The following is a 54,389-nucleotide window of genomic DNA, read 5'->3' on the forward strand; positions in this document are numbered from 1 at the left end:
CCGACAGCAGAAAATAAAACGCCGTCGCCGCGGCATGGTTTTGCAGGCCGTTCTGGCCGAACAGGCGCAGGGTGGTGTAGGCAAGCTGAAGCAGCCAGCCGGCTGTGCCGCGCGTGGGGGGCAAGGCGAGTTTTCGAAACATGGCGCTAGCCTACCCGCGCCACGGGCAGGGCGCTAGGCCAGCGCCTGCGCGATGCGCTTCAGCGCTTTTTCCAGGTTGGCCTGCGAGGTGGCGAACGACAGGCGGACGTAGCCTTCGGCGCCGAAGGCCGAGCCGGGGACGACGGCGACGTCGGCGGATTCCAGCAGGTATTCTGAAAACGCGATGTCGGTCGGCTCCTCGATGATGTCGCGCGCCAGCAGGTGCATGATCGCCGGGCGCACGTCGGGGAAGGCATAGAAGGCACCGCCGCTGTCGACGCAGTGAAAGCCGGGGAGGGCGTTCAGCGCGTCGACGACATAGCGGTGGCGCGTCTTGAAGGCGTCGAGCATCGGCGTGATGCAGCCCTGATCGCCGTTCAATGCGGCTTCGGCAGCCACCTGCGAGATCGAGGTAGGGTTCGAGGTGGACTGCGACTGCACGTTGGTCATCGCGCGCAGGATGGCTTCGGGGCCGGCCGCGTAGCCGATGCGCCAGCCGGTCATCGAATAGGCTTTCGAGACGCCGTTCAGCACCAGGGTGCGGTCGTACAGGTCGGGGCAGACGTTGAGGATGTTGACGAAGGACGCGTTATTCAGCCGGATGTGCTCGTACATGTCATCGGACGCGATCAGCACATGCGGGTGTTTGCGCAGCACCGCACCCAGTGTGGCGAGTTCGTCACCGGTATAGACCGCGCCGGTGGGATTGGACGGGCTGTTGATGACGAACAGGCGGGTTTTTGGCGTGATCGCCGCTTCCAGCTGCGCCGGGGTGATCTTGAAGCCCTGCTCGATGCCCGCCTCGACGATCACCGGCTTGCCGTCGGCGAGGAGCACGATGTCGGGATACGACACCCAGTAGGGCGCCGGGATGATGACCTCGTCGCCGGGGTTGATCACTGCCAGCGCCAGGTTGAAGAAACTCTGCTTGCCGCCGCACGAAACCAGGATCTGCCTGGGCGTGTAGTCCAGCCCGTTGTCGCGCTTGAACTTGGCGATGACCGCCGCCTTCAGGCTGGGGGTGCCGTCGACCGCCGTGTATTTGGTGAAGCCCGCGTTGATCGCCGCGATCGCCGCATCCTTGATGTGCTGCGGGGTGTCGAAATCAGGCTCGCCGGCGCCGAGACCGACGATGTCGCGGCCGCTTGCCTTGAGCGCGGCGGCGCGCGCGGTGACGGCCAGGGTGGGGGAGGGCTTGATGGCCAGTACGCGGCGGGAGAGTTCCACAGTAGTTCCTTCATGCACCCGCGGTGGCGGAGTGCTACTATCGACAAGTTTCAGGCCGCGCGATTTTAACCCGAATGTTTCATGAATTCGCGTGATGCTCGTGCAGCAACTTATGAAATATTCAGGTTCCGATGTTCGTCACCTTCCCCGATAGCCCGTTCCGTCTGTTCCAGCCATTTCAGCCTGCTGGCGACCAGCCGCAGGCCATCGCCCAGCTGATCGAGGGCATCGATGACGGCCTGGCCTACCAGACCCTGCTGGGAGTGACCGGTTCGGGCAAGACCTACACCATGGCCAACGTCATTGCGCGGACGGGGCGGCCGGCGCTGGTGATGGCGCCGAACAAGACGCTGGCGGCGCAGCTGTATTCCGAAATGCGCGAGTTCTTCCCGGAAAACGCGGTCGAGTATTTCGTCTCCTACTACGACTACTACCAGCCCGAGGCCTATGTGCCGGCGCGCGATTTGTTCATCGAAAAAGATTCCAGCATCAACGAGCACATCGAGCAGATGCGGCTGTCGGCGACCAAGTCGCTGCTGGAGCGGCGCGACACCGTGATCGTTTGCACCGTGTCGGCGATCTACGGCATCGGCGACCCGTCGGACTACCACAGCATGATTCTGCTGCTGCGCGAGAACGACAAGATGAGCCAGCGCGAGGTCATCGCGCGGCTGACGCAGATGCAGTACGACCGCAACGACATCGAGTTCAAACGCGGGGTGTTCCGCGTGCGCGGCGACGTCATCGACATCTTCCCGGCGGAACACGCCGAAACCGCGATCCGCATCGAACTGTTCGACGACGTGGTGGAGACCCTACACCTGTTCGACCCGCTCACCGGGCAGATCCTGTCGCGGGTGGGGCGCTTCACCGTGTTCCCGTCCAGCCATTACGTCACCCCGCGCGCGACGATTCTAAGGGCCATCGAGCAGATCAAGGTCGAGCTGCGCGAGCGGCTGGAGTGGTATTACGCCAACGGCAAGCTGGTCGAGGCGCAGCGGCTGGAACAGCGCACCCGTTTCGATCTCGAAATGATGGCCGAGCTGGGATTCTGCAAGGGCATCGAGAACTACTCGCGGCATCTTTCGGGGCGCAAGCCGGGCGAGCCGCCGCCGACGCTGATCGACTACCTGGCGAAGGATGCGCTGATGATCATCGACGAATCGCACGTCACCGTGACGCAGGTCGGCGGCATGTACAAGGGCGACCGCTCGCGCAAGGAAAACCTGGTCGATTACGGCTTCCGCCTGCCGTCGGCGCTCGACAACCGCCCACTCAAGTTCGAGGAATTCGAGGCGCTGATGCCGCAGACCGTGTTCGTTTCCGCCACCCCGGCCAAGTACGAGGCCGAGCATTCGGGCCAGGTGGTCGAGCAGCTGGTGCGCCCGACCGGTCTGGTCGATCCGCTGATCGAGGTGCGCCCGGCGTCGGCGCAGGTCGACGATCTGATGTCCGAAGCGAGAAAGCGCATCGCCATCGGCGAGCGCGTGCTGGTGACGACGCTGACCAAGCGCATGTCCGAGGATCTCACCGATTACCTGGCCGAGCACGGCATCAAGGTGCGCTACCTGCACTCCGACATCGACACCGTCGAGCGCGTCGAGATCATCCGCGACCTGCGCCTGGGCGAATTCGACGTGCTGGTCGGCATCAACCTGCTGCGCGAAGGCCTCGACATTCCCGAGGTGTCGCTGGTGGCGATTCTCGACGCCGACAAGGAAGGCTTCCTGCGTTCCGAGCGCGCGCTGATCCAGACCATCGGCCGCGCCGCGCGCCATCTGCACGGCACCGCGATCCTGTATGCCGACAGGATCACCGACTCGATGCGGCGCGCGATGGACGAGACCGAACGCCGCCGCAACAAGCAGCTTGCCTTCAATGCCGAGCACGGCATCACTCCGCGCGGCGTGCAGAAGCGCATCCGGGACATGATCGACGGTGTGTACAATACCGACGCCGCACGCCTGGAACTCAAGGCCGCACAGACTGTGGCCGAATACAAGATACTGGATGAAAAAGCGCTGACCAAAAGGATCAAGAAGCTGGAAAAGGAAATGCTGGATGCAGCGAAGAACCTGGAATTCGAAAAAGCCGCGGAACTTCGCGATCATTTGAAGGAACTCAAACGGGTGTTATTTGGTGTGGAAGAGCATGATTCATGACTAAAGTTCTGATGGTGTGTATGGGTAATATCTGCCGATCGCCGATGGCGGAGGGCATGCTTCGCAAGGCCATCATGGATGCGGGCCTTGACCGGCAGGTGGAAGTGGACTCCGCCGGGACGCATGCCTACCACATCGGCGCGGCGCCGGATCCGCGTGCGCAGCAGGCCATACGCCAGCGTGGTGTCGATATCAGCCAGTTGCGCGGGCGTAAGGTGGCGGACGAGGATTTCGAGCGCTTCGACTACATCCTGGTGATGGATGACGACAATTACAGCCAGCTGATCAGGCGCGCGCCGGCGCACCACCATGGCAAAATCCGGAGGCTGCTGTCGTTCAGCCGCAAATACCACAACCTCGACGTGGTTGATCCGTATTACGGCAACCCGCAGGGCTTCGAGGAAAACCTCGACATGATCGAGGACGCGGTGCAGGGTCTTATCCGGGAAATCACCGGCGACACCCGGGTGAAAATGCGTTCAGACAGCGGAACGCATCCTGCTGTGTGTAGCAAAAAAACAAGGGCCACTTTTTAGCGGCCCTTGTTTTTTTGCGGTTGCAGGCTTATTTCGCCTGCGTTTCCACCTGCACAAGGGGTTCCTGGGGTGGTGGAACCTGTGGGCGTGAGCGCCGGCGGGTGGGGTGGGGGGCGGCCGGGGCGGTCGTCTCGCCTGCCGTTGCAACGGGCACGCTGGTTGTTTCCACCTGCATCAGGCTGACGGGCTCGGTCTCGGTTTTGATTACGGGGCGACGGCGGCGGCGCGGGCGTCCGGCTTCGCTGGTTTCAGGCGTGCTGACCGCCGCGGCTTGGGTTTCCACTTGATTCAGATTGGCCGTGCCGGTTGCCAGCTCCGCCAGAATGACGGCGGGCGAGGCGGTGACCGGAGCCGCCGTTTCAAGCTGCAAGGCCTGCTGTGCGGGTGCGACCGCAGCGGGGGCTGTCTTGGGCGCACCCGCAATTTCGATGATCGCATGGAAGCCGGCGGGTGCCGCGGCGACGTCGTTCCCGGTCTGCGCCACACGTTCACCTGTGCCTGCTTCGTTTTCCGGGCGGGCTTCGCGCGGACGGCGATTGCCGCGTCCACGGCGGCTGCGCGACTCGCGTTTTTCCTCGCTGACGGCTTCAAGCGGTGCCTCGACCGGCCCCGCACCCTGTGGTGCGGCTTCGGCTTCCGGACGCGGTTTGGGTTGGCGCGGCGGGCGTGCCGGCTTGGCTGATTCGCCGCCACGGGTTTCGGCGCGCCCCTCGCTCGGGCGCGGTGTGGCCTGGCGCGGTTCACGGGGTTCACGCGATTCATTCGGGCTTGCTTCGCCACGGCCAGTGTCGCGTCCGCGACGCTGGCCGGGCTTGCGGTCACGGCGCTCGCTCGGCCGTGCGCCGCGCGTGAGAGCGGGAGCCGGTTCGGCTGCCGGTGCGGCTTTGGCCGCCGGCGCTTCTTCACCCCGTTGTTTGAACCAGCCAAAAATACGCTCGAACAGGCCGGTCTCCGGCTGCGGTTGGGCCGCACCGGCCGGCCGTGCGGCGGGCGCCGGTTGCGGCGGTGGCGCAATCGATTTGACCGCAGCGACCTGGCGTGCCGGGGCGGCCTCTTGCGCGGTCTGGTAGATGGGCTCGGCTTCCGGCAGGGCCACCAGCTTGTAGCTCGGCTCAGCCGCATCGCGCAGGTTGAGCTCGTCGTGGCGCAGCCGGGTGATGGCGTAGTGCGGGGTTTCCAGATGGATGTTGGGGATCAGCACCACATTCACCTTGAGGCGTGTTTCGAGGGTGTGAATGTCGACGCGCTTCTCGTTGAGCAGGAAGGTGGCGACATCGACCGGCAGCTGCACATGCAGCGCGCCGGTGTTTTCCTTCATTGCCTCTTCCTGCAGGATGCGCAGGATGTGCAGCGCGGACGATTCGGCGCCGCGGATGTGGCCGGTGCCGTGGCAGCGCGGGCAGGGCGTGTAGCTGGTTTCGCCGAGCGAGGGCTGCAGCCGCTGACGCGACATTTCCAGCAGGCCGAAGCGCGAGATCTTGCCGGTCTGTACGCGGGCGCGGTCGTGATGCAGGGCATCGCGCAGGCGGTTTTCGACTTCGCGCTGATGCTTGGGCTCTTCCATGTCGATGAAATCGATCACGATCAGGCCGCCGAGGTCGCGCAAGCGCATCTGGCGGGCGATTTCATCGGCCGCTTCGAGGTTGGTGTTGTAGGCGGTCTGCTCGACGTCGCTGCCCTTGGTGGCGCGCGCCGAGTTGACGTCGATCGACACCAGCGCTTCTGTGTGATCGATGACGATGGCGCCGCCGGCAGGCAGGTTGACCTGGCGCGAATACGCCGATTCGATCTGATGTTCGATCTGGAAGCGCGAGAACAGCGGCACATCGTCGCGGTAGAGCTTGACCTTGTCGACGTTGTCCGGCATCACGTGCGCCATGAACTGCTGCGCCTGCTCGTAGATGTCTTCGGTATCGATCAGGATCTCGCCGATGTCCGCCGAGAAATAGTCGCGGATGGCGCGGATGACCAGGCTGCCTTCCTGGTAGATCAGGAAGGCGCCTTTTTGCGAGCTGGACGCGCCGTCGATGGCTTTCCACAGGCTCAGCAGGTAGTTCAAATCCCACTGGAATTCCTGGGCGCTGCGGCCGATGCCGGCAGTGCGGGCGATCAGGCTCATGCCTTCAGGGATGTCGAGTTGCGCCAAGGTGTCGCGCAGTTCGTTGCGTTCCTCGCCCTCGATGCGGCGCGAGACGCCGCCGCCGCGCGGGTTGGTCGGCATCAGCACGACATAGCGGCCGGCCAGCGAGACGTAGGTGGTGAGGGCGGCGCCCTTGTTGCCGCGTTCGTCTTTTTCCACCTGGACCAGCAGTTCCTGGCCTTCTTTCAGGTTTTCCGGGACGCGTCCGCCGTTGGGCAGACAGGTGCGGGAAATTTCCTTGAACGGCAGAAAACCGTGGCGCTCGCAGCCGTAATCGACGAATACGGCTTCCAGGCTGGGCTCGACGCGGGTGACGACACCCTTGTAGATGTTGCCCTTGCGCTGTTCCTTGCTGGCGGACTCGATGTCAAGGTCGACCAGCTTCTGGCCGTCGACGATGGCAACCCGGAGTTCTTCCGCCTGGGTTGCGTTGAAAAGCATGCGCTTCATTATTTACTCCCGCGCGCGTGCATACGGGACAGGCCAGACTGCCGCCTAGAGCGGGCGGCTCATGCGATCACGTGGTAGGTCAGGTGAAATGGCATGGGATAAAAGGTGTCCTGTTCCTGGAGAGTTTCGCCGACAAAGCCGGGGTGGTCTTTCCGGTTCCCGCCGGAGGCTGCGCCTCGGCGTGAACAACTATTTCGTATGCTTGTTGTCGCGTCATTGATAACATCGCTGCTTTGCCGATTGCGCGGGGCGGGTGGTTTCGACTGATCGCGCCAGCTTGAATGTTGGCTGGGCGGCAGGAATCCAGACGGGCCGGACAGGCGGCGGCCGGTGAGCGTTGTAACCGGCGTATTCTTTAAAATCAAATCTGTCCGGCAATCCTGCCGGGCGATTGGTCGGGCAAAACTCAGCCTGAACCGACGGTAGTGTATATGAAAAAGAATGACTTAGAGAAAGATTCGGTCCGGCGGCTGAAAATCGACGACAGCGCCGACGGCCAGCGTCTGGACAATTTTTTGATGGCGCGGCTTAAGGGTGTGCCGAAAAGCCGTATCTACAAGCTGGTGCGCGGCGGCGAGGTGCGGATCAACGGCGGCCGCGTCGAGGTCAGCTATCGTCTGCAGCTGGGCGACGAGGTGCGGATTCCACCGGTGCGCATCGCGGTGCCGGTCATCACCCCCGCCACCCATCTGCCGCAGGGCGGCATCCGGCTGGTGCCGCACATCCTGTACCGCGACGACGCCCTGATCGCGCTGAACAAGCCGGCCGCCATGGCGGTTCACGGCGGCAGCGGAATTTCGCGCGGGGTGATCGAGCAGATGCGGCTGGAACTGCCGGAATGCCGCTACATGGAACTGGTGCACCGGCTCGACCGCGAAACCTCGGGGGTGCTGCTGATCGCGCTGAAACGCCGCGCCCTGGTCGGACTGCACGCCGCGATGCGCGAGGGAAAAATCGAAAAGCGCTACCTGACGCTGGTGGCCGGGCGCTGGCCGAACCCGGTGCAGCATGTGAAGCTGACCTTGCACAAGCGGGTCACCGACGACGGCGAAAAGCGCGTCACGGTGCGCGACGAGGGGCAGACTGCGCACACCATCTTCCGACGTCTGCAAAGTTTTTCCGGGTTCACCCTGCTGGAGGCGGAACTGAAGACCGGACGTACCCATCAGATTCGCGTGCATACCTCGCATCTCGGGTTTCCGATCGCGGGGGACGACAAATACGGCGATTTCGAACTCAACAAGCGGCTGATGAAGCAGGGACTGAAGCGGATGTTCCTGCACGCCGCCCAGTTGAGCTTCGAGCATCCCGTTTCCGGCGAGCGCATGCTGATCGAAGCGCCGCTGCCTGCCGAACTGGCCACTTTCCTGGATAACTTGAAGCATGCCCAAACAATTTGACCTATTGATTTTCGACTGGGACGGCACCCTGATGGATTCCGCCGGGGCGATCGTCGATTCGATCCAGCGCGCCTGCGAGGACATCGGCCTGCCGGTGCCGGGCGATCACGCGTCGCGCCAGATCATCGGCTTGGGGCTGACCCAGGCGCTGCAGACCCTGCTGCCGAATTTGCCGGCCGACGATTATCCGCGGCTGGTCGAACGTTACCGCCATCATTACTTTGGCCGTGACGCGCAGATTCCGTTGTTCGATGGGGTGGCCAGCGGGATCGGCCAGCTGCATGCAAGCGGCTTTACGCTCGCGGTGGCCACCGGAAAAAGCCGCGCCGGCCTGTCCCGCGCGCTTGAATCCAGCGGGCTGGGCGCCTGGTTCGCCGCCACCCGCTGCGCCGACCAGACGCATTCCAAGCCGCACCCGGCGATGGTGCTGGAGCTGATCGACGAACTCGACGCCGACCCGACGCGCACCCTGATGATCGGCGATACCAGCCACGATCTCCTGATGGCGTCGAATGCCGGCGTCGCCAGCCTGGGTGTAACCTATGGCGCGCACGAAGCCGGCGACCTGCATCCGCATGCACCGCTCGCCCTGATGGACAGTTTTGCCGAGGTGCACGCATGGCTGAATGCGAACGCCTGATCTATGCCTCGCGCGACATTTTCGGGTAGGGTCGCGACGTGCGTTTCGAACTGGTCCGCACCGGCACGCCGCAACCGCGGCCATGTGCCGGTGGAAGTAGGGCCTGTTAGCAAGGCGAGTTCTTCGACGACTCGCGGCTATACTTGATCTGTTCTCCCGTGGAGGGCTTTATCATCCCGCAAGCGGGCAGTGCGTCGGCGGACGTTGCGCCGGACGCGGCCTGATTCCTTTGTCGGCCGTCGAGCGCGATGGCCATGTATATCGATTGAAAACAGCCTGATGGAAAAACAATAATGAGTGAACCAGAAAAATCTTCTCCGGCAAACTGGGAACGCGACGTTCTGGAAAAGCTGGCACTGTCGGCGGTGCAGGAACAGCGTCGCAGTCGGCACTGGAGCATCCTGTTCAAGACGCTCGGCTTTCTGTACCTGTTCATCGTGTTGTTTCTGGCGGCCGGCTGGTTCCGCTCGGATGGCGTTTCCCTGCCCAAGGCGCATACCGCGCTGGTCGATCTGCAGGGCGTCATCGCGGCCGACCAGACCAGCGCCGACTCGGTGATCGGCAGCCTGCAGGGCGCGTTCGAGGACAAGAAAACCAAGGGTGTGATCCTGCGCATCAATAGCCCCGGCGGCAGCCCGGTGCAGGCCGGGCAGATCTACGACGAGATCAAGCGCCTGCGCGCCAAGTATCCGAAAACGCCGCTCTACGCCGTGGTGGACGACATCTGCGCCTCGGGCGGCTATTACGTCGCCGCCGGCGCCGACAGGATCTTCGTCGACAAGGCCAGCATCGTCGGCTCCATCGGCGTGCTGATGAATGGCTTCGGCTTCACTGAAGCCATGCAGAAGCTCGGCGTCGAACGCCGCCTGCTGACGGCGGGGGAAAACAAGGGCTTCCTCGACCCCTTCTCGCCGGTCGACCCCAAACAGCAGGCGTTCGCCAGACAGATGCTCGAAGAAATCCACGCCCAGTTCATCGGGGTGGTGCGGGAAGGGCGCGGCAAGCGCCTGAAGGAAACCCCCGAGATGTTCAGCGGGCTGGTGTGGAGCGGCGAGAAAAGCATCCAGCTGGGCCTTGCCGACGGCCTCGGCAACGTCGAATCGGTTGCGCGAGATGTCATCAAGGCCGAGGACATTGTCGATTACACCCGCCAGGACAGTCTGGTCGAGCGCATTGCCGGCCGCCTCGGCGCGACCATGGCGAAGACGTGGTCGCCCTTTGACAAAGCCGGGGTGAGCCTGCGGTGAACGATTACCGGGCGATCGCCTGTGCGGATCACGAACGCCTGGAATTCGCTGCACTCAAGCAGCAATGGCTGGATTTGAACGTCACGACGGGCGATCGGATCGGGCGCCAGCGCTTGATGCCTCTGGACGTATACACCCGCGACGGCGCCGAATGGCTGCTGGCCGAAACCGAATCCGGCGAGCGGCTGACCCTGCGGCTCGACTGGCTGCAATTCTGAACGTTCGGGTGGCGGTGCCGAACGCAGAGGCTTCAGCATTGTCTTAGCGTGTTGGCCGCGGGAACAGGCCACTAATAGAATGCATCCTAAATAAAGAACACCATGAAAATCCCGAAAAGACTCGAACCGCTGGTCGAAGACGGCCTGATCGACGACGTGACGCGCCAGCTCATGAGCGGCAAGGAGGCGATGGTCTTCGTCGTCCGCTGCGGCGACGAGGTGCGCTGCGCCAAGGTCTACAAGGAAGCCAACAAGCGCGCGTTCCGCCAGAGCGTCGATTACACGGAAAACCGCAAGGTGAAGAACAGCCGCCAGGCGCGCGCGATGGCCAAAGGCACGCGTTATGGGCGGGAAGCCCAGGAAGCGGCCTGGCAAAACGCCGAAGTGGATGCCCTGTATCGCCTCGCCGCCGCCGGCGTGCGGGTGCCGACGCCCTACAATTTCCATTCCGGCGTGTTGCTGATGGAACTGGTCTGCGACGAGGACGGCAACGCGGCACCGCGTCTGAATGACGTGGAATTCACGCCGGAACTGGCGCGGGTGCATTTCCAGATGCTGCTCAAGCAAGTCGTGCTGATGCTGTGCGCCGGGGTGATTCACGGTGACCTGTCCGAATTCAATATCCTGATCAGCGCCGACGGCCCGGTGATCATCGACCTGCCGCAGGCGGTGGATGCCGCCGGCAACAACCACGCCCCCGACATGCTGGAACGCGATGTCGCCAATCTGACCGCCTATTTCGGACGCTTTGCGCCGGAACTGCTGGGGACCGACTACGGCAAGGAAATCTGGGCGCTGTACGAACACGGCGCGCTGCATCCGGACGTGCCGCTGACCGGCCATTTTGCACGCAGCACGAAACCGGTGGACCTGGACGGTGTTCTGCGGGAAATCGGCGATGCCCGTGACGAAGAGGCGGCGCGGCAGCTGCGGATGCTGGAAGCGGGGTAGCGGCGCGGTTTAGCCCCGCTACACTTCCCAAGGCCGGTTTACGGGATTGTTCAAGTCGCGGCTGCCGTGTACCACCGTTAGGATCAGCACATGGTCGGCAGCGACTTGATAAATGAGCCGATAGCCCTGAAAAACGATTTCCCGAATATCGTCGCGATTGACTTCAGGCACATGCCTACCAAGATTCGGGAAACCGGGAAGCGTCTCCACTCGCATCAGGATGCGCTGGATGAATTGCCGGGCATAAATCGGCGAGTCCTGGCCGATATAAGCGTTCAGCTGTTTGAGGTCATTACGCGCGGTATTTGACCAGACAAGCCTCATTTCTGATTGCCGAGCAGGTCATGCACCACCTCTTCATGCGAGAAAACACGTCCCTCGGCGACGTCCTTTAGTCCCGATTCTATTTTTTGCCGCACATAAAATTCATACATGATGTCGTCGAACGTCGCCGTGTCGGGCAAATGCTCGATCAGCTGGCGCGCCATTTCTTTGGCGGTTTGCATGGCATGACCCTCTTCAATGTAAGAACGCTTTAATTTTACACGCGCAATCGATGGTGGCTGTCTTGAGCCTTGGTTGCCAGGTGTCAAAATCCAAACCGCGAATGGCAGAGTCGGCGCATGCGTGAAGCACGCCCCGTGCGTCCCGTATAATCCGGCATGACCGATCACCCGAACACCCCACCTGATTCGCCGCCCGCCGACCTCCCAACGGCCGGCTCGCCCTTCGACCAGCTGCCGCTGGCGCCCGCCGTGCTGGCCAATCTGCGCCAGCTCGGCTACCTCCACATGACGCCGATCCAGGCGACCAGCCTGCCGATCGCGCTGGCCGGCCACGACCTGATCGCGCAGGCCAAGACCGGCAGCGGCAAGACGGCGGCCTTTGCGCTGGCCCTGCTGAACAGGCTCAATCCGCGCCGCTTCGCCGTGCAGGCGCTGGTGCTGTGCCCGACGCGCGAACTGGCGGACCAGGTGACGCAGGAAATCCGCCGACTGGCGCGCAGCGAGGACAACATCAAGATTCTCTCCCTGGTCGGCGGCTCCACCATGCGTCCGCAACTGGCCAGCCTGGAGCACGGCGCCCACGTCGTCGTCGGCACGCCGGGCCGCATCATGGATCACCTGCAGCGCGGCAGCCTCAACCTGGATGCGCTCAATACGCTGGTGCTCGACGAAGCCGACCGCATGCTGGACATGGGCTTCTACGACGACATCGGCTTCATCGCACGGGAGTGTCCGGGCACGCGCCAGACGCTGCTGTTTTCCGCCACCTACCCAGCGGGCATTGCGGAGTTGAGCCGGCGCCTCTTGCGGCAGCCGCACGAGGTGAAGCTGCTGGAGCGGCACGAGCACGACAAGATCCGCCAGCGCTTCTATGAGGTGAGCCACGACGACCGCCTGCAGGCGGTGGCATTGCTGCTCCGCCACTATCGCCCGGTCAGCACGCTGGCCTTCTGTAACACCCGCCAACAATGCCGCGATTTGGTGCAGGTCCTGCGCGAGCAGGGCTTCCACGCGCTGGCGCTGCACGGCGAACTGGAGCAGCGCGAGCGCGACCAGGTGCTGATCCAGTTCGCCAACCGCAGCTGTTCGGTGCTGGTGGCGACCGACGTCGCCGCGCGCGGGCTCGACATCGCCCAGCTCGAAGCGGTGATCAACGTCGATGTCACGCCCGATCCCGAGGTCTACATCCACCGCATCGGCCGCACCGGCCGCGCCGACCAGGAAGGCTGGGCGCTGAGCCTGGCCAGCTCCAGCCAGATGCGGCGCGTCGCCAACATCGTCAAGGAACTCGGCACCGAGCCTGAATGGCACGCTCTTAACGAGCTGGAAGCCGCCAGCGACGAGCCACTCTTGCCGCCGATGGCGACCCTGCAGATTCTCGGTGGCCGCAAGGAAAAGATCCGTCCCGGCGACGTACTGGGCGCGCTCACCGGCGAGGCGGGTTTTGCCAGCGCGCAGGTGGGCAAGATCACCGTCACCGAATCCACCACCTATGTCGCGGTGGAACGGGGCATCGCGCACGAAGTCCAGCGCAGGCTTTCCGCGGGCAAGTTGAAGGGGAAAAGCGTCAAGGTGCGCATACTGGACGTCGCCGACGATTCCGCGCCGCGCGAGACCGCCCGACGCAATCGGTAATCGCAGTTCAGCGGCTTAAATTCCGATTCCGAACACCACCAACCGGTCTTTGACCGCGTCGCTGCGGCCGCGCCAGTTTTTTGCGCTGCGGGTCAGGATCAGCTGGCTTGGCAGGCTGAGGTCGCCGCCGACGCTGATGAAGGTGTCGGGCGCCAGCGTGGTGGCCAGCGCATCCAGCAGGGCTGCGCTGCGATAGGGCGTCTCGATGAAGAGCTGGGTGGCGCGGTCGCGGCGCGCGGTTTTTTCCAGCTCGCGGATGGCTTGGCTGCGCTCGGGTTCCTTGGCAGGAAGATAGCCGTGGAAGGCGAAGCGTTGGCCACCCAGCCCCGAGGCCATCAGTGCCAGCAGGATCGACGACGGGCCGATCAGCGGTACCACCGGAATGTTTTCGCGATGCGCGGCCATCACCAGCGCCGCACCGGGGTCGGCGACGGCAGGACAGCCCGCCTCGGACAGCAGGCCGACGTCGTGCCCGGCCCTGAGCGGCGCCAATAGCGCCGGGATGGCGGGGGCCGGGGTGTGTTCGTTGAGTTCCGCGATCTGCAGCGCCTGGATCGGCTGCGGATGGCCCATGGCTTTCAGGTGTGCGCGTGCGGTTTTGGCGCGTTCGACGACGAAATGATCGAGCTGGCGTGCGACCGCGAGGGTGTCGGGCGGCAGGCAGGTGTCGGGACTGACCGGCCCCAACGGAACCGGGATCAGGTAGAGGGTGGCCACTCGAATTACACCGGACGCCAGGTCAGCACGTCGACGCCTTCGTTCATGAGCATCTCGGTCAACGCCATCAGCGGCAGGCCTATCAGCGCCGTGGGATCGGGGCTGTCCATGCGTTCCATCAGCGCGATGCCGAGCGACTCGCTCTTGGCCGAGCCGGCGCAGTCGTAGGGCGTTTCCTTTTCGAGGTAGGCGGCGATCTGCGGATCGGTGAGTGGGCGGATATGCACCACCGTCGGCACGTCGCGCGTTTGGGTGTGGCCGCTGCGGCTGTTGAGCAGCGTCAGCGCGGTGTGGAACACCATGGTGCGGCCCTGCATTTTTTTCAGCTGCGCGTAGGCATTGTCGAAATTGCCGGGCTTGCCGAGCTGCTCGGAATCGAGCATCAGCACCTGATCGGATCCGATGATCAGCGCGTCGGGATAAGTCGTCGCGGCGGCCTGCGCCTTCAGCACCGACAGGCGCAGCGCGGTGGCCGAGGGCGTCTCGCCCGGCAGCGGGGTTTCGTCGACGTCGGGCGAAAGGATTTCAAACGGCAGATGCAGGCGCGACAGCAGTTCGCGCCGGTAGCGCGAAGTCGAAGCCAGGATGAGCCTCATTCCGGCTGGATCTCGACCAGCGCCATATCGGGCGTTACCGCGTCGCTTTTCTTGGCAAAGATGCTGATGACGACGCCGGCGATCGGTGCCTGCACTTCGTTCTCCATTTTCATCGCCTCGATCACCAGCACGCCGTCGCCGGCCTTGACCGTCTGACCGATGCTCACCAGCACGTCGACGACGGTGCCGGGCATGGCGGCGGTAACGTGGCCGGGATGACTGGCGCGCGGCTTCTGGCCGGGTGCGGCGGGCGCCGCAGCGGCCTTGCGCGGGGCGCTGTCGCCGCCCGTTTCGATGGCGACCTCGTTCAGCGATTCGACCAGCACTTCTTCCGTGACACCGTCGACCGACACGAAATAGGGCCGCTGGGTGGAATCGCTGCGGCCGCTGCCTGACAGCTTGATGTGGTAGGTCTCGCCGTGCAGCGTGATTTTGAATTCGTCGGCGGCGTAGCGCGGACCGTTGTCCTGTTGCGCCGTGGCAGGCGGCAGCAGTTGTTCGGGCTTGAGGCTCCCGGCAGCGCGTTCCTGCAGCCAGGCCTTGCCGATTTCAGGGAACATGGCGTAGGTCAGCACGTCCTCGTCGGACTTGGCCAGGCCCTCGATTTCGCCGCGCAGCTTGTCGAGTTCGTCGCCCAGCAGGTCGGCCGGGCGGCAGGTGGTGACGTCGAGATCGCCGATCGCTATTTTCCGCACCTCCTCGTTGATGTGCCCCGGCGCCCGGCCGTAGCGGCCCTGCAGGTAGAGCTTCACCTCGTTGGTGACCGACTTGTAGCGCGCGCCGGTGAGCACGTTGAGCGCGGCCTGGGTGCCGACGATCTGCGAGGTCGGCGTCACCAGCGGTGGGTAGCCGAGGTCTTCGCGCACGCGCGGGATTTCCTCGAGCACGGCGTCCATGCTGTCGAGCGCGCCTTGCTCCTTCAACTGGTTGGCGAGGTTGGAAATCATTCCGCCCGGCACCTGGTTGATCAGCACGCGGGTGTCGGTGCCGGTGAAGGCGGACTCGAACTGCCAGTATTTCTTGCGCACCTCCTTGAAATAGGCCGAAATCTCCTCGATCAGCGGCAGCGACAGGCCGGTATCGTATTCGGTGCCGGCGAGTGCGGCGACCATGCTCTGCGTGGTGGGGTGGCTGGCGCCTTCGGCAAACGCGCCGACGCAGGTGTCGATGATGGTGGCGCCGGCTTCCACCGCCTTCAGGTGGGTCATGTGCGCCAGTCCCGAGGTGGCGTGGCTGTGGGTGTGGATCGGCAGGTTGGTGGCTTCGCGGATCGCGCATACCAGTTCGTACGCCGTGTAGGGCGTGAGCAGCCCCGCCATGTCCTTGATCGCGATGGTGTCGCAGCCCATTTCCGCCAGGCCGCGGGCGAGCTCGACGAAGTGGGGGACGTCGTGCACCGGGCTGGTGGTGTAGCAGACCGTGCCTTCGGCGTGCTTGCCGGCGGCTTTCACCGTCTCGATCGACACGCGCAGGTTGCGCAGGTCGTTCATGGCGTCGAACACGCGGAACACGTCGATGCCGTTGTCGGCGGATTTCTGCACGAAGGCGCGCACCACGTCGTCGGAATAGTTGCGGTAGCCGAGCAGGTTCTGCCCGCGCAGCAGCATCTGGAGCGGCGTGTTGGGCAGCGCTTTCCTGAGTTTGCGCAGGCGCTCCCACGGGTCTTCGCGCAAAAAGCGCACGCAGGCGTCGAAGGTGGCGCCGCCCCAGGCTTCCAGCGACCAGAAGCCGGCCGCATCGAGCTTGCTGCAGATCGGCAGCATGTCGGCGGTCTGCATGCGGGTGGCGATGAGCGACTGGTGGCCGTCGCGCAGGACGAGGTCGGTGATGTGTACTTTGGCCATGGTTAGGGCGTGTCAACCTTCATTTCACGTCTGCGACGGGGGCAATTTGGGATGCAGCCCGCGAAGCAAGACGCGAAGTGGTGCAAGTCACCATGAGTGGCTTGCGACAAAGGGGGGCGCCCAAATCGCCCCCGTCCCGGAGGGTTGCTGCGAGAAAAGCGCGTCTGCGGCGTTGCAAGGTTTGTGAATGGAATGACCATTCGCTGCACCTTGCGCCTGGCATCCATCGCTTTTTCGCGGCAACGCAGGCGTGAAATGAAGATTGCCACGCCCTATAATCCCTGGTGCGCCGCAATGGCGGCCGCAATGGCGGCTGCGATCACTTCCGGCGGTTTCTTTTCGGTGTACTGGGTGAGTTCCGGGTGCTCGTCGACAAAGCTGGTGTTGAAGCGCCCGCTGCGAAATTCGGGGTTCTTGAGGATTTCCTGGTAATAGGGAATCGTCGTTTTCACGCCATACACCAGCATATCGTCGAGTGCGCGGCGCCCGCGTGCGATGGTCGCCTCCCAATTCAGATTCCATACGCTGAGCTTGGCGCACATGGAATCGAAGTAGGGCGGAATCACGTAATCGGTGTAAATCGCCGCGTCCACGCGCACGCCGGGACCGCCCGGCGAATAGTAGCGGGTGATGCGGCCGAGGCTGGGCAGAAACTCGTTTTTCGGGTCTTCGGCGTTGATGCGGAATTCGATGGCATAGCCGCGATGCCTGATCTCGTCCTGCCTGTATTGCAGCGGCAGGCCGGACGCGATGCGGATCTGTTCCTGCACGATGTCGACGCCGGTGATGGTCTCGGTGATGGGATGCTCGACCTGCAGCCGGGTGTTCATTTCCATGAAATAGAACTGGTTGTCCTGGTCGAGCAGGAATTCGACCGTTCCGGCATTGACGTAGCTCACCGCCTTGGCGGCGCGCACCGCCAGCTTGCCGATGTATTGCCGCTGCGCCTCGGTCAATTGCGGGCTCGGTGCGATTTCGATCAGTTTCTGGTTGCGGCGCTGGATCGAGCAGTCGCGCTCGAACAGGTGGATCACGTTGCCCTGGGTGTCGCCCAGGATCTGTACCTCGATGTGCTTGGGCCGCACCACGCATTTTTCGACGAAGACCTCGGGCTTGCCGAAGGCCTTGCTGGCTTCCGACACCACGCGGTCGTAGTTTTTCAGCAGTTCTTCCTCGTTGTCGCAGCGGCGGATGCCGCGCCCGCCGCCGCCGTTGGTGGCCTTGAGCATCACCGGATAGCCGAACTTGCCGGCCAGCGCTCGCGCTTCCTCGACGTTTTCCAGGTTGTGGTCGGAGCCGGGGATCACCGGAATGCCGGCGGCGATCATCGCATTGCGCGCCTGGATCTTGTCGCCCATGCGGCGGATCACCTCGGGCGAGGGGCCGATGAAGCGGATGCCGCGGCGCGCGCAAATGGCGGCGAGGTCGGGGTTCTCGGAGAGAAAGCCGTAGCCCGGATGCAGCGCGTCGCAGCCCGAAGCGGCCGCCAGGTTGACCAGCGTGTGCGCGTTCAGATAGCCGAGAATGGGATCCTTGCCGATATGGTAAGCCTCGTCGGCTTTCTTCACGTGGAGCGCGTGGCGGTCGGCGTCGGTGTAGATGGCGACCGACTTGATGCCCAGTTCGGCACAGGCGCGCACGATGCGAACGGCGATCTCACCGCGGTTGGCGACTAGAATTTTCTTGAGCATGGGCTTGCCTGACGTTGGGAAGGCTGGGGTTTCTTTGACAAAAAGAACGCGAAATCATATCATTGCTGGCTAATGTTGCTGGCCATGTTTACGAGTGCGTCATGTTTAAATCTGTCATGCTTCAGCCAATCGAGGTCGATCCATGGCGTTTTTGCAGGGATGGACAGTCGTGGGAAACCCGGTCCGATGTGGCTGCGTTTCCGCGTCTGGCCCATGAATTTACGCAAGGCACGCTGTTCTGTCGAGTCGTCGGACGCGTGGATCAGCGGGGCAGCCTGTCCCTGCAGTCGATGGTCAGCGGCGAAGTGGAATTGCCCTGCCAGCGCTGTCTGGGCAGCATGCCGTATAAGGTTGATGTCGAACGCACGCTGTATCTGGCGCGCAACGAGGCCGAGATGGAACGACTGGATGCGTTGCCGGACAGCGACGCAATCCAGGCCGGTGAAGTCTTGAATCTTGTCGATCTGGTTGAGGATGAAGTGTTGTTGAGCCTGCCGCTGGCGGCCATGCACGCAGAAGGTGAATGCCCCGTCCCTGGGGTGAAGTAGTTTTTAATGCGCCCGCTTGGGTGTAACCGAATTTAAGGAGCAAGAAATGGCAGTCCAGCAGAACAAAAAATCCCCGTCCAAGCGCGGCATGCACCGCTCGCACGACTTTTTGGCAAGCCCGCAGCTGGCTGTCGAGCCGACCACGGGTGAAGTGCATATGCGTCACCATATCAGCCCCAGCGGCTTTTATCGTGGCCGCAAGGTCGTCAAGGCAAAAGGCGAATAATTTCCCGACGCGCCATGGCGTGGTTTACGCTGGGGTTTGATGGCTCCGGCCTGGCGCATTCAACCCGGCTAACGATTCCGGCTGCATGAGAACCATCACCGTCGCCATTGACGTCATGGGGGGCGACCACGGCCCCCATGTCACGGTTCCGGCGACGATCAGCTGTCTTGCGCGTCATCCCGACATGAACGTGATTCTGGTCGGGCCGCAGGACATTATCGCGGCCGAACTCAAGGCGCGTCGTGCCAAGACCGGTCCGCGCCTTATCGTGCGCCACGCCAGCCAGGTGGTGGCGATGGACGAGGCGCCCGCGCTGGCGCTGCGTGGCAAAAAGGATTCCTCGATGCGGGTGGCCATCGATCTCGTCAAGTCCGGCGAGGCCGATGCCTGCGTGTCGGCCGGCAACACCGGCGCCCTGATGGCAACCGCGCGTTTCGTCCTGAAGACTCTCCCCGGCATCGACCGCCCCGCCATTGCCGGCGTGATGCCGACGGTCAAGGGGCACGCGCTGGTGCTGGACATGGGGGCGAACGTCGACTGCACGGCTGAGAATCTGCTGCAGTTCGGCATCATGGGCGCGATGCTGGTGTCGGCGGTGGAGCACATCCCGAATCCGAGCGTCGGTCTGCTGAACATCGGCGAGGAAGCCATCAAGGGCAATGAAATGGTCAAACGTGCCGGCGAACTGCTGCGCGACAGTCACCTGAACTTCTACGGCAACGTCGAAGGTGACGACATCTTCAAGGGCACCACCGACGTGGTGGTCTGCGACGGTTTTGTCGGCAATGTCACCCTGAAAGCCTCTGAAGGGCTGGCCAAGATGGTTTCCACTACGCTGCGTGCCGAGTTCAAGCGCAACGGACTGACCCGCATCGCAGGGCTGATTGCGTTACCGGTGCTGAATGCCTTCAAGCGGCGGCTCGACCCGCGCCGCTACAACGGCGCCACGCTGCTGGGCCTGAAAGGCGTGGTGGTGAAAAGCCATGGCTCGGCCGATTCCTTCGCATTCGAACACGCCATCGAAACCGCCAGCGATGAAGTCCGCAACAACGTGCTGAAACGTATTACCGACCAGATCCAACTCCTGCAACGGGTGGCCGCTTGACCTATTCCCGCATTCTTGGCACCGGCAGCTACCTGCCGGCGCGCATCCTCACCAACGCCGACCTCGAAAAGCTGATCGATACGAACGACCAATGGATCGTCGATCGTACCGGTATCCGCGAACGCCATATTGCCGCCGAGGGCGAATTCACCAGCGACCTGGCAGTGCAGGCGGCACGCGCCGCACTCGACGCAGCGGGGCTGGCGGCGGATGACATCGATCTGCTGCTGGTCGCCACCACCACGCCCGACCTGGTTTTTCCCAGCACCGCCTGCATCGTGCAGTCCAAGCTTGGCATGACCAACGGCAAACCGGCGTTCGACCTGCAGGCGGTGTGCAGCGGCTTTATCTACGCCCTGAGCGTGGCCGACCAGTTCATCAAGACCGGTGCCGCCAGACACGTGCTGGTGATCGGTGCGGAAACCCTGTCGCGCATCACCGACTGGAACGACCGCGGCAACTGCATCCTGTGGGGCGACGGCGCGGGTGCGGTGGTGGTGGGCGCATCGACCGAGCCGGGTATCATCGCCACCCACATTCATGCCGATGGCCGCCACAAGGAATTGCTGCGCACCACCACAGGCCCTTCGACCGGCATGAAGGAGCCTCCGCTGATGCGGATGGAAGGCAACCCCGTGTTCAAGATGGCAGTCAACACGCTCGATCGCATCGTCGACGAAACGCTGGAAGCCAACGGCCTGCAGAAATCCGATATCGACTGGCTGGTGCCGCACCAGGCCAATATCCGCATCATTTCCGCCACCGCGAAAAAACTCGGCATGAGCATGGACAACGTCGTCACCACCGTGGCCAGCCATGGCAACACCTCGGCCGCCTCGGTGCCGCTGGCATTCGATGTGGCGGTGCGCGACGGCCGCATCCAGCGTGGCCAGACGGTGCTGATGGAAGCCTTTGGCGGCGGTTTTACCTGGGGCTCCGCGCTCCTCAAATACTAGAAAGACCTTTGATGAAGCTTGCTTTCGTTTTCCCCGGGCAGGGCTCGCAATCGGTCGGCATGATGGCCGGGTGGGGCGACCGCGCCGAAGTGCGCGCCACCTTTGCAGAAGCGTCCGACGCGCTCGGCCAGGACCTGTGGGCGCTGGTCGTCGACGGCCCGGCCGATCTGCTCAACCAGACGGTCAATACCCAGCCCGCCATGCTGGCGGCCGATGTCGCCGTCTGGCGCGTGTGGCAGGCCGCAGGCGGCGCAACGCCGGCGCTGCTGGCAGGACACAGCCTCGGCGAATATGCCGCGCTGGTGGCCGCCGGGGCGCTGGGCTTTGCCGATGCAATCAGGCTGGTGCGCTTCCGCGCCGAGGCGATGCAGGCGGCGGTGCCCGAAGGTATCGGCGCCATGGCGGCGATCCTGGGCCTGGACGACGATACCGTGCGCGCTGTCTGCAGTGAGGCCGCTGCCGGCGAAGTGGTCGAGGCGGTGAATCTGAACTCGCCCGGTCAGGTGGTGATCGCAGGCAACAAGGCCGCGGTCGAGCGCGCGATGGTGCTGGCGAAGGAAAAAGGCGCCAAACGCGCGCTGCTGCTGCCGGTTTCCGTGCCGTCGCACTCGTCGCTGATGCTGCCGGCCGCCGAAAAGCTGCTGACGCATCTGCAGAGCGTGGCGATCGCTGCCCCCGCGATTCCCGTGCTGCACAACACCGATGTGCAAAGCCATGCCGAGCCCGACGCGATCCGTGCCGCGCTGGCGAAACAATTGCACACGCCGGTGCGCTGGGTCGAGACCGTGCAGGCGCTGAAAGCCGCCGGCATCGGGCGCGTGATCGAGTGCGGCCCCGGCAAGGTGCTGGCGGGCCTCAATAAGCGTATCGACGACAGCCTGCCCGCCGTGGCGCTGGTGGATGAAGCGAGCCTCGCGGCCGCACTCAGCCAATAAGGAGACATCATGCAAGGACGCCTCGCGCCTGGCGCGAATCTTGAAGGGCAGGTGGCGTTAGTGACCGGCGCCAGTCGTGGAATCGGCCAGGCGATCGCGCTGGCGCTCGGCCAGGCGGGCGCCACCGTAGTCGGCACCGCCACCAGCGACAAGGGCGCGCAGGCGATCGGCGATTACCTTGCCGCGGCCGATATCAAGGGCAGCGGCATGAAGCTCAACGTCACCGACGCGACCGAGGTCGACACGGTCATCGCCGCGATTACTGCGCAGTTCGGCGACATCGGCATCCTGGTCAACAACGCCGGCATCACCCGCGACAACCTCTTGATGCGGATGAAGGACGAGGAGTGGGACGACATCCTGGCGACCAACCTCACTTCGGTGTTTCGTCTCTCGCGTGCGGTGCTGCGCGCAATGATGAAGGCGCGTGCAGGGCGCATCATTTCCATCGCTTCGGTGGTGGGCGCGATGGGCAACGCCGGGCAGACCAACTACAGTGCCGCCAAGGCCGGCATCATGGGCTTCACCAAGTCGCTGGCGCGCGAGGTCGGCAGCCGCAACATCACGGTCAACTGCGTGGCGCCGGGCTTCATCGACACCGATATGACGCGCGCACTGCCCGATGCGCAGCGGCAGGCGCTGCTCGCCCACATCCCGCTGGGACGGCTGGGCACGGCGGAAGACATCGCGCAGGCCGTCGCGTTTCTGGCGTCGCCCGCTGCAGGTTATATTTCCGGCACCACCCTGCATGTCAACGGCGGAATGTACATGGCATAGCCGCCAAACAAAGTTTGGTAGAATCGCGAAGTTTTAATTTTCCGGGCTTCAATTTGTTGGAGCCTAATTTCAAGAGAGGATCAGTAATGGAAAACGTACAGCGTGTAATTAAAGTCGTCGCCGAGCAACTGGGCGTCAATGAGGCGGACATCAAGAACGAGTCTTCCTTCGTCGGTGACCTGGGCGCTGACTCGCTCGATACGGTCGAACTGGTGATGGCGCTGGAAGAAGAATTCGGCTGCGAGATTCCCGACGAGGACGCAGAAAAGATCACCACCGTCCAGCAGGCGATTGATTACGTCAACAGCCATTCGAGCTGATCGTTCACCCCAGTCAAGAGGTCTGCGTCTTGTCCAAACGTCGCGTCGTCGTCACCGGGCTGGGGATCGTCTCCCCGGTCGGTAACACCATTCCTGAAGCCTGGGATAACCTGGTTGCCGGGCGTTCCGGGATTGCCCGGATTACCCGTTTCGACCCTTCACCTTTCACCTCCCAAATAGCGGGTGAGGTCAGGGATTTTGACGTTGCGCACTATCTCAACCCGAAAGAAGCCCGCCGCATGGATGTCTTCATCCAGTTCGGGGTGGCTGCCGGCATTCAGGCGATTCGGGATTCCGGTATCGAAGTTACCGACGCCAACGCCGAGCGCATCGGCATCAATATCGGTTCCGGGATCGGCGGCTTGCCGCTGATCGAGGAGACCCACACCCAGCTGATGGAATCCGGCTCAAGGAAGATTTCCCCCTTCTTCATCCCAGGCTCCATCATCAACATGATTTCCGGCAATCTTTCCATCCTGTACGGGATAAAAGGTCCCAACCTGGCGGTCGTCACCGCCTGCGCCACCGGCCTCCATGCGGTGGGTCTGTCCGCCCGCATGATCGAGCATGGCGACGCCGATGTGATGGTTGCCGGCGGCGCCGAGTGTGCGACGTCGCCGCTGGGTCTGGGGGGCTTCGCCGCGGCACGCGCGCTGTCCACCCGCAACGACGACCCGGCTACTGCCAGCCGTCCGTGGGACAAGGATCGCGATGGCTTCGTGCTGGGCGAAGGCGCCGGCGTGCTGGTGCTCGAAGAGTACGAGCACGCCAAAAAGCGTGGTGCAAAGATATATGCCGAGGTGGTGGGCTTTGGCATGAGCGGCGATGCCTACCATGTGACGTCGCCAAGTACCGACGGTCCCAGGCGTTCGATGCTGAACGCGATGCGCGATGCCGGTGTCAATGCCGATCAGATCGATTACATCAATGCGCACGGCACCTCGACGCCGATGGGCGACAAGAACGAAACCGATGCGATCAAGCTCGCCATGGGGGATGCGGCCTACAGGACGGTGGTCAACTCGACCAAATCGATGACCGGCCACCTGCTGGGCGGCGCCGGCGGTGTCGAGTCGATATTCACCGTGCTGGCAGTGCATCATCAGGTGTCGCCGCCGACCATCAATATCTTCTCGCAAGACCCGGAGTGCGATCTCGATTACTGCGCCAACACCGCGCGCGACCTGAAGATCGACTTTGCGCTCAAGAACAACTTCGGGTTTGGCGGCACCAACGGCTCGCTGGTCTTCAAACGCGTTTGATTTTCGCCGCGGACCGCCTGGCCCCGCCCGAGATTCGGGAATGGCCGTTGCAGCCCGAGCAATCGCGGCCTGATCTGGTCCGGCTTCAGGCGTCCGATCCGCAGCGTTATCCCGGCCTGTTTCTCGGCAGTGGCGATACCGGCTGGGACGTGCTGTTTGCGTTTCCGCAGGACACCACGCACATCGCCGCTGCCGATGGCCTGTGCGGATTGCAGACGCATCCGGCGATGCAGCTTCAGCCGCTCCGCTCTGCCCGATTCGATCATGGTCTGCCGTTTTGCGGCGGCTGGCTGTGCGCGTTCGCGTATGAGCTGGGCGGGCTGTTCGAGCCCAGCGTGGGGCTGGCCGATGATGCCGATTTCCCGCTTGCCTGGCTGACCCGTATCCCGGCTGCGATCCTGTTCGACCGCCACAACGGACGGTGCGTGCTGGTGGCCGAATCCGGCCGGCACGCGCTGATCGACAGCATGGCGCGCGACCTGGCGCAGGCGCTGCCCCCCGTCCCCGCGTTGCCGGCGCTCACCGCGCTGCAGGAGGACGATCCTGCCGCCTTTTTGGCCGGAGTCGCGCGCATCCAGGACTACATCCGTGCCGGCGATGTGTTCCAGGTCAATCTGTCGCGCGGCTGGCAGGCCGAATTCGGCGTTCCGGTTGCGCCTGCATCGCTGTTTACGCGGCTGATGCAGAAAAATCCTGCGCCGTTTTCGGCGCTGCTGCAGAGGGAAGAATGGGCGATCGTGAGCTCGTCGCCCGAACGGCTGGCCCGTCTCGACCCCCGCGGTCGCCTGGAAACGCGGCCGATTGCCGGCACCCATCCCAGAAGCGAAGATGCTGTGGAAGACGCTGCCCTGCGTGCACGCCTGCAGGCGCATCCCAAGGAACGCGCCGAACACGTCATGCTGGTCGACCTCGAGCGTAACGACCTGGGGCGGGTATGCGAACCCGGCAGCGTGAAGGTGGCGGCACTGATGGAAATCGCCAGCTACCGCCACGTGCACCACATCGAGTCAACCGTCTGTGGGCAGTTGCGCGAGGGGATGCGCGTGCTCGATGCCTTGCGCGCGGTGTTTCCGGGCGGCACCATCACCGGCTGTCCCAAGGTGCGCACCATGCAGATCATTCATGAACTGGAGCAGACGCCGCGCCGCAGCTATACCGGCAGTGTCGGCTACATCAACCGCGACGGCAGCTTCGATTTCAACATCCTGATCCGCAGCTTCCTGTTGCGCGGACGCGCGCTGAGCTTCCGCGCCGGCGCCGGCATCGTGGCCGACTCCGTCGCCGCGCGCGAACTCGACGAAACCCGCGCCAAGGCCCGCGGCCTGCTGCGCGCGCTTGAACCTGAACCCGCATGATCCTGGTCAACGGCCAGCCTGCAGAGACCGTGAACGTGCTGGATCGCGGTCTGGCCTACGGCGACGGTGTTTTCCGCACGCTGCGTACGCGGGCCGGCCAGCCGTTGTGGTGGCGCGACCATTACGCCAAGCTGGCGGCCGACTGTGCGGCGCTGGCACTGGCTTGCCCCGACGAAGCCGGATTGCGCGGCGAGATCTGTCGGGTGGCTGCGGCAGGGGAAGGCGTCGCCAAGATCGTGCTTACGCGCGGAACGGGGGCACGCGGCTATGCGCCGCCGCAAGATCCGGCCTGCACCCGCATCGTGCTGTCCGCGGCGCTGCCGCCGCATGCACAGCCCGATTCGCCTGCTGGTATCACGGCGCGCTGGTGCAGCCTGCGTTTGGCGCGGCAGCCGCGGTTGGCCGGAATCAAGCACCTGAACCGGCTGGAGAACGTGCTGGCGCGGGCGGAATGGGACGATCCGGCGATTTTCGAGGGACTGTTGTGCGATGACAGCGGCGCGGTGATCGGCGGCGTGATGAGCAATCTCCTGATTGCGAAGGCAGACGAACTGTTCACCCCGGATCTGAGTCAGAGCGGGGTGGCCGGCGTGGCCAGGGCGCGGCTGCTGCGTGCCCTGGCGCGTCGCGGCATCCCCGCCCATATCGCCCGCTTGTCGCCAGACGCTATACTCGCTGCCGATGAAGTGATGATCTGCAACAGCATCATCGGGGTGCGCCGCGTGGCCCGCCTGGATGACGTGACCTGGTTGCCCGCGGGCTGGACCGATACTTTGAAAACCGTCCTGGATGATGAAGTCGATTAAGCGATTGTTCGTGCTTGCCGTGCTGGCCATACTGCTGCTGGCCGGCGGATTGGCCTGGTACGCCAACCAGCCCCTGCGCATCGAGTCCTTGCCGAAGACCATCAACGTGGTACCCGGCACCCATTTGCGGAGCTTGAGCGCGATGCTGGAGCGCGAAGGCGTGATCGGCAACGCGCAGGTATTCTGGCTGCTCGGCCGCGTGCTCGGCAAGGCGGGGACGCTCAAGGTCGGCGTGTATACGCTCGACAGGCCGCTGACGCCGCTGGAGCTCTACGGCAAGATCCAGCACGGCGACGTCTCGCAGGCCATCGTCCAGTTCATCGAAGGCTGGAATTGGCGCGAGGTGCGCGCAGTCCTTGCCGCGCAGCCGTTGTTGAAGCACGACAGCGCCGGCATGAGCGATGCCGAGCTGCTGCAGGCGATCGGCGCCGAACAAAGTCATCCCGAAGGCCTTTTCTTTCCCGACACCTATTCCTACGCACCGCATTCGTCCGATCTCAACGTGCTGCGCCACGCTTATCGCCTGCAGCGGGAAAAGCTCATGGCCGCCTGGGAAACCCGTGCAGCGGGGCTGCCGTATCGCACCCCGTATGAAGCGCTCGTCATGGCGTCGATCGTGGAAAAGGAAACCGGCGCGGCATTCGAGCGTCCGACAATTGCCGGGGTATTCATCAACCGGCTCCGGCTGGGAATGCGCCTGCAGACCGATCCCACCGTGATCTACGGACTGGGCGAGCGCTTCGACGGCAACCTCCGCCGTATCGATCTGCAAACCGACACGCCCTACAACACCTACACCCGCATCGGCCTGCCGCCGACGCCGATTGCGATGCCCAGCGAGGCGGCGATCCAGGCTGCGCTCAACCCCGCCAAAACCGATGCCCTGTATTTCGTCTCGCGCAATGACGGCACGCATACATTTTCCCGCAACCTCGACGCGCACAACCGCGCAGTGAACCGCTACCAGCGATGACAGCATCCGGCAAATTCATCACCCTCGAAGGCGTCGACGGCGCCGGCAAGAGCACCCATCTGGATTTCGTCGCCGGCTGGCTGCGCCGGCAGGGCCGCGAGGTCATCGTCACCCGCGAGCCCGGCGGCACCCCGCTCGGCGAAACCCTGCGCGAACTTCTGCTGCACCAGGAGATGGACGCCGACACCGAGCTGCTGCTGATGTTCGCCGCGCGCCAGGAGCACCTGGCGCGTCTGATCCTGCCGACGCTGGCGCGCGGCGCGTGGGTGGTGTCCGACCGCTTCACCGATGCCAGCTATGCCTACCAGTGCGGCGGGCGCGGCATCGCCGCGGAACGCATCGCCGCGCTGGAAGCCTGGGTGCAGCGCGGCTTCCAGCCTGACCTCACCCTGCTGTTCGACGTGCCGCCGGCGGTGGCGGAGGCGCGCCGCTCGGCCGCACGCACCGCCGACCGTTTCGAGCGCGAGGCCGACAGCTTTTTCAGCCGCGTGCGCAACGCCTACCTCGAGCGCGCACAGGCCAACCCCGGCCGCATTCGCGTACTGGATGCGCGGCACAGTATCGCCGAATTGCAGACCGAAATCGGCCAGCTGTTGCAGGGGCTGGCGTGAGCGCTCCGTATCCCTGGCTGGAGGTGCCCTGGCAGCGCTTGCTGGCGGGCCGTGGACATCCCGCTCAGGCCCTGTTGCTGACCGGGCCACGCGGGGTGGGCAAGGGCGCTCTGGCGCTGGCGTGGGCGCAGGCCTTGCTGTGCGAAGCGCCGCTTGCCGACGGCGCGGCCTGTGGTACGTGCCCCGCCTGCCACTGGTTCGACACTGGCGGGCATCCGGATTTTCGGCTGGTCACCCTGCAGGAGAAAACCGGCAAGGAAGGCGAGACCCGGATGGCCACCGCCATCGAGGTCGATCAGGCGCGCGAGGCGGTCGATTACGTCCAGTTTTCCACCTACCGCGCGGGGCTTCGGGTAGTGCTGGTCAACCCGGCCGATAGCCTCAACCCGGCGGCCGCCAATGCCCTGTTAAAGGTATTGGAGGAACCGCCGTTAAATACGGTGTTCGTGCTGGTCTCGGATCAACCGCGACGGCTGCTGCCAACCATCCGCAGCCGCTGCACCCGGCTCGACATCGGCCTGCCGCCAATCGATCAGGCGGCGCAGTGGCTGGCAGGGCAGGGTGTGGACGATGCGAAGAACCTGCTGGCGCTTTCCGGCGGCACGCCGCTCGACGCGCAGCGCTGGGTCGACAGCGGCGAGCTGGATGAACGCCGTAGCGTGCTGGAAGGCCTGTCGCGTCCCGACCTGCTTGATCCGGTGACGCTGGGTGACCGCTTCAAAACGGTCGGTCCGCAGACCTGGCACAACGTGGCATACAAGTGGCTGGGCGATTTGCTGGCGGTCAAGTTGCAGGGCAGCGTACAGTTCAACCATGATTTTTCCGGGGTGCTGATGCGGCTGGGGGAAAAGGCCGATCTGGCAAAGCTGCTGGCACTCGCCAGAATGCAGGCGAACGAAGGCCGGACGCTGGCCCATCCGCTCAACCGCAGCCTGCAGTTGGAAGCCTGGCTGATTCAGTACCGGCATCTGTTTGAATAGAGAGTTGAATATGAATGCAGCAGTCAATGATGTCGCGGCACCCGTCCGGCCCGGCGTGCTTTCCCTGTCGATCAAGGAAAAATCCGCGCTGTTTGCGGCCTACATGCCTTTCATCAAGGGGGGCGGGCTGTTCATTCCCACCAACAAAAGCTACAAGATGGGAGAGGAAGTGTTCATGCTGCTGACGCTGATGGACGACCCCGCCAGGCTGCCGGTGTCGGGCAAGGTGGTGTGGCTGACGCCTTCGGGTGCGCATGGCGGCCGCACCCAGGGCGTGGGCGTGCAGTTCGCCTTCAACGAAAGCGGCAAGGCGGCGCAAAACAAGATTGAAGGTTTTCTCGGCGGTTCGTTAAAATCGGTACGACCCACTCACACCATGTGACAGGTGCAAGGTTCAAGTTTCAAGAGCGGCGCTGAACCTTTCCAAAAGCCAGGGCGCCTTCAAGGGCCTTGCATCTTGTAACTTGAATCTTGTATCTGAAATGTTCGTCGATTCCCACTGCCACATCAATTTCCCCGATCTCGCCAGCAAGTTGCCTGAGGTGTTCGACCTTATGGCGGCCAACCAGGTGAGCCACGCGCTGTGCATTAGCGTGGAACTGGAAAAATTCCCCGAGATCCGCGCGTTGGCCGAGGCGCATCCCAATGTCTACGCCTCGGTCGGTGTCCATCCCGACCATGAAGGCTGCACCGAGCCGACGGTGGCGGAACTGGTCGCGCTGGCCGATCACCCGAAGGTGGTGGCGATCGGCGAGACCGGGCTGGATTATTTCCGGCTCGGCGGCGACCTCGAATGGCAGCGCGAGCGTTTCCGCACCCATATTTGTGCCGCGCGTGCGTGCCAAAAGCCCCTGGTCATCCATACCCGCGCTGCGGCCGACGATACCCTGCGCATCATGCGCGAGGAGCAGGCCGGCAAGGCGGGCGGGGTGATGCACTGCTTTACCGAAAGTCTGGAAGTAGCCGAAGCTGCGATCGAGCAGGGTTTTTACATTTCGTTTTCCGGCATCGTCACCTTCAAGAATGCCAAGGCCCTGCGCGAGGTGGCGGCGGTCATTCCACTGGAGCGCATGCTGATCGAGACCGATTCGCCGTACCTGGCGCCGGCGCCGCATCGCGGACAGACCAACCAGCCCGGCTACGTCAAGCACGTGGCGGAAGAAATCGCGCGGGTGCGCGGCATCACCGCCGAGGCGGTGGGTGACATCACGACGCAGAATTTCTTCCGGTTGTTCAAGTCCGCCCGCCACTGAGGCGTTCAAGCCCCTGCCTGGATCGGGCGAATAGCTTACCCGGCCCGTGCCGCCAGTTTGTTGAGCACGTGCGCCGCTGCCCGCAGACCGAAGCTGGCGGTGACGCACACGGAAGATCCAAAACCGGCGCAATTGAGTCCATGCAGGTGGGCGTCCTCGGGACGTTCGTAGCACACACCGCCCTCGGCACTCGGATAGGTGAGGGATTCGGTGGAATACACGCAGTCGATACCGAATTTTTTACCCGGCTCGCGCGAAAATCCATGCTCGCGGCGCAGGCTGGCGCGCACCTTGGCCAGCAGGGGATCTTCGATGGTGCGGGCGAGATCGGCCAGCTGCACCCGGCCGGGGTCGCTCTGGCCGCCGGCAGCGCCGACGCACACCAGCCTGATGCGCTGGCGGCGGCAGTGGACGATCAGCGCGGTTTTGGCGCGGGCGCTGTCGATGGCATCCACCACGTAGTCGAAACTTTCCGCCAGCAGCCCGGCGACATTCTCGGGCGTGAGAAACTCATCCACGCAGTCGACCTGGCAGCGCGGATTGATCGCATGGATGCGCGCTTTCATGGCCTCGACCTTGGGCTTACCGAGTTCGTGCGTCAGCGCATGGATCTGCCGGTTGATGTTGGACTCGGCCAGATGGTCGGGGTCGATCAGGGTAAGTCGGCCGATGGCGGAGCGCGCCAGCGCCTCTGCGGTCCAGGCCCCGACGCCGCCGATGCCGATGACGCACACATGCGCCCGCTGGAAACGCTCGAAGGCAGTCGCGCCGTAAAGCCGGCGCACGCCGCCAAAACGGCGCTCGAAATCGATCGCGTGTTCGCTGTGGAAGAGGTCAGTCATGAAAGGGGCTGCCGGCTTGTCGTCCGGGGATCGGGGGATCGGCAGGCATCAGGATATCAGGCGGCGGTTGTGGCGCGAATCATACCGTGTCCGCCGCACGGGATTCGATGCACACCATGCCGGCAGGTCTGAAAATGGGACTTGCAAGAGCCAGACAAACCGGGTGGTCTGGGAGCCGGGCCCGCTCGGCGCTGGCTGAAGGAGGTCTCCCAGACGCAGGATCAGAGATCCGCAGTTTCCAGTTCGAACTGGATTGCCTGGATTCCGGCACGGGCACAGGCTTCGTCCTGCTCGCCGGTCGCTGCGCCGGAGATGCCGACTGCGCCGATGATGTTGCCGGCGGCCTCGATCGGCACGCCGCCGGCGGAAAACACCAGACCTTCGACCTTGCCGACCGAGAACGGCTGAGTAAAGCGGTTTTCCATGCTTGAGGTGGCCGCATTGAAATTGACCGCCGTGTAGGCCTTCTGCCGGCTGATCTCCAGGGTGATGCGCGATGCCAGCGTGTCGCGTAGCGTCACCATGGCGTCGCCGCTGCGGTCGACCACGGTTACGCCGATCTGGATGCCCTCCTTGCGGCAGGCCGCCATCGCGGCATGGGCGATTTTTTCCGAAGCCTCGACGGTGAGTCTGGGGATTTTGACGATGACGGGCACCTCTGCCGCGATCGCAGGAAAGGTGAACAAAGCGGCGCAGCTCGCCGCGATCAATGAAGGTTTGCGCATGAACCATCTCCTCCTGTTGGTATGTTGATGTGGGAAACACCCTGCATGGCGAGCCGGATGGCAATTCAACTCAACCCGGCCGGGGCATCGGGGGCCATCGCCATACTACCTGTTCCGGGCCGCAAGTGGCCGCAGAACCTGAGGGCTTGCTACTCGAAAAACGCCTTGACCTTGTCCATGAACGACTGCGCGCGCGGGTTATTGTTGCGTCCCGGGCTCAGGCTATCCAGTTCGCGCAGCAATTCCTTCTGGCGCTCGGACAGATTCACCGGTGTTTCGATCTGCATGTGGCACAGCAGGTCGCCAGGGGCATGGCTGCGCACACCCTTGATGCCCTTGCCACGCAGGCGGAACACCTTTCCCGACTGCGTTTCTGCCGGAACCTTGATCTTGGCATGGCCTTCCAGGGTGGGAATTTCAACCTCGCCGCCAAGTGCAGCGGTGGCGAAGCTAATCGGCATTTCGCAATGCAGATCGTCGCCGTCGCGCTTGAATACCGGGTGGTCCTTGAGATGGATCACCACATAGAGGTCGCCCGACGGACCACCGTTGACCCCGGCTTCGCCCTCGCCACCCAGACGAATGCGGTCGCCGCTGTCGACCCCGGCGGGGATCTTCACCGACAGGGTCTTGTGTTTCTTGACGCGGCCTTCGCCATGACAGGCAGTGCAGGGGTCGGCCACCATCTTGCCGGTACCGCCGCAGCGCGGGCAGGTCTGCTGCACCGAGAAAAAGCCCTGCTGGATGCGCACCTGGCCATTCCCGCCGCAGGTGGTGCAGGTGGTCGGCGAGGTACCGGGCTTGGCGCCGCTGCCGTGGCACACGCCACATTCTTCCAGGGAGGGGATGCGAATCTTGGTCTCGGTGCCGCGCGCTGCTTCTTCCAGCCCGATTTCCAGGTTGTAGCGCAGGTCGGCGCCGCGATAGACACGGTCGCGGCGGCCGCCGCCCCCGCCGCCAAAAATATCGCCGAAGATATCGGAAAATGCATCTGAAAATCCGCTCGCTCCTCCGCCATAACCGCCACCCATGCCAGCCTGCTGGTCGACGCCGGCGTGGCCGAACTGGTTGTAGGTGGCGCGCTTGTCGGGATCGGACAGGACCTCGTAGGCCTGTTTGGCTTCCTTGAATTTTTCCTCCGCGCCCTTGTCATCCGGGTTGCGGTCAGGGTGGTGTTTCATGGCCAGCTTGCGGTAGGCCTTCTTGATGTCTTCGTCCGAGGCGTTCTTGGCGACGCCGAGGGTTTCGTAGTAGTCGCGTTTTGACATGGGGCGATAAGTAAAGGGGAAAGGGTAAAGGGGGAAGGGTAAAAGGGAAAAAGGAGACCGGTTTTACCCTTCTCCCTTGAGTGCAGCAGGCGCGGCCCCTTCCCCCTTCACAGATTTACTTGTCCTTCACCTCTTCGAACTCGGCATCGACCACGTTGTCGTCGGCCGAACCAGCGCCGCCACTGGCGGCTTCACCCGGCTGCGCCTGCTCGCCTTGGTACATCTGCTCGGCCAGCTTGTGGCTGGCGGTGGCCAGTGCATTGGTCTTGGCTTCGATGGTGTCCTTGTCGCCTTCGCGCACGGCATCCTCGCATTCCTTCAGCGCAGCCTCGATTGCTGCCTTCTCGTCGGTCGACACCTTGTCGCCATGTTCGGCCAGCGATTTCTTCACCGAGTGGATCATGCTGTCCGCCGCGTTGCGCGCGGTCGCCAGTTCGACCGCCTTGTGGTCCTCGGCAGCATTGGCTTCGGCATCCTTCACCATGCGCTGGATTTCCTCCTCGCTCAGGCCGGAACTGGCCTGGATGCGGATCTTGTTCTCCTTGCCGCTGGCCTTGTCCTTGGCCGACACGTGCAGGATGCCGTTGGCGTCGATGTCGAAGGTGACCTCGATCTGCGGCATGCCGCGCGGCGCGGGCGGGATGTCGGTGAGGTTGAACTGGCCGAGACTCTTGTTGCCGGAAGCGACCTCGCGCTCGCCCTGCAGCACGTGCACCGTTACCGCGCTCTGGTTGTCGTCGGCGGTGGAGAACACCTGCGAGGCCTTGGTCGGGATCGTGGTGTTCTTCGGGATCAGCTTGGTCATCACGCCGCCCAGGGTCTCGATGCCGAGGGAGAGCGGCGTGACGTCGAGCAGCAGCACGTCCTTCACTTCGCCCTGCAGCACGCCGCCCTGGATCGCGGCGCCCACCGCCACCGCTTCGTCCGGGTTGACGTCACGGCGCGGGTCCTTGCCGAAGAAGTCCTTCACCGCGTCCATCACCTTGGGCATGCGGGTCTGGCCGCCGACCAGGATGACGTCGTCGATCTGCGAGGTGGTCAGGCCGGCGTCCTTCAGCGCCATCTTGCACGGCTCGATGGTGCGCTTGATCAGGTCTTCCACCAGGGCCTCGAACTTGGCGCGCGTGATCTTCACTGCCAGGTGCTTGGGACCCGAAGCGTCCGCCGTGATGTAGGGCAGGTTGACTTCGGTCTGCTGCGCAGACGACAGCTCGATCTTGGCCTTTTCAGCGGCCTCCTTCAGGCGCTGCAGCGCGAGCACGTCCTTCTTCAGGTCGACGCCTTGCTCTTTTTTGAATTCTTCCGCGATGTAGTCGATCAGTCGCTGGTCGAAGTCCTCGCCACCGAGAAAAGTGTCGCCGTTGGTCGACAGCACTTCGAACTGGTGTTCGCCGTCCATCTCGGAAATCTCGATGATGGAGACGTCGAAAGTACCGCCGCCAAGGTCATACACCGCGATCTTGCGGTCACCTTCCTTCTTGTCCATGCCGAAGGCGAGTGCGGCCGCAGTCGGCTCGTTGATGATGCGCTTGACTTCCAGGCCGGCGATGCGGCCGGCGTCCTTGGTGGCCTGGCGCTGGCTGTCGTTGAAGTAGGCCGGCACCGTGATGACGGCTTCGGTCACCTCCTCGCCCAGGTAGTCCTCGGCGGTCTTCTTCATCTTGCGCAGGGTTTCGGCCGACACCTGCTGTGCGGACAGTTTCTGGTCGCGCACTTCCACCCAGGCGTCGCCGTTGTCGGCCTTGACGATCTTGTAGGGCATCAGGCCGATGTCCTTCTGCACTTCCTTCTCGTCGAAACGGCGGCCGATCAGGCGCTTCACCGCATACAGGGTGTTCTTCGCGTTGGTGACCGCCTGGCGCTTGGCAGGCGCGCCGACCAGGATTTCACCGTCCTCGGTGTAGGCGACAACGGATGGCGTGGTGCGGGTGCCCTCGGCATTTTCGATCACCTTCGGCTTGCCGTTTTCCATCACCGCCACGCAGGAGTTGGTGGTGCCCAGGTCAATGCCAATAATGCGTCCCATGATGCGTTCCTTTTAAAGAGATTGAATTGATTTGAATGTGGGGGAGGTCGGTGCTATTTCAAGCGTCCTTGCCCTTGGCGACCATCACCAGTGCCGGCCGCAGCGTGCGCTCGTTGAGGCGGTAGCCCTTTTGCAGCACCGTCACCACCGTGTTCGCAGGTTGATCGGACTCGACTACCTGGATCGCCTGATGCTGGTAAGGATCGAACTTCTCGCCCATTGGATCGATGTCGTGCAAATTGAATTTGCCGAAGGCTGCAGTCAGCTGCTTCAGGGTCAGTTCGACGCCGTCCTTCATATTTTCCACGCTCAGCGACTCGGCCGCCAGCGCGGCTTCCAGGCTGTCCTTCACCGCCAGCAGTTCGTTGGCGAAGTTTTCAACTGCGAACTTGCGCGCCTTGTCGACGTCTTCAGCCGCGCGGCGGCGCATGTTCTCGGTTTCCGCCTTGGCGCGCAGCCAGGCGTCGTGATGCTCGGCAGCCTGGAGTTCGGCCGCTTTCAGCAGCGTTTCCAGGCTCGGCATGATTTCCCTTTCGGGGTGGGTTTCGGCCGTGTTCGTGTCGGTGTTGAGTTCGTCCTGCATGTGGGCTCCCAATTGGTTCACGCGGAAAGTTGGGGGCGAATGGCAGGGTTTCAAGAGGCGAACGTCAATTTCCCTGCGTCGAGATGGGGGAAACGCCTGGAGGCGCCGGCTTCATTTGCCGCGCGCAGGTGCTTCCGGTATGATGCGGCGCTCCCGGAGAGGTGGATGAGCGGTTTAAGTCGCACGCCTGGAAAGCGTGTTTAGGATAATATCCTAACGCGGGTTCGAATCCCGCCCTCTCCGCCACACACATCTATCAACAGCCACGTTTACGCGATGCCGAAATACGCCTACCACGGCAGGCTTTCCGTGGTTGTTCCCGTCAAGAACGAGCAGGATAATGTCGAGCCGCTGGTGCGCGAAATTGCAGCGGCGCTGTCCGGCAACATCACGTTCGAAATCATCTACGTCGACGACGGCAGCACCGATTCCACCCAGGCGCGGTTGCAGGCGCTGAAGACCGGATTCCCGATGCTGCGGGTGATCCGCCACCGCAAATCGTGCGGGCAAAGCCGCGCGGTGACGACCGGGGTGACGGCGGCGCGTTACGAATGGATCGCCACCCTCGATGGCGACGGTCAGAACGATCCGGCCGATATTCCGGCGCTGCTGGCCCAACTGACCAATCCGGCGCAACCCGCCAATCTGGAATTGCTCGCGGGCTGGCGCGCCCGGCGCAACGACACTTTCCTGCGCCGCCTGTCGTCGAAAATCGCCAATGGCGTGCGCTCGCGTATGCTGCGCGACAATACGCCGGACACCGGCTGCGGCCTCAAGCTGTTTGCCCGCGAGACCTTTCTGGCTTTGCCCAACTTCGATCACATGCATCGCTTCCTGCCGGCGCTGGTGATGCGCAATGGCGGCGCCGTGGTGTCGGTTCCGGTCCATCATCGCGCGCGCGCGCGCGGCACCTCCAAATACGGCGTGCACAACCGGCTGTGGGTGGGGATCGTCGATCTGTTCGGCGTCGCCTGGCTGCAGCGGCGGGTGCGCCTGCCGCTGATCGAGCCCGACTCCGATTTCTAAATGAAAGCGCGCGTCATCCTCAAGGGCCTGGCGCTGATGTTGAGCCTGGCCTTGCTGGGCTACCTGTTCAAGACCAGCGATCTGGGCAGCAGCGTCAACGAGGCCTGGATCGACGCGCGGGTGCGCGGCCATGGCGTCAACGGCGCGCTGCTGTTTCTGCTGATGGGCGGGTTGTTCACCGCGATCGGCCTGCCGCGCCAGATCATCGCTTTTCTCGGCGGCTATGCCTTCAGCGTCGGCCTGGGCACGCTGCTGGGCGCGCTCGCCGCTTTGCTGGGCTGCATGTTGAGCTTCGCCTACGCGCGCTTTTTCGGCAAGGGGCTGTTGCGCGCCCGGCTGGGCGAACGCGCCGGGCGCTTCGACCGCTTCATTCACGACCACCCGCTTTCGATGACGGTGCTGATCCGCCTGCTGCCGGTGGGAAGCAACATGCTGACCAATCTGGCGGCGGGCATTTCCAGCATCCGGTCAGTCCATTTCTTCTCAGGTACGCTGCTCGGCTATCTGCCGCAGACGCTGGTGTTTGCGCTGGTCGGCAGCGGCGTTTATATCGCGCCGACCCTGAAACTCGCGCTCGCCATTGGCCTGTTCCTGATCTCGGGCGCGCTGGGCGCCTGGCTTTACCGTCATTTCCGCCACGGCCAGAGCCTTGATGCGCAGATCGATGCCGCGCTTGATGGAGCCCCCCCTTCTGCCCCTGAACCCGATGCAAAATCCTGATTCCTCCGGGCGCGGCTTGCTGCTCAGCCTGCTGCTGCTGGCGGCACTGACCGCGGTGGCACTGTTGACGCGGCCGCTGATTCCTATCGACGAAACGCGCTACGTCAGCGCCGCCTGGGAAATGTGGCTGCGCGGCGATTTCCTGGTGCCGTTCAAGAACGGCGAGCCCTACAGCCACAAGCCGCCTTTCATGTTCTGGATGTTCCACGCAGGCTGGGCGCTGTTCGGCGTCAACGACTGGTGGCCACGCCTGGTGCTGCCGCTGTTTTCTGCCGGTACCTTGCTGCTGACTTATTCGCTCGCCCGTCGCCTGTGGCCGCAGCGCGCCGGCCTTGGCGGGCAGGCTGCACTGATTCTGTCGAGCACACTGTTGTGGATTGTCTTTTCCACCTCAGTCATGTTTGACGTGATGCTGGCGTTCTGGGTATTGCTCGGCATGCACGGCGTGGTGAGTGCCGCCAATGGCAAGCGCCGCGGGTTTGTCATGCTGGGCATCGCGATCGGTATGGGCGTGCTGACCAAGGGCCCGGTCATCCTGCTGAACCTGTTGCCGGTCACGGTGCTGGCGTTGTGGTGGCATCCAGGTCTTAAATGGGGCCGCTGGTTCGGTGGGGTGGGGCTGGCGGTGCTGCTGGGGGCGGCAATCGCCCTGCTGTGGGCGATCCCGGCCGGCATGGCAGGAGGCGAGGCGTATCGCAACGCGATTTTCTGGGGGCAGACCGCCAACCGTATGGTCGAGTCCTTTGCCCACCGGCGGCCGTTCTGGTGGTATCTGCCGCTATTGCCGCTCCTGCTGTTTCCGTGGTTCGTCTGGCCAGAACTGTGGAGGGCGCTGGCGCATCACTGGAGAACCGGGCTGGACCGGGGCACGCGCTTCTGCCTCGCCTGGATGCTGCCAGTGTTCGTCGCGTTTTCCTTCATCAGCGGCAAGCAGCCGCATTATCTGATTCCACTGTTTCCGGCGTTTGCATTGCTGGCGGCGCGCGTGCTGGCAGACCGTTCAGGTTCCCGCGTGGGTTTGCCCGCCCTGCTGGCGGCGGCGCTGGGGGCGGTCTTGATTCTGGCTGCCAGCGGCAGGATTGCGGCAGTCTATGAACAGGTTGCCGTGTTGCCGCCAATGTGGCCGGGTGTGCTGCTGGTGCTGTTGGGCGGGGCGGCCTGGATAGCTGGCCGCCGCGGCGTTTCCCCACTGTTGAACATAACGCTTCTAGCAGCCTGTCGGACTTGAACCCCCAATTCGTCTTCCAATCCGCGATAATCCCGCTATCGAATCCGAGCCCCTCCATCGCATGAGCCGCTTCCGCCCGATCGACCGCAAGACTGCCTACCTGCTGCCGCCCTCGGTCGAAGACTGGCTTCCCCAAGACCACCTGGCGCGTTTCATCGTCGAAGCCATCGAACAACTCGACCTCACCGAACTGACCCGCGTCTATGCCGGGCGCGGCAGCGCCGCCTACCACCCTGAAGTCCTGCTCAGCCTGCTGGTTTACGGCTACGCCACCGCCACCTTCTCCAGCCGCCGCATCGAACGCGCCACCTACGATTCCGTCGCCTTCCGCTACCTCGCCGCAGGCAGCCACCCCGATCACGACACGCTCGCCAGCTTCCGCCGCCGCTTTCTTGAAGAACTCGCCGGCGTGTTCCTGCAAGTGCTCGAACTGGCGAGCGAGATGAAGCTCCTGAAGCTGGGGACAGTCAGCCTCGACGGCACCAAGGTTCACGCCAACGCCTCCCGCCACAGTGCGCTCTCGCACGGCCACATCGTCAAGCTCGAAACCCAACTCAAGGCCGAAGTACAAGACCTGCTGGCGACAGCCGAAGCCGCTGACCAGGCCGACATCCCGGATGGCGTGAATCTGCCCGCAGAAATCAAACGCCGTGAAGACCGGCTGGCCGTCATGGCCGCCGCCAAAGCCAAGATCGAAGCGCGTGCCCGAGCCCGCTTCGAAGCGGAACAAGCGGCTTATGAAACGAAGCTCGCCCAGCGAGCCGCACGCGCAGCGGAATCAGGCAAGAAGCCCAGCGGCAAGCCGCCCCAGCCGCCGACGCCGGAACCCCGTCCGGAAGACCAGATCAATCTCACCGACGAGGAATCCCGCATCATGAAGATTGCCGGCGGCGGCTTTGAGCAGTGCTACAACGCTCAGGCGGCGGTCGATGCGCCGACGATGCTGGTAGTGGCGGCATCACTCACGAATGCGGGCAACGACAAACAGCAGGTTCAGCCGATGCTGGACAAGCTCGGTGCGCTACCCGCCAGCCTGGGCACAGTCGATGCCCTGCTGGCTGACACGGGCTATTGCAGCGCGAACAACATCACCGCTTGCGAAGAAGCTGGAGTTGAACCTTACATTGCCGTCGCCCGCGAAGATCACCATCCCGGCTGGCGCGAGCGTTTCACCGAGCCGCCGCAGTTGGAAGCGGACGCCACGCCGATGCAAAAGATGGCGCATAAACTCAAGACCAAACTGGGGCGGATGCTGTATGCGCTGAGGAAGCAGAGCGTGGAACCGGTGTTTGGCATCATCAAATCGGTGATGGGGTTCAGGCAGTTCTTGCTGCGTGGTTTGGAGAAGGCGAAGGGCGAGTGGACGCTGGTATGTCTGGCGTGGAATTTGAAACGCATGGCCGTGTTGCGCCAGAAATCCGTCCCAAGCGCCTGAAAAGAGCAGAAACCCGTTCAAATTTGATACCGATGCGGCGATGAACGACTAAAAATGCCTAAATATTGTGCAAATACCGTCCCGGCGGGGAAATTGCTGCCGTGCGGGGCTCCAAGTCCGACAGGCTGCTAGGTGCCGGCACGCTGGCATTGATACAACTGGCGGCGATGCGTTCGATCGATCCCCTGTATGACATCAAGCCGATGGCGCAGGCAATCAAACAGGTACAGGATGAAGGGCGGCCGGTGGCGAATGCCGCGAGATACCATGCGCAATACCAGTTCCTTGGCCGTCTGGAAGCGCCGCTGGTCGAATTGCAGGGTGCCGAACTGGCACCCTGGCTGGCCGAGCATCCTGAAGCCTATGCGGTGATTTATCTGAAAAGCAGGCAGGAACTGGATGGGTTCCCGGTCCTTCACAAGCAGGCGTATCGCGGGGGAGTGGCCGTTCTAGTGAACGCGCAGGCGGCGGCCAGGCTGCAGGCCGCCGAATAGGAAAGTTTAAGCCACGACTTCGCGCGGCGGCAGCACGACTTCGCGCGAAGGCGAAATGGTCGAGATGGCGTGCTTGAAAATCATTTGCGCGGCCTGATCCTGGCCTTTAAGCAGTACCACGAACTGGTCGAACGATTCTATCCGCCCCATCAGCTTGATGCCGTTGACAAGAAACACCGACACCGGAATGCGCTCCTTGCGCAGGGTGTTGAGGAAGACGTCTTGCAGTTGATTATGTTCTTTGGCCATGTTCGGCTCCCTGTAGGTGAAGGCGGAGCGGTACTCCGCCTAATTTTTTATTAGCTGATTATTCGATTTTTGCATCGGCGCGCGCAGCCGCGATGGCGTCGCGGACGCGCTGCTGCTGCAATTGCCTGGTGATTTCGCCGCGCACGGCATCCAGCGGCGGAAACTGCGGCTGGCGCGTTTCGTCGAGGCGGATGACGTGGTAGCCGAACTGCGTCTTCACCGGCGCCTTGGTGGTTTCGCCTTTTTTCAGGCTGGCCATGGCGTCGGAGAATTCTTTCACGAATGCGCCCCGATTGGACCAGTCAAGCGCACCACCGTTCTTGGCAGAGCCGGGATCCTGGGAATATTTTTTTGCCAGATCCTCGAATTTGGCCTTCTTGCCGAGGTCGGCAATGATCTTTTTCGCCTCGGCCTCGGTTTTCACCAGAATGTGGCGCGCACGGTATTCCGGCTCGACAGGGCCCGCCTTGGCCTTGTCATAGGTGGCCTGAATTTCGGCATCGGTGACCGGGTGGGCTTTGACGTAGTCTTCCAGATAGGCTTTCGTCAGCTGATCCTTGCGGCGGATATCCAGCGCGGCAGCCAGTTGCGGATTCTTGTCGAGCCCCTTGTCCAGGGCGGCGCGCGACAGCAGTTCCAGGTTGATGAGCGACTCGCGAACGCGAGCGTCGAGCTGCGGGGAATCGGGCTGGCCCTGGGCCATTTCACGCTTGACCAGTTCGCCATACAAGGCAGGGATTTCCTTGCCATTGACCACGGCCAGCGGCTTGCTGGCGTCAACGGCAGGGGCGGTCGTCGCGGGGGCTGGAGTTTGTGCCTGCGCCAGCGGGGCAAGAGCCAGCAGGATCAGGGTTGGGAGTAGGGCAAGTCGCATGTGGATTCCTTATTAAAGTTCTTCAGGGGTTAAGGCGGTAATTGACAGCGCGTGGATATCGCGATGCATCAGCTCGCCCATGGCTTCGTACACCAGCCGGTGGCGAGCGAGGGTAGAGAGATTGTGGAACCTGGGCGACACCAGCGTGAGCCGGAAATGCCCGCCACCGGAGGCGGCACCGGCATGTCCCTTATGCTGGGCACTTTCGTCTTCCAGGGTGAAGGTTTCGGGCTCCAGCGCGGCGAGACGCTGGCGGATCAGATCGGTCGTGCTCATTGCGGGAACACTCTCTTGAAAGGTTTGACGCTGACACTGGCATACACGCCGGCTGCCACGTAGGGGTCGGCGTCGGCCCACGCCTGTGCGCCGGCCAGGGTGTCGAATTCGGCGACGATCAGGCTGCCGGAAAAGCCGGCACTGCCGGGGTCGTTGCCGTCGATACTCGGAAACGGACCGGCCAGCAGCAGACGTCCGGCCTGCTGCAATGCCTGCAGGCGATCGACGTGCGCGGAGCGGGTTGCAAGCCGCTGATTCAGGCTGTCGGGCACATCCTGTCCGACGATGGCGTAAAACATTATTGCTTTTCTTCCTTGTCCAGTTTGGCTTGATCCAGATCGGCTTTATCCAGATATCTGGTCAGCATCATGCTCTGACCAATCACAAACGCCAGCATCAGCCCCAGGCTGCCGAACAGCTTGAAGTTGACCCAGGCATCAGTCGAGAAGTTGAAGGCGACAATCAAATTTGCAAGCCCCATGAAGGCAAAAAATCCACCCCAACTCGCATTCAACCGACCCCAGGCGGGGGCAGGAAGTTCCATCTGTTTGCTCATCAGGCTTTTGATGACGTTGCGGCCAAAGGCCGCAGCGCCAAAAATGACGGCGGAAAAAATCCAGTACAGCACGGTCGGCTTCCACTTGATGAAGCTCTCGTCGTGTAGCCACAGGGTGGCGCCGCCGAACACAACGATGATGCCCAGAGTGACCCAAAGCATGGTGTCGACCTTGCGGCCGCGCAGCTTGACCCAGCCGATCTGTCCGAAGCTGGCGACGATGGCGACCAGGGTGGCGAGGTAGATACCGGGCTTTTCGTCGATGCCGGCCGGCTGTGGCAGGCCGAGACCGGCCATGAAGGTGCGCGTGGCCTCGGTGTTGGCATCGCCCAGCTTGTAGGCGACAAAAAAGATGATGACGGGAAACAGGTCGAACAGCAGTTTTTTCATGGTGCTTTTTTCATTCGGACGGGGCTTCAGCCCGCTGAAATTCGGGCGGGCGCTTATTTTGCTATGATTCTCCCTCCTGACCAAGCGCTTTTGGCCCTGGTCGCCCGATCCCGATCATCGATGCTCAATATCGATCTGCATTGCCATTCCAATGTGTCCGACGGTGTGTTGTCGCCCGCCGACGTGGTCGCCCGCGCCGTGGCCAACGGCGTGGATGCGCTCGCCCTGACCGACCATGACGACGTCGCCGGGATCGCTTCTGCACGGGCGGCGGCAGACGCGGCCGGGATGACGCTGATTCCGGGGGTTGAAATCTCGGTGAGCTGGGGCGGGCAGACCGTGCATATCGTCGGCCTGCGCATCGATCCCGCGCACCCCGAACTAGCCGCCGGCCTGCACGGCATCCGCGTGGGGCGCATCGAACGTGCGCAACGCATGGCGGCGGATCTGGCGCGATCGGGCATCCATGGCGCCTACGACGGTGCATTCGGTTATACCGCCAACAAGGAAATAGTGGGGCGCACGCATTTCGCGCGCTGGTTGGTGGCGCAGGGCCACACCCCCGACCTGCGCACGACATTCAAGCGCTATCTCACACCCGGCAACCCCGGCTACGTCGAGCACGAATGGACCTCGCTGGAAAACGCCGTCGGCTGGATCCGCGCCAGCGGCGGCATGGCGGTGATCGCGCACCCCGGGCGCTACGCCTTTAACGCGCGTGGACTGCACCTGCTGCTGGATGCCTTCCGCGCACTGGGCGGCACGGGCATCGAGGTCATCTCCGGCAGCCATCATCCTTCCGAGTACGGCAAGTTCGCCGACCTGGCGCGCGCGTTCGGGCTCAAGGCCTCGCGCGGGGCCGACTTCCACGCCCCGGACGAGGGCAGCGACATCGGCTGCCTGCCGGCGCTGCCACACTATTGCCGACCGGTGTGGCATGACTGGCCGGAACTGGCGATCCATCTTTCTTCTTCCATGGCCTGAGCCCTTATATCGAACATTAATTTTATGGCGCAATTCTTCAATATCCATGCCGAGAACCCGCAGCCGCGGCTGATCCAGCAGGCGGTCGACATCCTCAAGCGCGGCGGCGTGATCGTCTATCCCACCGACTCGTGCTATGCGCTGGGTTGCCACATCGGCGACAAGGAAGCGGCGATGCGGCTGTTGTCGGTGCGCGGACTCGACACCGGGCACGACCTCACGTTGATCTGCAGGGATTTGTCCGAGCTCGGGCGCTACGCCCAGGTCGACAACACCCAGTTCCGTTTTCTGAAGGCGCACACCCCGGGCGCCTACACCTTCATCCTGCGCGGCACCCGCGAAGTGCCGAAGCGCTTGCTGCACAAGAAGCACGACACCATCGGCCTGCGGGTGCCCGATCATCCCATCGTGCAGGCGCTGCTGGCCGAACTGGGCGAGCCCATTCTGTCGTCCACGCTGCTGCTGGACGGCGAGGACGTGCCGCTGACCGAGCCGTGGGAAATCCGCGAACGCCTGGAGCATCTGGTCGATCTGGTCATCGACGGCGGCGCCTGCGGCCTCACCCCGACCACCGTGGTCGATCTCACCACCGATACGCCCGTCGTGGTGCGCTTCGGCAGGGGCGACACGACGGATTTCGAGGCGTGAGTTGCCCCCGGATTTTCTTCACCCCGACGCCCCACCCGCAAGGAGTGTGCTTGCGGGGGAGCGGACAAATGCGTCGCTGTGAGGCGCCAGGTTAATACGATGGAACTCAGCCTGATCCAGAAAATCGCCATATTCGTGCTGCCGGTCATTTTCGCCATCACCCTGCACGAAGCTGCCCATGGTTATGTCGCACGCCACTTCGGCGACACGACCGCGGCCGCGCTGGGCCGCATCACCCTCAACCCGCTCAAGCATATCGACCCGGTGGGCACCATCCTGGTGCCGCTGGCGATCCTGATTGCCAGCAAGCTTCTGGGTGGTGGCATGATCCTGTTCGGCTGGGCCAAGCCGGTGCCGGTCAATTTTGGCCAGCTGCGCCGTCCCAAGCAGGACATGCTGTGGGTGGCCGCCGCCGGACCCGGGATGAATCTCGTCATGGCGGTGTTCTGGGGGCTGGTGATCCAGCTGGGTCATGCCCTCGGCAGCGGCTTTGCCGGCACGCCGCTGATGCTGATGGGCGCGGCGGGCGTGTTCATTAATGTCATCCTGATGGCCTTGAACCTCATTCCGCTGCCGCCGCTCGACGGCGGTCGCATCGCCGTCAGCCTGTTGCCGGTGAAGCAGGCCATCCAGTTTTCGCGGCTGGAACCCTATGGCCTGTTCATTTTGCTCGGCCTGTTGTTCACCGGCATCCTCGGCATCATCCTGTGGCCGCTCATCGCCCTGTTCATCGGCCTCATCGCACTGGTCACCGGTCTCGAATCCGCGCAACTGATCGGCCTGATCCAGGTCGTGCTGTCCTGACCCGAAACACTCTCGACTCTCCGCTCTTAACTCCCGACTCTAAAAAATGTATTCCGACCGCGTTCTCTCCGGCATGCGCCCCACCGGGCGCCTGCACCTTGGCCACTACCACGGCGTCCTGAAAAACTGGCTGCGCCTGCAGAGCGAATACCAGTGCCTGTTTTTCGTCGCCGACTGGCATGCGCTGACCACGCATTACGATGCGCCGCAGATGATCGAAGAAAATTCGCGCGACATGATCATCGACTGGCTTGCCGCCGGTGTCGATCCGGCGCAGGCGACGCTGTTCGTGCAGTCGCGCGTGATCGAACATGCCGAACTGCATCTGCTACTGTCGATGATGACGCCGCTGGGCTGGCTGGAACGCGTGCCCACCTACAAGGACCAGCAGGAAAAACTCAGCGAGAAGGATCTTTCGACCTACGGCTTCCTCGGCTACCCACTGCTGATGAGCGCCGATATTCTCATCTACCGTGCCAACCGGGTGCCGGTCGGTGAAGACCAGGTCCCGCATATCGAATTCACCCGTGAACTGGTGCGTCGCTTCAACCACATGTACGGGCGCGAGCCGGGCTTCGAGGACAAGGCGCGCGCCGCAGTCAAGAAACTCGGCCCGAAGAAGGCGCGGCTGTACGAGGAATGCCGCGCCGCCTATCAGGAAAAGGGCGACGACGAGGCGCTGGAGTCCGCCAAGGCGTTGCTGAACGATGCGCAGAACCTGTCGATGAACGACCGTGAACGCCTGTTTGGCTACCTCGAGGGCTCCGGCAAGATGATCCTTATCGAGCCCGAGGCGCTGCTCACCGAAGCGTCGAAAATGCCCGGTCTGGACGGCCAGAAGATGTCCAAGTCCTACAACAACACCATTGCGCTGCGTGAAGATCCGGAGATCGTCAGCAAGAAAATCCGTACCATGCCGACCGACCCCGCACGCGTGCGCCGCACCGATCCCGGCAACCCGGCCAAGTGTCCGGTATGGCAGTTTCATCTGGTGTATTCCGACGATGCGACGCGCCAGTGGGTCACCGCCGGCTGCACCAGCGCCGGCATTGGCTGCCTCGACTGCAAGCAGCCGGTGATCGACGCCGTGCTGGCCGAGCTCGCCCCCATCCGCGAACGCGCCGCATACTACGAAGACAACCTCGACCAGGTCCGCAACATCCTCGCCGATGGCTGCGAGAAGGCGCAGGAGCTGGCGCGCGACACGATGCGGGATGTGCGCGAGGCGATGGGGCTGACGTTCGGCTGAGGGATGGGGAAGCAGTAAAAACAAGGAAAATCAGGAGGGGGAGGCATGGCCGTCAAACAACCCGGAAAAGGGGAACCCTTCCTGCATGGGGAGGGGCAGCCAGTCCTTCAGGGAAACACTGATTTATTCCCCACGCTGTGCCTAAATTTGAGCGGTGTCTGTCAGAATTCAGTTGTCCTTCTCACGGGTGATTTTGCGATGCAAACGAGCTTCTCCGAACTGGAATACGCCACCAAGAAGAAACAGACCCGACGTGATCGTTTTCTTGCCGAACTCGAAGCCATCACACCTTGGACTGCACTCGAACAGTGCATCGCCCCCTTCTACCCGAGCGACGGCGGCCCCGGTCGCCCGTCCAAAGGATTGACCCGGATGTTGCGGATGTACATCGCACAGCAATGTTTCGGTTTCTCCGACGAGGGTACGGAAGACGGAAGACGCCATCTACGATAGTCAGGCAATCCGCCGTTTCATCGGCTTGATCTTGCCCGCGACGCCGTGCCTGACGCCACCACCCTGCTGCACTTACGCCACCTGCTCGAACGCCATCAGCTCATCGAGTCCATCTTCAACGCCATTGGCATGTCGCGATGCGTCCCGGTAAACGTCGTGCCCTGGATAAATCGCCCGAGGGCGAACAGCAGGCAGGAATGGCTCGAACAGGCCAAGGTCAGCATTCGCGCCAAAGTCGAGTATCCGTTTCACGTAGTGAAGAATCCGTTTCGTCATCGCAAGACGCGCTATCGGGGACTGGCCAAAAACGCGGCGCAGTTATTCTCGCTGTTTGGCCTGGCGAATCTGATGCTGGCGCGTCGATGGTTGCTTAACCCTCAGGGGCAAGTTGCGTCCTGAAAATGGGAAATGAGCAGAAAATCGCTCAAAACGCACTGTATCGATCGAAAAGCAAACCAACTTGCTGACTTGCTTCGTCAATATCCCGCAGATTTCTCGGGAGTGGTGAGTTGTTCAACGTCTCCCAAACGCTAGCAGCCTGTCGTAATCCGCCGTTTTGACGGCGTTTTTCTCACTTCGACCAGCGGCAAAGGCTTACTGGTTGAAATCGTCGATGCAAGCTTTCAGGGTGTCGACGTTCTTCGTATCCAGGGCGCAGTTGCCCGACCTGGCCGGGCGGGGTTTGCTGCTGTCGCTGCGGCGGCTGGCCGGCGCCTGCCGCTGGGCGCTGCGCGTGGCTTCGCCGGCGTGCAGCGCGGCCAGTTGTTTTTCTGCTGCGTCGAGCTGCTTTTGTTTCTCGGTTGTCGATTTCGAATACTCGGCAAGGGACAACGCCAGCTTTTCCTCTGCTTCGGTTCGCTTGGCCTGCGCTTCATCAAGCGCTTTTTGGGTTTCGGCGCCTGATCTGTCTTTTTCGGCCAGTGCCGCTTCCAGGCGCCGGCTTTCGGTGATCTGCTGGTCGAGCAGACTTTCGAGCACGGAGTAGGACTCGGTTGCGGAGTTCGAATACTCGGCGAGGGCCAACGCCAGCTTTTTCTCCGCTTCGGCACGCCTGGCCTGTTCTTCCTCAAATGTTTTCAGCGTTTTGGCACCGGGCTTGATTTTTTTGACGAGCGCGGCCTCCTGGCGCAGGCTTTCCTCAAGTAGTTGGCCGAGCTGTTTCTGGTACTGGTTGTAGGCGAGGGCGCCGCCTCCGATGCCGCCGGCCAGCATGACGCTGATATAGATCAGGAAAGCGCGCAGGCGACGTCGGGGTTTGGGGGGCTCGACCGCGGCTTCGTCCGGGGGCGCGGTCCTTTTCCTTGCCCCCGGCCGCTCACGCCTCGACCCGGGCCGGTCCTCGTCTTCTCCGGCGTCCTGCGCACCACCGACCTTTTTGCGTAATCCTTGCAGCAACGCAATGTCGGCATCCAGAAAGGCCGCGATTCTGGCGCGCACTCTGGTAAGCAGCGCGCGCCTGGCGTGTGCGGACAGGCTCTCTTCGGCGATCGGTTCTTCGGCCGGCGCGCGCTGGGGGCGGCTCGCGGCAGGGGGCGCTGTATTCAACAAGGTCTCGGATCGGGGATAGTGGTTACTAACGATATCGGCCCGTATGGGGATTAGTTGAATGCATGGCGGTCGCAGGCCGATTCGCCGTCAGCGTCCGGGACGCAAAAGTTTTTTTCTGCGATTCAATGCGGGCTGCCGGCGATCGGAAAAAATAGGCTGATTACTTTCCTATACTCGTTCTTGTGGCTTGAATATTTTGTGGAGGCGTCATGTCAAGAACATCCGAGTTGGTGAAATTGCCCGGCACTGTAGCTGCCGCTCTCTTTTCCAGAAAGGGATTCCTGGAAGGGTTCGAGGGGACATTGACCGAAGCCGAGGCCGAGAAAATGGCGATTCTGGACGCGGCCATTACGCTGACCATGGAAATGCAGGGCCGCCTGCTGGGCCGCATGGTCGATCAATCGGGATGGGATAGCAGTTACGGCTGGATGATGTGGGGGCCTGAGATGTCCTTTGTCGCGATTCACGACAGCGTATGCATCGTACGGGGGCAACAAGTCTCATTCAACCAGGTGATCAAGGCCATGAAGGAGTCGGCCGATGCTGAAATCGTCAAGCCAGGGAAAGGAGAGCCAAATGCCGGCATTGGATGAATTGATGTCTTTACCAGGGGTATACGGTGCGATCGAGTTTTCTTGCATGGGTGAGCTGGGTCAGACGCGCGGCGATCTCGAGCGCGATTTTGCGGAGCTTGTCGCCCAGATGTGCGCCGCCAATATGGCGATTTACCGAATGCAGGCCACCGGATGGACGAAGCTGACGGGCCAGAAAGGGTTTCTGCCCGAGCGCGGGTTTGCCTTCTTGGCCCTGGATCACGTGGTGATGGGCATGAATGGCAATGCGATTCTGGCGCGCAGCAAGGATTTCGATTACGACGCGGCCTACCAGCGCTTCAATGCCACTGCCTGAATGCGGCGCTCGCAAAAGGAGAATTGCACCATGTTGGATTTGCAGAGCCTGTTTGCGCTCAAGGGCGTTGTTGCCGCACTGCGTTTTTATGACGATGGTTCCCTGGCGGAGGCCGCGGGCGATCTGGACCAGATCGACGCGCAACTGGCCGCGGAGTTGTGTTACGCGAATGGACGCATCATGCACCACAACGGCGATGCGCTCGCGACCCTTTCCAGCATCGAGGGCTGGCCGCCTCGGGGCTGGATGATGATGAGCGATGAGTTCTCCATTTGTGCCGTTGCGGAAGTGGCTTGTTTTGTACGCAATCGCGAGGCGTCTTTCAATGATGTGTTTCGCGGCTTGACGGAAATTTCCAGCAAATAAGCGGGCCTGACTGCGACACGAAGGTCGGGCAGCCTATAGCGCCCACTTTGCGGCAAGCGCACGCAACAGCCGGCGTGGGAGATCAGAGAGTGTGCAGCCTGATGCCCAGTTCCTATTTCCCGATATCCCAGCCGGGATACTGGAAATATTCGCCGTAGAGGCGCAAGGACTGCAGCACACCGAAAGCCCCGGCCCGCTGCACCTGCACTTTCGGCGAGACCTGCATCAATTCCGTGCTCTGCGTCAGGTCGGCGAGCACGATGGTATGGAAGGCCGAGTCGGCTTCTTTGCTGAGTTTGCAGTTCTTCACGATGTCGGCAACGTCTTTGTTCACTGCCGCAGCCAGCCGCTGATAATCCTGGACACCGAGACGCTCTTTCTCGATGGCTTCACGGTTTGCGAGCATCGCTTGCCGGATATTGTCCATGCCCTGCCGCAATACTTCGTCGGATGCCCATTTCTGGCTTGGCTTCAACACGGGCACAGCATCCTGCGCTTCATGCTTGTGTTCGTTCGCGTAAACCGGTGCTGCAAGCGACACCATTCCCGTTGCGACACATATGCCGAGGCCTGCCAATCGTAATAGTGCGAGCATCATTTTTCCTTTGTAAAAGCGCGATTATCAACGGGAACCAGCATGGTGCGCAATGCTTAAAGACTCCTTAAGACAAGGCTGAACGTACCGGGTCATTTACGACCGGGAAGCATGCGCGTCAGCGTGTTGTCATGCTTGATGTAGTGATGGTACAAGGCGGCCACTGTATGCAGGCCGATCAGAAAATAGCCTGTCGTCCCCACGAATTCATGCACTTCCTTGATCTGTTTTCCGAGGTCCTTGTTTTCACCGATCAGTGCGGGCAGTTCCAGGCCGAAGAACGGGATCGGCTTTCCGGCAGCACTGAGCATCAGCCAGCCGGTCAGCGGCATGCCGATCATCAGCAGATACAGCGCCAGATGCAACAGCTTGGAAGATAATTGTTGCAGACCCGGCGGTTCCGGCAGGATGGCGGGCGTGGGGCCGGACAGACGCGCCCCCAGCCGCAGCCAGACCAGCACGAACACCAGCATGCCGAGCATGAAGTGCCAGGTCATCAGCATCTCGCGAGAATCACTGCCTTTTTCGAACAGTTCATGCAATTCGACGGCTCCGTACACGGCGACGAACAGCAGCAACATCAGCCAGTGGATGCCGATGGAAAGCGAGCCGTAGCGGCTCGCAGCGTTTTTCAGGTTCATCATCATTTCCTTTTACGTAAAGTTCGACTATCGGCAGACGGCAGCATGGCGCGCAATACTTAACCGCGTGGTTTCATCAGCCGGCACTGGCTTAACCCAAAGGGTTCACCATGCTGGCGCTGTTATTTGGGGGGCTTGTGGCAAATTGGTCCGTCAACCGGATTTTCGGCACTTTGCACAATGGCGGTGGTGATCTCGTGGACCTCGCCGGGTGTGAAATGCTCCAGGAGGCGGCGTGCGATCGCCGGGGGAATACGTACGGCGCGGGTCGTGCCATCTTCCAGCGTCACCGTGATGCCGAATGCGTGATGGCTGACCAGTTCCTCGTCCGCTTCGGCGAGCAGCATCTGTTCGTCCATGATCGAATCGTATTCGTCATCGATGGCGTCCTGCAGATCATTGGCCAGGCCATCCGGCAGCTCGACCACAAAGCCTGCGATCGGGTCCTGCCGTATCGTGCCGGTGACGCCGTGATCCGCCACAAATGCGATGAAGCGGTCGCGCAACGCCTCGTTGAAGAACATGTATTCGAAACCCATTCCGTGACCCTTCTGGTCTTGTTATCAGACAGCTGCTAGGCGCCTGCGCGTTGTGCCGTCATCAAAAATACCGGGTAGTCCTGTGTCCCGGTCTCGCGTGTCTTGGTAATGGTGAACACCGTCTGAAACCGCGCGTCGGCAAGCCCCGCCTGGGCAGTGCGCCGGCCCAGGTCGGCCCGGTCGAAGCCATGGTGCACGTCCACCTCCGGGCCGTGGAAGGAGCCGTCTTCCTGGTCCAGGTCGGCGATGCACAGGGTGCCGCCGGGATTCAGCAGGTCGTGGAAGACGCGCAGGATGTGGTCGGTGTCGGGAACGTGGTGCAGCGTCATCGAGGTAACGATCAGGTCGAAGCGCTGCGCCGGCGGCGGGTCGACGAGCAGGTCCAGCTTCACTGGCGTCATGTTGTCGACCCCTTGCGCGGCGATTTTCCCGGCCACCACTTCGAGCATGCCGCCCGAGCTGTCCGCCATCAGGATCGCGCCGAGTTCGTCCTTGAGCGGAAACGACAGCAGGCCGGTGCCGCAGCCGTAATCGAGGGCACTCATTTGCCGATGCAAGGGCACGCTTTGCCGGATGGCCTGCGCGATTTTTTGCCCGCGTTCCTGGAAGACCGGGTTTTCGTCCCATTGGAGGGCTTTGCCGTCGAAGTGGGCGGCGTCGAGCTTGGTGGGTTGGGTGTTGGTCATGGCAATTTGAAGAAATGACGCCCGAAGGCTGGACTGGCAGGGAGTAAAGCCGGGCCGAACATGAATGTCCGGCCAAAGCGCGAGGGGTCATCGTTTCACAGCCGTTAGCCCGGCTGCAAAAATGGCCTGCCCCGCAAGCCGGGTTATCCGGGATTGACCCGATCATAGAACCTGGCGCGGAAAAGCAGCCGTTTTTTTGCGGCATCGTCGCTGTCCACGAGTCTTTCCCGTGTATGCAGCACGTTGTTCGAAATCAGGCCCATTCCGGATTCCAGCCGCCCTTCAATGGCGTGCGCCGACTCGTCCGAAATCAGGGATTCCAGCACGTGTCCGGCAGCGGCGACATCGCTGTCCCCGGACCAGGCCATGTCCGTTTTCCGGAAGGAAAACCGGTGGCACAAATGGCCGTCGGCGTTCGGCCAGAAAACCTTGCCGCCCCGATTCGGATCGATCTCGCCGGTGGCCGGGTTCCTGTAATTGAAGCAGTCTTTGTTCATCAATACCTCAAGAGCGTCGGGATCCTTGTCCCTGAGCTGAATGTAGAGCATTTCATGGTCCAAAACCTTGTTGCTTCCCCCCTCTACCGCAGGGCGCTTGCACAGCAGGAACAGCGCCTGGATGGTGTTGTCCGATCCGTAATAGGTGGCGTCGGTGTGCCAGTTGCAGTGCCGGGTGGAGAACGGGATAGCCCGGTTCAAAATGCCTGAATCGGTCAGTTCGTCGGACTGCGCGTGTCGGGCGGATTTGTCGGTGTGGCTGACGCCGAGTTGCTTTCCCAGGGCCAGCAGGGAACTCATACCCAGTTCGGCGGATCCTGCCGTGTAAACGCACATGTTGGCCCGTTCCACCGTCTCCAGGATCCTGGCTTTTTCGGCGGGGGTCAGCGCGCTCATGTCGCCGAGTTCAACCACCAGTTCACCGATATTTTTGGGATAGGCTGCCAACTTCTCGTCGCGCCATTTCAGATAGTCTTCATTCGAGCCCAGATCGAATCTGCGAGGGTATTTGACGTTCCAGCGTTTCATGAATCAGGCCTCGGTGAGGATGGGGATATTCAGAGTGAAATATCTTAGACCGAAAAATAAAAAAATTGCCATCTATTTGTTCGCACCGGAATACCGGAATACCGGATTTTGTCCCGCTGACGGGCTTGCTGTCGAAATATAGCAGCGTCGAGCTGGGATGATAAACACTCTGTATTGTTCAAAATCAATCGTCAATCGGGGCGCAATTCCCGCTCATCGGGTGTCATTGCTTGTTCAACACGGGGTTTCGTCTTGGTTGGGGCAGAGGCAATTGCAGAGCGCTGTGCCAATAACAGCGCTTGTGCATCGGCGCCGCGCTGATCGTCCTTCCCGCCTATTGGTGTAAGGCCTTGCACATGCCGTCTGACCAGTCCGAAACAAACGCATGAATCGATTCAACGAATTCGGGATCGGGATGCGTTTTGTCGATGGTGCAGTGAATAATCAAACTCTGGCGCGCTTCATCAAACGTGTTTGTCCAGGCCAGTGCGTGCGGGCAATCGATCAGCGCGTAGCGGACGCCGTTCCTGATTTCTTCACGACGCACTTTGAATGCACCCCAGATGCAGTAAATATCGCCTTCGTTTTCGCCGCCTGGCGTGACTGTGCTGATGGATGCACACAGGTTTGTCAGGTTGCCGATGGTTAAGAGATTCTTGAGGGTGGGGATATCCAGGCCGGCGTGATGAACTTCCCGAAAAAATTCCATGCTGTATTCAATTCCGATTAATTAATGTATCCACCGTGCACCAAAAACGCGCCCGGCGGAACCCGTCGCTCCAGGTCGTGGCAGTTGCCAAGAGGTGGTTACTGCACGTTCATTTTCATTCCTCGACTCGCCACGTAGAACCCTTGATCGGATGCGTCATTCTATCCGCTGCATTCGATCGAGGCAGGCGGCATCGAATGCAGTTCACGATGATGTTCGAAACGGAATACTAGTCCACGTCCCGTACAAAACACGTCAGTCGAACATCCACGCTGAGCGACAGGGCCGCCAGCGCAGCGGCCGCCGCGCGGCCCTCGGCGCTGGCGCGATAAA

The 54,389-nt window shown here is 62.6% G+C and carries 62 protein-coding genes, 1 tRNA gene and 2 pseudogenes (2 of these 65 only partly in view); 38 read left to right on the plus strand and 27 right to left on the minus strand.

The features are described 5' to 3' along the window. Positions 1-142, minus strand: partial view of a YhjD/YihY/BrkB family envelope integrity protein gene (locus ACZ41T_RS15830; protein WP_464922308.1) — the 5' portion only. 1,139 nt of this gene lie to the left of the window's left edge; only the first 142 of its 1,281 coding nucleotides appear in the window; it begins with the start codon at positions 140-142; its stop codon lies beyond the left edge, outside the window. A gap of 32 nt (positions 143-174) precedes the next feature. After that, positions 175-1,368: a pyridoxal phosphate-dependent aminotransferase gene (locus tag ACZ41T_RS15835; RefSeq protein ID WP_464922309.1), complete on the minus strand. Its 1,194-nt coding sequence runs from the start codon at positions 1,366-1,368 to the stop codon at positions 175-177. Between the two features lie 131 nt (positions 1,369-1,499). On the opposite strand from ACZ41T_RS15835, the gene uvrB reads away from it, so the two are divergent. Both uvrB and ACZ41T_RS15845 read left to right on the plus strand, forming a co-directional pair. Next, positions 1,500-3,530: an excinuclease ABC subunit UvrB gene (uvrB, locus tag ACZ41T_RS15840; RefSeq protein WP_464922310.1), complete on the plus strand. Its 2,031-nt coding sequence runs from the start codon at positions 1,500-1,502 to the stop codon at positions 3,528-3,530. A 56-nt stretch (positions 3,531-3,586) separates the two neighbouring features. After that, positions 3,587-4,066 (plus strand): low molecular weight protein-tyrosine-phosphatase, encoded by a 480-nt coding sequence (locus ACZ41T_RS15845; RefSeq protein ID WP_464922311.1) that lies wholly within the window; start codon positions 3,587-3,589, stop codon positions 4,064-4,066. Positions 4,067-4,094: 28 nt separating this feature from the next. Here the strand turns inward: ACZ41T_RS15845 and ACZ41T_RS15850 are convergent, their stop codons facing one another. Next, complete coding sequence (locus ACZ41T_RS15850) at positions 4,095-6,656, minus strand: Rne/Rng family ribonuclease (protein WP_464922312.1); 2,562 nt, start codon at positions 6,654-6,656, stop codon at positions 4,095-4,097. 431 nt (positions 6,657-7,087) lie between these two features. Here ACZ41T_RS15850 and ACZ41T_RS15855 point away from each other — a divergent pair, with 431 nt between their 5' ends. The 5 genes from ACZ41T_RS15855 (at position 7,088) to ACZ41T_RS15875 (ending at position 11,112) form a co-directional block, all read left to right on the plus strand. Next, positions 7,088-8,056 carry an RluA family pseudouridine synthase gene (locus ACZ41T_RS15855; protein WP_464922313.1) on the plus strand — a complete coding sequence of 323 codons (969 nt, stop codon included), beginning with the start codon at positions 7,088-7,090 and terminating at the stop codon, positions 8,054-8,056. Further along, positions 8,040-8,696 (plus strand): HAD-IA family hydrolase, encoded by a 657-nt coding sequence (locus ACZ41T_RS15860; protein ID WP_464922314.1) that lies wholly within the window; start codon positions 8,040-8,042, stop codon positions 8,694-8,696. The genes ACZ41T_RS15855 and ACZ41T_RS15860 overlap by 17 nt, the downstream gene beginning before the upstream one ends. A gap of 293 nt (positions 8,697-8,989) precedes the next feature. Continuing rightward, positions 8,990-9,943 carry a S49 family peptidase gene (locus tag ACZ41T_RS15865; RefSeq protein WP_464922315.1) on the plus strand — a complete coding sequence of 318 codons (954 nt, stop codon included), beginning with the start codon at positions 8,990-8,992 and terminating at the stop codon, positions 9,941-9,943. Next, entirely contained in the window at positions 9,940-10,161 is a 222-nt protein-coding gene (locus tag ACZ41T_RS15870) for a transcriptional antiterminator, Rof (RefSeq protein ID WP_464922316.1), read from the plus strand. Before ACZ41T_RS15865 ends, ACZ41T_RS15870 begins: the two co-directional genes overlap by 4 nt. Before the next feature lie 102 nt (positions 10,162-10,263). Further along, entirely contained in the window at positions 10,264-11,112 is an 849-nt protein-coding gene (locus ACZ41T_RS15875) for a PA4780 family RIO1-like protein kinase (RefSeq protein WP_464922317.1), read from the plus strand. Positions 11,113-11,130: 18 nt separating this feature from the next. Here ACZ41T_RS15875 and ACZ41T_RS15880 read toward each other — a convergent pair whose 3' ends face one another. Together ACZ41T_RS15880 and ACZ41T_RS15885 are read right to left on the minus strand one after the other, a co-directional pair. After that, a complete protein-coding gene (locus tag ACZ41T_RS15880; protein ID WP_464922318.1) occupies positions 11,131-11,436 on the minus strand; it encodes a type II toxin-antitoxin system RelE/ParE family toxin in 306 nt (101 codons plus the stop codon). Then, the gene (locus ACZ41T_RS15885) at positions 11,433-11,618 is read right to left on the minus strand and encodes a hypothetical protein (RefSeq protein WP_464922319.1); all 186 of its coding nucleotides are present in this window, start codon (positions 11,616-11,618) and stop codon (positions 11,433-11,435) included. The genes ACZ41T_RS15880 and ACZ41T_RS15885 overlap by 4 nt, the downstream gene beginning before the upstream one ends. Positions 11,619-11,774: 156 nt before the next feature. Between ACZ41T_RS15885 and dbpA the strand changes: the two genes are divergently transcribed. Then, positions 11,775-13,253, plus strand: coding sequence for an ATP-dependent RNA helicase DbpA (gene dbpA, locus ACZ41T_RS15890; protein WP_464922320.1), 1,479 nt, complete (start codon positions 11,775-11,777; stop codon positions 13,251-13,253). Between the two features lie 15 nt (positions 13,254-13,268). Here the strand turns inward: dbpA and ACZ41T_RS15895 are convergent, their stop codons facing one another. The 4 genes from ACZ41T_RS15895 to ACZ41T_RS15910 form a co-directional block, all read right to left on the minus strand. Then, positions 13,269-13,976, minus strand: coding sequence for an SAM-dependent methyltransferase (locus ACZ41T_RS15895; RefSeq protein ID WP_464923998.1), 708 nt, complete (start codon positions 13,974-13,976; stop codon positions 13,269-13,271). Then, positions 13,976-14,566, minus strand: a complete 591-nt coding sequence (locus ACZ41T_RS15900; protein WP_464922321.1) for a Maf family nucleotide pyrophosphatase — start codon at positions 14,564-14,566, stop codon at positions 13,976-13,978. Before ACZ41T_RS15900 ends, ACZ41T_RS15895 begins: the two co-directional genes overlap by 1 nt. After that, entirely contained in the window at positions 14,563-16,410 is a 1,848-nt protein-coding gene (gene oadA, locus ACZ41T_RS15905; RefSeq protein WP_464922322.1) for a sodium-extruding oxaloacetate decarboxylase subunit alpha, read from the minus strand. Before oadA ends, ACZ41T_RS15900 begins: the two co-directional genes overlap by 4 nt. Before the next feature lie 272 nt (positions 16,411-16,682). After that, on the minus strand, positions 16,683-18,101 hold the full coding sequence (locus ACZ41T_RS15910) for an acetyl-CoA carboxylase biotin carboxylase subunit (protein WP_464922323.1): 1,419 nt from the start codon (positions 18,099-18,101) through the stop codon (positions 16,683-16,685). Positions 18,102-18,217: 116 nt separating this feature from the next. On the opposite strand from ACZ41T_RS15910, the gene ACZ41T_RS15915 reads away from it, so the two are divergent. The 15 genes from ACZ41T_RS15915 to ACZ41T_RS15985 all read left to right on the plus strand — a co-directional run bounded on the left by ACZ41T_RS15915 (position 18,218) and on the right by ACZ41T_RS15985 (position 30,208). Then, complete coding sequence (locus ACZ41T_RS15915; RefSeq protein ID WP_464922324.1) at positions 18,218-18,649, plus strand: YceD family protein; 432 nt, start codon at positions 18,218-18,220, stop codon at positions 18,647-18,649. A 46-nt stretch (positions 18,650-18,695) separates the two neighbouring features. After that, a complete protein-coding gene (rpmF, locus tag ACZ41T_RS15920; protein ID WP_464922325.1) occupies positions 18,696-18,875 on the plus strand; it encodes a 50S ribosomal protein L32 in 180 nt (59 codons plus the stop codon). Positions 18,876-18,960: 85 nt separating this feature from the next. Beyond that, positions 18,961-19,980, plus strand: coding sequence for a phosphate acyltransferase PlsX (gene plsX, locus ACZ41T_RS15925; RefSeq protein WP_464922326.1), 1,020 nt, complete (start codon positions 18,961-18,963; stop codon positions 19,978-19,980). Next, positions 19,977-20,936 carry a beta-ketoacyl-ACP synthase III gene (locus ACZ41T_RS15930; RefSeq protein WP_464922327.1) on the plus strand — a complete coding sequence of 320 codons (960 nt, stop codon included), beginning with the start codon at positions 19,977-19,979 and terminating at the stop codon, positions 20,934-20,936. Before plsX ends, ACZ41T_RS15930 begins: the two co-directional genes overlap by 4 nt. Before the next feature lie 11 nt (positions 20,937-20,947). Next, the gene (gene fabD, locus ACZ41T_RS15935) at positions 20,948-21,871 is read left to right on the plus strand and encodes an ACP S-malonyltransferase (RefSeq protein ID WP_464922328.1); all 924 of its coding nucleotides are present in this window, start codon (positions 20,948-20,950) and stop codon (positions 21,869-21,871) included. A 9-nt stretch (positions 21,872-21,880) separates the two neighbouring features. Further along, on the plus strand, positions 21,881-22,648 hold the full coding sequence (gene fabG, locus ACZ41T_RS15940; RefSeq protein ID WP_464922329.1) for a 3-oxoacyl-ACP reductase FabG: 768 nt from the start codon (positions 21,881-21,883) through the stop codon (positions 22,646-22,648). A gap of 86 nt (positions 22,649-22,734) precedes the next feature. Then, positions 22,735-22,968, plus strand: coding sequence for an acyl carrier protein (gene acpP / locus ACZ41T_RS15945; RefSeq protein ID WP_018509429.1), 234 nt, complete (start codon positions 22,735-22,737; stop codon positions 22,966-22,968). Between the two features lie 29 nt (positions 22,969-22,997). Beyond that, positions 22,998-24,230, plus strand: a complete 1,233-nt coding sequence (gene fabF / locus ACZ41T_RS15950) for a beta-ketoacyl-ACP synthase II (protein ID WP_464922330.1) — start codon at positions 22,998-23,000, stop codon at positions 24,228-24,230. Continuing rightward, positions 24,227-25,585 (plus strand): aminodeoxychorismate synthase component I, encoded by a 1,359-nt coding sequence (locus tag ACZ41T_RS15955; RefSeq protein WP_464922331.1) that lies wholly within the window; start codon positions 24,227-24,229, stop codon positions 25,583-25,585. The genes fabF and ACZ41T_RS15955 overlap by 4 nt, the downstream gene beginning before the upstream one ends. Next, on the plus strand, positions 25,582-26,391 hold the full coding sequence (gene pabC, locus ACZ41T_RS15960; protein ID WP_464922332.1) for an aminodeoxychorismate lyase: 810 nt from the start codon (positions 25,582-25,584) through the stop codon (positions 26,389-26,391). Before ACZ41T_RS15955 ends, pabC begins: the two co-directional genes overlap by 4 nt. Then, positions 26,375-27,364: an endolytic transglycosylase MltG gene (mltG, locus tag ACZ41T_RS15965; protein WP_464922333.1), complete on the plus strand. Its 990-nt coding sequence runs from the start codon at positions 26,375-26,377 to the stop codon at positions 27,362-27,364. Before pabC ends, mltG begins: the two co-directional genes overlap by 17 nt. Beyond that, a complete protein-coding gene (gene tmk / locus ACZ41T_RS15970; RefSeq protein ID WP_464922334.1) occupies positions 27,361-27,975 on the plus strand; it encodes a dTMP kinase in 615 nt (204 codons plus the stop codon). The genes mltG and tmk overlap by 4 nt, the downstream gene beginning before the upstream one ends. Next, positions 27,972-28,955, plus strand: a complete 984-nt coding sequence (holB, locus tag ACZ41T_RS15975) for a DNA polymerase III subunit delta' (RefSeq protein ID WP_464922335.1) — start codon at positions 27,972-27,974, stop codon at positions 28,953-28,955. The genes tmk and holB overlap by 4 nt, the downstream gene beginning before the upstream one ends. 10 nt (positions 28,956-28,965) lie before the next feature. Continuing rightward, a complete protein-coding gene (locus ACZ41T_RS15980) occupies positions 28,966-29,337 on the plus strand; it encodes a PilZ domain-containing protein (RefSeq protein ID WP_464922336.1) in 372 nt (123 codons plus the stop codon). A gap of 100 nt (positions 29,338-29,437) precedes the next feature. Next, complete coding sequence (locus ACZ41T_RS15985; protein WP_464922337.1) at positions 29,438-30,208, plus strand: TatD family hydrolase; 771 nt, start codon at positions 29,438-29,440, stop codon at positions 30,206-30,208. Positions 30,209-30,243: 35 nt separating this feature from the next. Here the strand turns inward: ACZ41T_RS15985 and tcdA are convergent, their stop codons facing one another. The 5 genes from tcdA to grpE all read right to left on the minus strand — a co-directional run bounded on the left by tcdA (position 30,244) and on the right by grpE (position 35,652). Next, complete coding sequence (gene tcdA, locus ACZ41T_RS15990; RefSeq protein ID WP_464922338.1) at positions 30,244-31,050, minus strand: tRNA cyclic N6-threonylcarbamoyladenosine(37) synthase TcdA; 807 nt, start codon at positions 31,048-31,050, stop codon at positions 30,244-30,246. A gap of 221 nt (positions 31,051-31,271) precedes the next feature. After that, positions 31,272-31,775: a GlcG/HbpS family heme-binding protein gene (locus ACZ41T_RS15995; protein WP_464922339.1), complete on the minus strand. Its 504-nt coding sequence runs from the start codon at positions 31,773-31,775 to the stop codon at positions 31,272-31,274. Positions 31,776-31,924: 149 nt separating this feature from the next. Then, positions 31,925-33,043, minus strand: a complete 1,119-nt coding sequence (gene dnaJ / locus ACZ41T_RS16000; protein ID WP_464922340.1) for a molecular chaperone DnaJ — start codon at positions 33,041-33,043, stop codon at positions 31,925-31,927. A gap of 115 nt (positions 33,044-33,158) precedes the next feature. After that, entirely contained in the window at positions 33,159-35,069 is a 1,911-nt protein-coding gene (dnaK, locus tag ACZ41T_RS16005; RefSeq protein ID WP_464922341.1) for a molecular chaperone DnaK, read from the minus strand. A 58-nt stretch (positions 35,070-35,127) separates the two neighbouring features. Then, positions 35,128-35,652: a nucleotide exchange factor GrpE gene (grpE, locus tag ACZ41T_RS16010; RefSeq protein WP_464923999.1), complete on the minus strand. Its 525-nt coding sequence runs from the start codon at positions 35,650-35,652 to the stop codon at positions 35,128-35,130. Between the two features lie 155 nt (positions 35,653-35,807). Between grpE and ACZ41T_RS16015 the strand changes: the two genes are divergently transcribed. The 6 genes from ACZ41T_RS16015 to ACZ41T_RS16040 all read left to right on the plus strand — a co-directional run bounded on the left by ACZ41T_RS16015 (position 35,808) and on the right by ACZ41T_RS16040 (position 40,555). Continuing rightward, positions 35,808-35,898: transfer RNA gene (locus tag ACZ41T_RS16015), tRNA-Ser, on the plus strand. 30 nt (positions 35,899-35,928) lie between these two features. Further along, complete coding sequence (locus tag ACZ41T_RS16020) at positions 35,929-36,678, plus strand: glycosyltransferase family 2 protein (protein ID WP_464922342.1); 750 nt, start codon at positions 35,929-35,931, stop codon at positions 36,676-36,678. Continuing rightward, on the plus strand, positions 36,679-37,398 hold the full coding sequence (locus tag ACZ41T_RS16025; RefSeq protein WP_464922343.1) for a TVP38/TMEM64 family protein: 720 nt from the start codon (positions 36,679-36,681) through the stop codon (positions 37,396-37,398). Then, positions 37,385-38,626 carry an ArnT family glycosyltransferase gene (locus ACZ41T_RS16030; protein WP_464922344.1) on the plus strand — a complete coding sequence of 414 codons (1,242 nt, stop codon included), beginning with the start codon at positions 37,385-37,387 and terminating at the stop codon, positions 38,624-38,626. The genes ACZ41T_RS16025 and ACZ41T_RS16030 overlap by 14 nt, the downstream gene beginning before the upstream one ends. 61 nt (positions 38,627-38,687) lie before the next feature. Further along, positions 38,688-40,061, plus strand: a complete 1,374-nt coding sequence (locus ACZ41T_RS16035; protein WP_464921300.1) for an IS1182 family transposase — start codon at positions 38,688-38,690, stop codon at positions 40,059-40,061. A 101-nt stretch (positions 40,062-40,162) separates the two neighbouring features. Continuing rightward, positions 40,163-40,555, plus strand: a complete 393-nt coding sequence (locus tag ACZ41T_RS16040; RefSeq protein ID WP_464922345.1) for a hypothetical protein — start codon at positions 40,163-40,165, stop codon at positions 40,553-40,555. 6 nt (positions 40,556-40,561) lie between these two features. Here the strand turns inward: ACZ41T_RS16040 and hfq are convergent, their stop codons facing one another. From hfq to ACZ41T_RS16065, 5 genes are read right to left on the minus strand one after another with little or no spacing between them, the layout of a single operon-like run. Continuing rightward, positions 40,562-40,804, minus strand: a complete 243-nt coding sequence (hfq, locus tag ACZ41T_RS16045; protein WP_464922346.1) for an RNA chaperone Hfq — start codon at positions 40,802-40,804, stop codon at positions 40,562-40,564. Between the two features lie 58 nt (positions 40,805-40,862). Next, positions 40,863-41,678 carry a peptidylprolyl isomerase gene (locus ACZ41T_RS16050; RefSeq protein ID WP_464922347.1) on the minus strand — a complete coding sequence of 272 codons (816 nt, stop codon included), beginning with the start codon at positions 41,676-41,678 and terminating at the stop codon, positions 40,863-40,865. A gap of 12 nt (positions 41,679-41,690) precedes the next feature. Next, entirely contained in the window at positions 41,691-41,954 is a 264-nt protein-coding gene (locus ACZ41T_RS16055; RefSeq protein WP_464922348.1) for a BolA family protein, read from the minus strand. Continuing rightward, on the minus strand, positions 41,951-42,253 hold the full coding sequence (locus ACZ41T_RS16060; protein WP_464922349.1) for a YciI family protein: 303 nt from the start codon (positions 42,251-42,253) through the stop codon (positions 41,951-41,953). Before ACZ41T_RS16060 ends, ACZ41T_RS16055 begins: the two co-directional genes overlap by 4 nt. Then, positions 42,253-42,900 carry a septation protein A gene (locus ACZ41T_RS16065; RefSeq protein WP_464922350.1) on the minus strand — a complete coding sequence of 216 codons (648 nt, stop codon included), beginning with the start codon at positions 42,898-42,900 and terminating at the stop codon, positions 42,253-42,255. The genes ACZ41T_RS16060 and ACZ41T_RS16065 overlap by 1 nt, the downstream gene beginning before the upstream one ends. Positions 42,901-43,020: 120 nt before the next feature. Here ACZ41T_RS16065 and ACZ41T_RS16070 point away from each other — a divergent pair, with 120 nt between their 5' ends. The 6 genes and pseudogenes from ACZ41T_RS16070 to ACZ41T_RS16095 form a co-directional block, all read left to right on the plus strand. Next, positions 43,021-43,884 carry a 3',5'-nucleoside bisphosphate phosphatase gene (locus ACZ41T_RS16070; RefSeq protein WP_464922351.1) on the plus strand — a complete coding sequence of 288 codons (864 nt, stop codon included), beginning with the start codon at positions 43,021-43,023 and terminating at the stop codon, positions 43,882-43,884. Positions 43,885-43,908: 24 nt separating this feature from the next. Continuing rightward, entirely contained in the window at positions 43,909-44,532 is a 624-nt protein-coding gene (locus tag ACZ41T_RS16075) for an L-threonylcarbamoyladenylate synthase (RefSeq protein WP_464922352.1), read from the plus strand. A 99-nt stretch (positions 44,533-44,631) separates the two neighbouring features. Further along, a complete protein-coding gene (locus ACZ41T_RS16080) occupies positions 44,632-45,336 on the plus strand; it encodes a site-2 protease family protein (protein WP_464922353.1) in 705 nt (234 codons plus the stop codon). Positions 45,337-45,382: 46 nt separating this feature from the next. After that, the gene (locus ACZ41T_RS16085; protein WP_464922354.1) at positions 45,383-46,585 is read left to right on the plus strand and encodes a tryptophan--tRNA ligase; all 1,203 of its coding nucleotides are present in this window, start codon (positions 45,383-45,385) and stop codon (positions 46,583-46,585) included. A 198-nt stretch (positions 46,586-46,783) separates the two neighbouring features. Then, positions 46,784-47,140: pseudogene (locus ACZ41T_RS16090) on the plus strand (transposase); the annotation flags it as partial. Between the two features lie 111 nt (positions 47,141-47,251). After that, a pseudogene (locus tag ACZ41T_RS16095) lies at positions 47,252-47,437 on the plus strand (transposase); the annotation flags it as partial. A 195-nt stretch (positions 47,438-47,632) separates the two neighbouring features. Here ACZ41T_RS16095 and ACZ41T_RS16100 read toward each other — a convergent pair. Then, entirely contained in the window at positions 47,633-48,583 is a 951-nt protein-coding gene (locus ACZ41T_RS16100; protein WP_464922355.1) for a hypothetical protein, read from the minus strand. A gap of 212 nt (positions 48,584-48,795) precedes the next feature. On the opposite strand from ACZ41T_RS16100, the gene ACZ41T_RS16105 reads away from it, so the two are divergent. The 3 genes from ACZ41T_RS16105 to ACZ41T_RS16115 are packed head-to-tail and all read left to right on the plus strand — an operon-like array spanning position 48,796 to position 49,861. Continuing rightward, a complete protein-coding gene (locus ACZ41T_RS16105; protein ID WP_464922356.1) occupies positions 48,796-49,179 on the plus strand; it encodes a DUF2173 family protein in 384 nt (127 codons plus the stop codon). Then, entirely contained in the window at positions 49,163-49,495 is a 333-nt protein-coding gene (locus ACZ41T_RS16110; protein ID WP_464922357.1) for a DUF2173 family protein, read from the plus strand. Before ACZ41T_RS16105 ends, ACZ41T_RS16110 begins: the two co-directional genes overlap by 17 nt. Beyond that, the gene (locus ACZ41T_RS16115) at positions 49,496-49,861 is read left to right on the plus strand and encodes a DUF2173 family protein (RefSeq protein ID WP_464922358.1); all 366 of its coding nucleotides are present in this window, start codon (positions 49,496-49,498) and stop codon (positions 49,859-49,861) included. It abuts the gene before it with no gap. A 112-nt stretch (positions 49,862-49,973) separates the two neighbouring features. Here the strand turns inward: ACZ41T_RS16115 and ACZ41T_RS16120 are convergent, their stop codons facing one another. The 7 genes from ACZ41T_RS16120 to ACZ41T_RS16150 all read right to left on the minus strand — a co-directional run. After that, positions 49,974-50,459 carry a hypothetical protein gene (locus tag ACZ41T_RS16120; RefSeq protein WP_464922359.1) on the minus strand — a complete coding sequence of 162 codons (486 nt, stop codon included), beginning with the start codon at positions 50,457-50,459 and terminating at the stop codon, positions 49,974-49,976. 89 nt (positions 50,460-50,548) lie between these two features. Beyond that, on the minus strand, positions 50,549-51,097 hold the full coding sequence (locus ACZ41T_RS16125) for a cytochrome b (RefSeq protein WP_464922360.1): 549 nt from the start codon (positions 51,095-51,097) through the stop codon (positions 50,549-50,551). Between the two features lie 122 nt (positions 51,098-51,219). Continuing rightward, positions 51,220-51,636 carry a hypothetical protein gene (locus ACZ41T_RS16130; RefSeq protein ID WP_464922361.1) on the minus strand — a complete coding sequence of 139 codons (417 nt, stop codon included), beginning with the start codon at positions 51,634-51,636 and terminating at the stop codon, positions 51,220-51,222. A 35-nt stretch (positions 51,637-51,671) separates the two neighbouring features. Next, positions 51,672-52,322, minus strand: a complete 651-nt coding sequence (locus tag ACZ41T_RS16135) for a class I SAM-dependent methyltransferase (RefSeq protein ID WP_464922362.1) — start codon at positions 52,320-52,322, stop codon at positions 51,672-51,674. Between the two features lie 143 nt (positions 52,323-52,465). Next, positions 52,466-53,347: a TauD/TfdA family dioxygenase gene (locus ACZ41T_RS16140; protein ID WP_464922363.1), complete on the minus strand. Its 882-nt coding sequence runs from the start codon at positions 53,345-53,347 to the stop codon at positions 52,466-52,468. A gap of 334 nt (positions 53,348-53,681) precedes the next feature. Then, positions 53,682-54,056: a hypothetical protein gene (locus ACZ41T_RS16145; protein WP_464922364.1), complete on the minus strand. Its 375-nt coding sequence runs from the start codon at positions 54,054-54,056 to the stop codon at positions 53,682-53,684. 229 nt (positions 54,057-54,285) lie between these two features. Beyond that, positions 54,286-54,389, minus strand: the 3' end of a protein-coding gene (locus ACZ41T_RS16150; protein ID WP_464922365.1) for a putative RNA methyltransferase. The gene runs 745 nt beyond the window's last position; only the last 104 of its 849 coding nucleotides appear in the window; its start codon lies off the right edge, out of view; the stop codon is at positions 54,286-54,288.

Source organism: Thiobacillus thiophilus, assembly GCF_055378705.1.

Coding starts and splice junctions, on each gene's coding strand:
- uvrB (WP_464922310.1), top strand. CDS start 1,500: ATGTTCGTCACCTTCCCCGATAGCCCGTTCCGTCTGTTCCAGCCATTT.
- ACZ41T_RS15845 (WP_464922311.1), top strand. CDS start 3,587: ATGCTTCGCAAGGCCATCATGGATGCGGGCCTTGACCGGCAGGTGGAA.
- ACZ41T_RS15850 (WP_464922312.1), bottom strand. CDS start 6,656: ATGAAGCGCATGCTTTTCAACGCAACCCAGGCGGAAGAACTCCGGGTT.
- ACZ41T_RS15855 (WP_464922313.1), top strand. CDS start 7,088: ATGAAAAAGAATGACTTAGAGAAAGATTCGGTCCGGCGGCTGAAAATC.
- ACZ41T_RS15860 (WP_464922314.1), top strand. CDS start 8,040: ATGCCCAAACAATTTGACCTATTGATTTTCGACTGGGACGGCACCCTG.
- ACZ41T_RS15865 (WP_464922315.1), top strand. CDS start 8,990: ATGAGTGAACCAGAAAAATCTTCTCCGGCAAACTGGGAACGCGACGTT.
- ACZ41T_RS15875 (WP_464922317.1), top strand. CDS start 10,264: ATGAAAATCCCGAAAAGACTCGAACCGCTGGTCGAAGACGGCCTGATC.
- ACZ41T_RS15880 (WP_464922318.1), bottom strand. CDS start 11,436: ATGAGGCTTGTCTGGTCAAATACCGCGCGTAATGACCTCAAACAGCTG.
- ACZ41T_RS15885 (WP_464922319.1), bottom strand. CDS start 11,618: ATGCAAACCGCCAAAGAAATGGCGCGCCAGCTGATCGAGCATTTGCCC.
- dbpA (WP_464922320.1), top strand. CDS start 11,775: ATGACCGATCACCCGAACACCCCACCTGATTCGCCGCCCGCCGACCTC.
- ACZ41T_RS15900 (WP_464922321.1), bottom strand. CDS start 14,566: ATGAGGCTCATCCTGGCTTCGACTTCGCGCTACCGGCGCGAACTGCTG.
- oadA (WP_464922322.1), bottom strand. CDS start 16,410: ATGGCCAAAGTACACATCACCGACCTCGTCCTGCGCGACGGCCACCAG.
- ACZ41T_RS15910 (WP_464922323.1), bottom strand. CDS start 18,101: ATGCTCAAGAAAATTCTAGTCGCCAACCGCGGTGAGATCGCCGTTCGC.
- ACZ41T_RS15915 (WP_464922324.1), top strand. CDS start 18,218: ATGCTTCAGCCAATCGAGGTCGATCCATGGCGTTTTTGCAGGGATGGA.
- rpmF (WP_464922325.1), top strand. CDS start 18,696: ATGGCAGTCCAGCAGAACAAAAAATCCCCGTCCAAGCGCGGCATGCAC.
- plsX (WP_464922326.1), top strand. CDS start 18,961: ATGAGAACCATCACCGTCGCCATTGACGTCATGGGGGGCGACCACGGC.
- fabD (WP_464922328.1), top strand. CDS start 20,948: ATGAAGCTTGCTTTCGTTTTCCCCGGGCAGGGCTCGCAATCGGTCGGC.
- fabG (WP_464922329.1), top strand. CDS start 21,881: ATGCAAGGACGCCTCGCGCCTGGCGCGAATCTTGAAGGGCAGGTGGCG.
- acpP (WP_018509429.1), top strand. CDS start 22,735: ATGGAAAACGTACAGCGTGTAATTAAAGTCGTCGCCGAGCAACTGGGC.
- pabC (WP_464922332.1), top strand. CDS start 25,582: ATGATCCTGGTCAACGGCCAGCCTGCAGAGACCGTGAACGTGCTGGAT.
- mltG (WP_464922333.1), top strand. CDS start 26,375: ATGATGAAGTCGATTAAGCGATTGTTCGTGCTTGCCGTGCTGGCCATA.
- tmk (WP_464922334.1), top strand. CDS start 27,361: ATGACAGCATCCGGCAAATTCATCACCCTCGAAGGCGTCGACGGCGCC.
- ACZ41T_RS15980 (WP_464922336.1), top strand. CDS start 28,966: ATGAATGCAGCAGTCAATGATGTCGCGGCACCCGTCCGGCCCGGCGTG.
- ACZ41T_RS15985 (WP_464922337.1), top strand. CDS start 29,438: ATGTTCGTCGATTCCCACTGCCACATCAATTTCCCCGATCTCGCCAGC.
- tcdA (WP_464922338.1), bottom strand. CDS start 31,050: ATGACTGACCTCTTCCACAGCGAACACGCGATCGATTTCGAGCGCCGT.
- ACZ41T_RS15995 (WP_464922339.1), bottom strand. CDS start 31,775: ATGCGCAAACCTTCATTGATCGCGGCGAGCTGCGCCGCTTTGTTCACC.
- dnaJ (WP_464922340.1), bottom strand. CDS start 33,043: ATGTCAAAACGCGACTACTACGAAACCCTCGGCGTCGCCAAGAACGCC.
- dnaK (WP_464922341.1), bottom strand. CDS start 35,069: ATGGGACGCATTATTGGCATTGACCTGGGCACCACCAACTCCTGCGTG.
- grpE (WP_464923999.1), bottom strand. CDS start 35,652: ATGCAGGACGAACTCAACACCGACACGAACACGGCCGAAACCCACCCC.
- ACZ41T_RS16020 (WP_464922342.1), top strand. CDS start 35,929: ATGCCGAAATACGCCTACCACGGCAGGCTTTCCGTGGTTGTTCCCGTC.
- ACZ41T_RS16025 (WP_464922343.1), top strand. CDS start 36,679: ATGAAAGCGCGCGTCATCCTCAAGGGCCTGGCGCTGATGTTGAGCCTG.
- ACZ41T_RS16030 (WP_464922344.1), top strand. CDS start 37,385: ATGCAAAATCCTGATTCCTCCGGGCGCGGCTTGCTGCTCAGCCTGCTG.
- ACZ41T_RS16035 (WP_464921300.1), top strand. CDS start 38,688: ATGAGCCGCTTCCGCCCGATCGACCGCAAGACTGCCTACCTGCTGCCG.
- hfq (WP_464922346.1), bottom strand. CDS start 40,804: ATGGCCAAAGAACATAATCAACTGCAAGACGTCTTCCTCAACACCCTG.
- ACZ41T_RS16050 (WP_464922347.1), bottom strand. CDS start 41,678: ATGCGACTTGCCCTACTCCCAACCCTGATCCTGCTGGCTCTTGCCCCG.
- ACZ41T_RS16055 (WP_464922348.1), bottom strand. CDS start 41,954: ATGAGCACGACCGATCTGATCCGCCAGCGTCTCGCCGCGCTGGAGCCC.
- ACZ41T_RS16060 (WP_464922349.1), bottom strand. CDS start 42,253: ATGTTTTACGCCATCGTCGGACAGGATGTGCCCGACAGCCTGAATCAG.
- ACZ41T_RS16065 (WP_464922350.1), bottom strand. CDS start 42,900: ATGAAAAAACTGCTGTTCGACCTGTTTCCCGTCATCATCTTTTTTGTC.
- ACZ41T_RS16070 (WP_464922351.1), top strand. CDS start 43,021: ATGCTCAATATCGATCTGCATTGCCATTCCAATGTGTCCGACGGTGTG.
- ACZ41T_RS16075 (WP_464922352.1), top strand. CDS start 43,909: ATGGCGCAATTCTTCAATATCCATGCCGAGAACCCGCAGCCGCGGCTG.
- ACZ41T_RS16080 (WP_464922353.1), top strand. CDS start 44,632: ATGGAACTCAGCCTGATCCAGAAAATCGCCATATTCGTGCTGCCGGTC.
- ACZ41T_RS16085 (WP_464922354.1), top strand. CDS start 45,383: ATGTATTCCGACCGCGTTCTCTCCGGCATGCGCCCCACCGGGCGCCTG.
- ACZ41T_RS16105 (WP_464922356.1), top strand. CDS start 48,796: ATGTCAAGAACATCCGAGTTGGTGAAATTGCCCGGCACTGTAGCTGCC.
- ACZ41T_RS16110 (WP_464922357.1), top strand. CDS start 49,163: ATGCCGGCATTGGATGAATTGATGTCTTTACCAGGGGTATACGGTGCG.
- ACZ41T_RS16115 (WP_464922358.1), top strand. CDS start 49,496: ATGCGGCGCTCGCAAAAGGAGAATTGCACCATGTTGGATTTGCAGAGC.
- ACZ41T_RS16120 (WP_464922359.1), bottom strand. CDS start 50,459: ATGATGCTCGCACTATTACGATTGGCAGGCCTCGGCATATGTGTCGCA.
- ACZ41T_RS16125 (WP_464922360.1), bottom strand. CDS start 51,097: ATGAACCTGAAAAACGCTGCGAGCCGCTACGGCTCGCTTTCCATCGGC.
- ACZ41T_RS16130 (WP_464922361.1), bottom strand. CDS start 51,636: ATGGGTTTCGAATACATGTTCTTCAACGAGGCGTTGCGCGACCGCTTC.
- ACZ41T_RS16135 (WP_464922362.1), bottom strand. CDS start 52,322: ATGACCAACACCCAACCCACCAAGCTCGACGCCGCCCACTTCGACGGC.
- ACZ41T_RS16140 (WP_464922363.1), bottom strand. CDS start 53,347: ATGAAACGCTGGAACGTCAAATACCCTCGCAGATTCGATCTGGGCTCG.
- ACZ41T_RS16145 (WP_464922364.1), bottom strand. CDS start 54,056: ATGGAATTTTTTCGGGAAGTTCATCACGCCGGCCTGGATATCCCCACC.